48 protein-coding genes and 1 tRNA gene (2 of these 49 only partly in view) are annotated in these 57,671 nt (G+C 65.4%); 22 read left to right on the forward strand and 27 right to left on the reverse strand.

The genetic code is table 11. From position 1 onward, the window contains the following. The 3 genes from ODR01_RS00515 to ODR01_RS00525 all read right to left on the reverse strand — a co-directional run. On the reverse strand, positions 1–65 hold the 5' portion of the coding sequence (locus ODR01_RS00515) for a carbohydrate ABC transporter permease (protein ID WP_316975635.1). Its footprint begins 847 nt before the window's first position; only the first 65 of its 912 coding nucleotides appear in the window; the start codon lies at positions 63–65; the stop codon falls past the left edge of the window. Further along, entirely contained in the window at positions 62–940 is an 879-nt protein-coding gene (locus ODR01_RS00520; protein ID WP_316975636.1) for a carbohydrate ABC transporter permease, read from the reverse strand. The genes ODR01_RS00515 and ODR01_RS00520 overlap by 4 nt, the downstream gene beginning before the upstream one ends. 74 nt (positions 941–1,014) lie before the next feature. Then, positions 1,015–2,253: an ABC transporter substrate-binding protein gene (locus ODR01_RS00525; protein ID WP_316975637.1), complete on the reverse strand. Its 1,239-nt coding sequence runs from the start codon at positions 2,251–2,253 to the stop codon at positions 1,015–1,017. 302 nt (positions 2,254–2,555) lie between these two features. Between ODR01_RS00525 and ODR01_RS00530 the strand changes: the two genes are divergently transcribed. After that, on the forward strand, positions 2,556–3,539 hold the full coding sequence (locus ODR01_RS00530; protein WP_316975638.1) for a LacI family DNA-binding transcriptional regulator: 984 nt from the start codon (positions 2,556–2,558) through the stop codon (positions 3,537–3,539). 353 nt (positions 3,540–3,892) lie between these two features. On the opposite strand, the gene ODR01_RS00535 is transcribed toward ODR01_RS00530, so the two are convergent. From ODR01_RS00535 to ODR01_RS00590, 12 genes are all read right to left on the reverse strand, one after another. Continuing rightward, complete coding sequence (locus tag ODR01_RS00535) at positions 3,893–4,831, reverse strand: carbohydrate kinase family protein (protein ID WP_316975639.1); 939 nt, start codon at positions 4,829–4,831, stop codon at positions 3,893–3,895. A 49-nt stretch (positions 4,832–4,880) separates the two neighbouring features. Next, complete coding sequence (locus tag ODR01_RS00540) at positions 4,881–6,368, reverse strand: mannitol dehydrogenase family protein (protein WP_316975640.1); 1,488 nt, start codon at positions 6,366–6,368, stop codon at positions 4,881–4,883. A gap of 25 nt (positions 6,369–6,393) precedes the next feature. Next, on the reverse strand, positions 6,394–7,167 hold the full coding sequence (locus ODR01_RS00545; RefSeq protein WP_316975641.1) for an L-iditol 2-dehydrogenase: 774 nt from the start codon (positions 7,165–7,167) through the stop codon (positions 6,394–6,396). Further along, on the reverse strand, positions 7,164–8,165 hold the full coding sequence (locus tag ODR01_RS00550; RefSeq protein WP_316975642.1) for an ABC transporter ATP-binding protein: 1,002 nt from the start codon (positions 8,163–8,165) through the stop codon (positions 7,164–7,166). Before ODR01_RS00550 ends, ODR01_RS00545 begins: the two co-directional genes overlap by 4 nt. A gap of 9 nt (positions 8,166–8,174) precedes the next feature. Continuing rightward, positions 8,175–9,005, reverse strand: coding sequence for a carbohydrate ABC transporter permease (locus ODR01_RS00555; RefSeq protein WP_316975643.1), 831 nt, complete (start codon positions 9,003–9,005; stop codon positions 8,175–8,177). Positions 9,006–9,008: 3 nt separating this feature from the next. Then, positions 9,009–9,845: a carbohydrate ABC transporter permease gene (locus ODR01_RS00560; RefSeq protein WP_316975644.1), complete on the reverse strand. Its 837-nt coding sequence runs from the start codon at positions 9,843–9,845 to the stop codon at positions 9,009–9,011. A 125-nt stretch (positions 9,846–9,970) separates the two neighbouring features. Next, positions 9,971–11,281 carry an ABC transporter substrate-binding protein gene (locus ODR01_RS00565; RefSeq protein WP_316975645.1) on the reverse strand — a complete coding sequence of 437 codons (1,311 nt, stop codon included), beginning with the start codon at positions 11,279–11,281 and terminating at the stop codon, positions 9,971–9,973. Positions 11,282–11,461: 180 nt separating this feature from the next. Next, a complete protein-coding gene (locus ODR01_RS00570) occupies positions 11,462–12,415 on the reverse strand; it encodes a sugar-binding transcriptional regulator (protein WP_316975646.1) in 954 nt (317 codons plus the stop codon). Between the two features lie 382 nt (positions 12,416–12,797). Continuing rightward, positions 12,798–12,874 (reverse strand) — tRNA-Ile (locus ODR01_RS00575). 90 nt (positions 12,875–12,964) lie between these two features. Beyond that, on the reverse strand, positions 12,965–15,043 hold the full coding sequence (gene rpoD / locus ODR01_RS00580; protein ID WP_316975647.1) for an RNA polymerase sigma factor RpoD: 2,079 nt from the start codon (positions 15,041–15,043) through the stop codon (positions 12,965–12,967). A 457-nt stretch (positions 15,044–15,500) separates the two neighbouring features. Next, on the reverse strand, positions 15,501–17,312 hold the full coding sequence (dnaG, locus tag ODR01_RS00585; RefSeq protein ID WP_316975648.1) for a DNA primase: 1,812 nt from the start codon (positions 17,310–17,312) through the stop codon (positions 15,501–15,503). A 207-nt stretch (positions 17,313–17,519) separates the two neighbouring features. Further along, positions 17,520–17,975: a GatB/YqeY domain-containing protein gene (locus tag ODR01_RS00590; RefSeq protein WP_316975649.1), complete on the reverse strand. Its 456-nt coding sequence runs from the start codon at positions 17,973–17,975 to the stop codon at positions 17,520–17,522. A 285-nt stretch (positions 17,976–18,260) separates the two neighbouring features. Between ODR01_RS00590 and carA the strand changes: the two genes are divergently transcribed. From carA to greA, 4 genes are all read left to right on the forward strand, one after another. Beyond that, the gene (gene carA / locus ODR01_RS00595; protein ID WP_316975650.1) at positions 18,261–19,448 is read left to right on the forward strand and encodes a glutamine-hydrolyzing carbamoyl-phosphate synthase small subunit; all 1,188 of its coding nucleotides are present in this window, start codon (positions 18,261–18,263) and stop codon (positions 19,446–19,448) included. Positions 19,449–19,623: 175 nt separating this feature from the next. Continuing rightward, a complete protein-coding gene (locus ODR01_RS00600; protein WP_316975651.1) occupies positions 19,624–19,995 on the forward strand; it encodes a GxxExxY protein in 372 nt (123 codons plus the stop codon). Positions 19,996–19,998: 3 nt separating this feature from the next. Continuing rightward, entirely contained in the window at positions 19,999–23,256 is a 3,258-nt protein-coding gene (gene carB, locus ODR01_RS00605) for a carbamoyl-phosphate synthase large subunit (protein ID WP_316975652.1), read from the forward strand. A gap of 91 nt (positions 23,257–23,347) precedes the next feature. After that, positions 23,348–23,821, forward strand: a complete 474-nt coding sequence (gene greA, locus ODR01_RS00610) for a transcription elongation factor GreA (protein ID WP_316975653.1) — start codon at positions 23,348–23,350, stop codon at positions 23,819–23,821. A 72-nt stretch (positions 23,822–23,893) separates the two neighbouring features. On the opposite strand, the gene ODR01_RS00615 is transcribed toward greA, so the two are convergent. Then, on the reverse strand, positions 23,894–24,373 hold the full coding sequence (locus ODR01_RS00615; protein WP_316975654.1) for an Lrp/AsnC family transcriptional regulator: 480 nt from the start codon (positions 24,371–24,373) through the stop codon (positions 23,894–23,896). Between the two features lie 194 nt (positions 24,374–24,567). Here ODR01_RS00615 and trxB point away from each other — a divergent pair, with 194 nt between their 5' ends. From trxB to ODR01_RS00635, 4 genes are all read left to right on the forward strand, one after another. Further along, positions 24,568–25,533, forward strand: a complete 966-nt coding sequence (gene trxB, locus ODR01_RS00620) for a thioredoxin-disulfide reductase (protein ID WP_316975655.1) — start codon at positions 24,568–24,570, stop codon at positions 25,531–25,533. A 99-nt stretch (positions 25,534–25,632) separates the two neighbouring features. After that, positions 25,633–26,535: a LysR family transcriptional regulator gene (locus ODR01_RS00625; RefSeq protein WP_316975656.1), complete on the forward strand. Its 903-nt coding sequence runs from the start codon at positions 25,633–25,635 to the stop codon at positions 26,533–26,535. Positions 26,536–26,869: 334 nt separating this feature from the next. Further along, the gene (locus ODR01_RS00630; RefSeq protein WP_316975657.1) at positions 26,870–27,646 is read left to right on the forward strand and encodes a ZIP family metal transporter; all 777 of its coding nucleotides are present in this window, start codon (positions 26,870–26,872) and stop codon (positions 27,644–27,646) included. 44 nt (positions 27,647–27,690) lie between these two features. Continuing rightward, a complete protein-coding gene (locus tag ODR01_RS00635) occupies positions 27,691–28,812 on the forward strand; it encodes a 2-aminoethylphosphonate--pyruvate transaminase (protein WP_316975658.1) in 1,122 nt (373 codons plus the stop codon). A 155-nt stretch (positions 28,813–28,967) separates the two neighbouring features. Here ODR01_RS00635 and ODR01_RS00640 read toward each other — a convergent pair whose 3' ends face one another. Further along, positions 28,968–29,777 carry a phytanoyl-CoA dioxygenase family protein gene (locus tag ODR01_RS00640; RefSeq protein WP_316975659.1) on the reverse strand — a complete coding sequence of 270 codons (810 nt, stop codon included), beginning with the start codon at positions 29,775–29,777 and terminating at the stop codon, positions 28,968–28,970. 88 nt (positions 29,778–29,865) lie between these two features. On the opposite strand from ODR01_RS00640, the gene aepX reads away from it, so the two are divergent. After that, on the forward strand, positions 29,866–31,539 hold the full coding sequence (gene aepX, locus ODR01_RS00645) for a phosphoenolpyruvate mutase (RefSeq protein ID WP_316975660.1): 1,674 nt from the start codon (positions 29,866–29,868) through the stop codon (positions 31,537–31,539). Further along, positions 31,536–32,681, forward strand: coding sequence for a phosphonopyruvate decarboxylase (gene aepY / locus ODR01_RS00650; RefSeq protein WP_316975661.1), 1,146 nt, complete (start codon positions 31,536–31,538; stop codon positions 32,679–32,681). Before aepX ends, aepY begins: the two co-directional genes overlap by 4 nt. Positions 32,682–32,736: 55 nt before the next feature. Here aepY and ODR01_RS00655 read toward each other — a convergent pair whose 3' ends face one another. Then, a complete protein-coding gene (locus ODR01_RS00655) occupies positions 32,737–34,767 on the reverse strand; it encodes an elongation factor G (protein ID WP_316975662.1) in 2,031 nt (676 codons plus the stop codon). 286 nt (positions 34,768–35,053) lie between these two features. Here ODR01_RS00655 and ODR01_RS00660 point away from each other — a divergent pair, with 286 nt between their 5' ends. From ODR01_RS00660 to ODR01_RS00685, 6 genes are all read left to right on the forward strand, one after another. Further along, positions 35,054–36,157, forward strand: a complete 1,104-nt coding sequence (locus tag ODR01_RS00660; protein WP_316975663.1) for a polyamine ABC transporter substrate-binding protein — start codon at positions 35,054–35,056, stop codon at positions 36,155–36,157. Between the two features lie 45 nt (positions 36,158–36,202). Next, entirely contained in the window at positions 36,203–37,360 is a 1,158-nt protein-coding gene (locus tag ODR01_RS00665) for an ABC transporter ATP-binding protein (protein WP_316975664.1), read from the forward strand. Positions 37,361–37,362: 2 nt separating this feature from the next. Further along, positions 37,363–38,298: an ABC transporter permease subunit gene (locus tag ODR01_RS00670; RefSeq protein ID WP_316976193.1), complete on the forward strand. Its 936-nt coding sequence runs from the start codon at positions 37,363–37,365 to the stop codon at positions 38,296–38,298. Continuing rightward, positions 38,295–39,119, forward strand: a complete 825-nt coding sequence (locus ODR01_RS00675) for an ABC transporter permease subunit (protein ID WP_316975665.1) — start codon at positions 38,295–38,297, stop codon at positions 39,117–39,119. Before ODR01_RS00670 ends, ODR01_RS00675 begins: the two co-directional genes overlap by 4 nt. Before the next feature lie 198 nt (positions 39,120–39,317). Continuing rightward, positions 39,318–41,489 (forward strand): adenylate/guanylate cyclase domain-containing protein, encoded by a 2,172-nt coding sequence (locus ODR01_RS00680; RefSeq protein ID WP_316975666.1) that lies wholly within the window; start codon positions 39,318–39,320, stop codon positions 41,487–41,489. Further along, on the forward strand, positions 41,486–42,838 hold the full coding sequence (locus ODR01_RS00685) for an ABC transporter substrate-binding protein (RefSeq protein WP_316975667.1): 1,353 nt from the start codon (positions 41,486–41,488) through the stop codon (positions 42,836–42,838). The genes ODR01_RS00680 and ODR01_RS00685 overlap by 4 nt, the downstream gene beginning before the upstream one ends. A gap of 81 nt (positions 42,839–42,919) precedes the next feature. Here the strand turns inward: ODR01_RS00685 and ODR01_RS00690 are convergent, their stop codons facing one another. Further along, entirely contained in the window at positions 42,920–44,122 is a 1,203-nt protein-coding gene (locus ODR01_RS00690; RefSeq protein ID WP_316975668.1) for a pyridoxal phosphate-dependent aminotransferase, read from the reverse strand. Between the two features lie 182 nt (positions 44,123–44,304). Here ODR01_RS00690 and uvrB point away from each other — a divergent pair, with 182 nt between their 5' ends. Then, positions 44,305–46,452 (forward strand): excinuclease ABC subunit UvrB, encoded by a 2,148-nt coding sequence (uvrB, locus tag ODR01_RS00695; RefSeq protein WP_394356793.1) that lies wholly within the window; start codon positions 44,305–44,307, stop codon positions 46,450–46,452. A gap of 94 nt (positions 46,453–46,546) precedes the next feature. Here uvrB and nfi read toward each other — a convergent pair whose 3' ends face one another. Continuing rightward, positions 46,547–47,212, reverse strand: coding sequence for a deoxyribonuclease V (nfi, locus tag ODR01_RS00700; protein ID WP_316975669.1), 666 nt, complete (start codon positions 47,210–47,212; stop codon positions 46,547–46,549). A gap of 126 nt (positions 47,213–47,338) precedes the next feature. Here nfi and ODR01_RS00705 point away from each other — a divergent pair, with 126 nt between their 5' ends. Together ODR01_RS00705 and btsR are read left to right on the forward strand one after the other, a co-directional pair. Further along, entirely contained in the window at positions 47,339–49,021 is a 1,683-nt protein-coding gene (locus tag ODR01_RS00705) for a sensor histidine kinase (RefSeq protein WP_316975670.1), read from the forward strand. Next, entirely contained in the window at positions 49,018–49,734 is a 717-nt protein-coding gene (gene btsR, locus ODR01_RS00710) for a two-component system response regulator BtsR (protein WP_316975671.1), read from the forward strand. Before ODR01_RS00705 ends, btsR begins: the two co-directional genes overlap by 4 nt. 125 nt (positions 49,735–49,859) lie before the next feature. Here btsR and ODR01_RS00715 read toward each other — a convergent pair whose 3' ends face one another. After that, entirely contained in the window at positions 49,860–51,287 is a 1,428-nt protein-coding gene (locus ODR01_RS00715; protein ID WP_316975672.1) for a carbon starvation CstA family protein, read from the reverse strand. 212 nt (positions 51,288–51,499) lie between these two features. Next, positions 51,500–51,910, reverse strand: coding sequence for a TRAP transporter large permease subunit (locus tag ODR01_RS00720; protein WP_316975673.1), 411 nt, complete (start codon positions 51,908–51,910; stop codon positions 51,500–51,502). Positions 51,911–52,009: 99 nt separating this feature from the next. Between ODR01_RS00720 and ODR01_RS00725 the strand changes: the two genes are divergently transcribed. Then, positions 52,010–52,807 carry an IclR family transcriptional regulator gene (locus ODR01_RS00725; protein ID WP_316975674.1) on the forward strand — a complete coding sequence of 266 codons (798 nt, stop codon included), beginning with the start codon at positions 52,010–52,012 and terminating at the stop codon, positions 52,805–52,807. 135 nt (positions 52,808–52,942) lie between these two features. Beyond that, positions 52,943–53,248, forward strand: coding sequence for a DUF4405 domain-containing protein (locus tag ODR01_RS00730; RefSeq protein WP_316975675.1), 306 nt, complete (start codon positions 52,943–52,945; stop codon positions 53,246–53,248). A 3-nt stretch (positions 53,249–53,251) separates the two neighbouring features. Here ODR01_RS00730 and atpC read toward each other — a convergent pair whose 3' ends face one another. The 5 genes in view from atpC to ODR01_RS00755 are tightly spaced (at most 42 nt apart) and all read right to left on the reverse strand, a layout consistent with a single transcriptional unit that may run on beyond the window. Beyond that, positions 53,252–53,662, reverse strand: a complete 411-nt coding sequence (atpC, locus tag ODR01_RS00735; protein WP_316975676.1) for an ATP synthase F1 subunit epsilon — start codon at positions 53,660–53,662, stop codon at positions 53,252–53,254. 25 nt (positions 53,663–53,687) lie between these two features. Beyond that, positions 53,688–55,112, reverse strand: a complete 1,425-nt coding sequence (gene atpD / locus ODR01_RS00740; RefSeq protein WP_316975677.1) for a F0F1 ATP synthase subunit beta — start codon at positions 55,110–55,112, stop codon at positions 53,688–53,690. A gap of 37 nt (positions 55,113–55,149) precedes the next feature. Continuing rightward, the gene (locus ODR01_RS00745; protein ID WP_316975678.1) at positions 55,150–56,046 is read right to left on the reverse strand and encodes a F0F1 ATP synthase subunit gamma; all 897 of its coding nucleotides are present in this window, start codon (positions 56,044–56,046) and stop codon (positions 55,150–55,152) included. A 42-nt stretch (positions 56,047–56,088) separates the two neighbouring features. Then, positions 56,089–57,621, reverse strand: coding sequence for a F0F1 ATP synthase subunit alpha (gene atpA / locus ODR01_RS00750; protein ID WP_316975679.1), 1,533 nt, complete (start codon positions 57,619–57,621; stop codon positions 56,089–56,091). Continuing rightward, positions 57,621–57,671, reverse strand: partial view of a F0F1 ATP synthase subunit delta gene (locus ODR01_RS00755; protein ID WP_316975680.1) — the end only. It continues 510 nt past the right edge of the window; the window shows 51 of its 561 coding nt (coding positions 511–561); its start codon lies beyond the right edge, outside the window — the gene reads right to left on this strand; its stop codon occupies positions 57,621–57,623. Before ODR01_RS00755 ends, atpA begins: the two co-directional genes overlap by 1 nt.

Consider the following 57,671-nt stretch of genomic DNA (forward strand, 5'->3'; position numbering starts at 1 on the left):
ATCGCCTTGCGACGTCCGGCGCGCAGGACGCCGCCGACGGTGGCCGCGGTCGCATTGACGTTCATCTGGCGCCCCCTGATGCTTGGTCCTTGCGGTACCAGCGCGCGTAGAGGACGGGCGCGGCGATCGAGATGACCATGACCAGCATGACCACGGCGCCGGCTGTCGCCCGGCCGATGCTCTGGCGCTCGAACAGGTAGTCCATCACGTATTTGGCGGGGACTTCGGTGGCGATACCGGGGCCGCCCTTGGTCATGGCGACGACGATGTCGTAAGCCTTGACGGCCTGTGCCGACAGCAGGAACGCACAGGTCGCGACCATCGGCGCCAGGATCGGCAGAATGACCTGGACGTACATCCGCCAGGCAGGAATACCGTCGATCCTGCTGACCTTCCAGATTTCCGCGTCGACGCTGCGCAACCCGGCCAGCAGCAGGGCCATGACGAAGCCCGCTCCGTGCCAGATGCCGGCGATGACGAGGGTGTAGATCGCCATGTCGCGATTGACGATCCAGTCGAAGGAGAACGACTCCCACCCCCATTCGCGGACCAGGTGCTGGAGGCCGAGCGTCGGGTTCAGCATCCACTGCCAGACGAGGCCGGTGACAATGAAGGACAGCGCGTGGGGATAGAGATAGATGGTACGCAGCGTATTTTCGGCCCGCACCCGCTGGTCGATGAAGATCGCCATCAGGTAGCCGACGATGAGGCAGCCGACGATGTAGGCCGCGCCGAAGAGAAACATGTTCTCCAGCGAGATCATCCATCGGCTGCTTCGGAACAGCGACACGTACTGATCGAGGCCGACGAAATCGTAGGTCGGCAGCGATCGCGACGAAGTGAAGGAGATGCGCACCGTCCACAGGATGCAGCCGACGTAGACAACGGCCACGATCACCATGGTCGGCAGCATTGCGAACTTGGCGGCCAGGCGTCGCATGGGCTCTCCCGCTCCGGGGCGGCCGGCCGCGAGGGCCGGCTATCGCCCGCTTTCCTGTTTGGGGATCGTCCGCGTCAACCGAGCACCAGCTCGGCGTAGCGCTCCATCGCCTCGTCAACGCTCATCGACGGGTTGTTCCAGAACTCGGAGACCAGGTCCCGCAGTTCGCCATCGACTTGCGGAGGCACCATCATCGACGCCCGCTGCACGTTGCCCGTCTTGTTCCTGAGCGCCGTCATCGCCGTCTGCGAGCAGGCATCGGCGTCCGCCATGTCGACGTCGGTGCGCGAGGGAACGGAGCCCTTGAGGGCGTTGAAGTCCTTCTGCACCTTCTTGTCGAACATCACCTTCACCAGCAGATCCTGTGCGGCCTGCTTCTGCGGGTCCTTCTGCTTCGGGAAGACGAAGACGTCGCCGCCGACAATGATGACGCCTTTGGGAAGGACGCAGCCATAGTCTTTGCCGGGGGTCATCTTGGCCGCGATGAATTCGCCTTTCGCCCAGTCGCCGACCGCCGTGAACGCGGCCCTGCCGGTAATGACGAGCTGTGTTGCGGCATTCCACACCCGGCCCGGCGTCCCCTCGTCGGCGTAGGTGTGCAACCGCTGGAAAGTCTGGAATGCTTTCCTCAGGGCGTCGCCTTTCAGCGCCGCCTCGTCGCGGTCCCGATGAATGGCATACCAGACGTCGGGCCCCGCGATGTCGAGCAGGATGGAATGGAACACCGAGTACTCGTAGACGGGCGTTCCCGAGATCGCCAACGGGATCTTGCCGGCCGCCTTGACCTTGTCGAGGGCGGCGAACATATCCTCGCCCCACCCCTTCGGCGGAGCCGCGCCCGCCTGATCAAGGACCGCCTTGTTGTACCAGATCCAATTCTGGCCGTGCACGTTGGTCGGCAGCGCGTACATCTTGCCGTTGCGCTCGCCGCTCTTGAGCAAGGTCTCCGGAATCGCCTCGCGCCAGCGGTCGGCGGTGGCCCGCGCCTCGAGGTCGGCAAGAAGATCCTTGGCGATGAGGTCCTCGAACTCGCGGCTGATGTTGAACTGGTTGGCAGCAGGCGGATCGCCGGCCACGATTCGGCCAATGGCGGCCTGACGGGCCGCCAGCCCGCCGGCGATGGCGTTGTCTATCCATTCGCCGCCGGCCCCATTGAAGGCGTTGGCGAACACCTTCAGGGCCGCCGATTCTCCGGCCGACGTCCACCAGTGAATGACCTCGGCCTTGAGCGGCTCCGAGGACGCCGGCGAGGACAACCCGCCGACGGCGACCAAGGCCGCCACCGCTGTCCCGAATACGGATCGAATCATCATGGTTGTCTCCCGTGTCTGAGTGATGCCATCCCCTGCTTCCTGCCCTTTGCCGGGCTTTATGGAAGCTCGCAGTCCCTGCCACCGCGGAACTGCTCGTCATCGACTGTTCGGCGTCTTCTTATGGGCTCGGGCCGCGGCGCCATCCCGGGCCGGCAACCTTCACGTTTGGAAACGGTTCCAAACCGTCTCATAGTTGATAATGATTGTCAATGGAGTTTTCTGGTATTGCGGTCAGACAGATTTGGCTATGATGGCTGAAACGTGCCGCATAAGCATGTTTGCGGGAGGAAGGGGCATCGTGCATGACGACGATTCGGGACGTGGCCAAGCTGGCCGGCGTGGGCATTGGAACCGCTTCGAGAGCCATCTCGGGCAAGGGAAGCGTATCGCTTGAGAAGCGGCGCCGGATCGAGGAGGCGGTGGAGATGCTGTCCTTCCGCCCGTCGTCGGTGGCGCAGTCCCTGTCGTCGAGGCGGCTTGGGATCATCGGCCTGCTGCTGCCGAAGTTCGGCAGCCTGTTCTGGGAACTGATCCTGGCCACCGTCGAGGACGAGTTGCGCGCCCACGGCAAGTACTTCGTGGTGGCGACCGGCAATGGCATTGCCCAGGAAAAAGCGAGCTTCGAGTTCCTGCTCGCCCGCGACTGCGATGGCATTCTCATCTTCAGCAGCCAGATCACCGAGCGCAGCCTGATCGAGCTGGAAGGGAAATTCCCGAGGGTCGCCGTCATCAATCGGATCGTTCCGACCATCGAGGAGAAGTGCTTTGCGGTCGATCACGTCGAAGGTGGAAGACTGGCGGCCCGCACCCTCCTGGATGCGGGCCACACGGAATTTGCCGTCATCAGCGGGCCGCTACACCGGCCGGACGCCCGCCAGCGTCACGAGGGATTCCTGCACGAGTTGCGGGAGGCCGGAATCCGCATCGACACGGACTTGATCGTCGAGGGCGACTTCACGGCCGAACGCGGATGGCGGTTCTGCGACGCTCTCCTGGATGTGAAAAAGCCATTTTCCGCCCTCTTTTGCGCCAATGACAATATGGCCATTTCGGTTCTTTCGCGTCTGCAGGAACGCGGCAAACGTGTGCCGCAGGACGTTGCCGTCATCGGTTATGACAACCTCACTCATTCGCCGTTTCTGACACCACCCCTGACCTCGGTGGATACCGCGCTCGAAGCTACGGTACGCAGCGCATGCCGGTATCTGCTGAAGGTCTGCTACGGGATAGACTCGGAATTCCAAAGGCAGTTCAGGCCCCACGTCGTCCGACGCGGCACCGTGTAACCGGACGGCTGGCGACCGAGGCGTATCCGAACGGGACGCCAGCTGGCGCCCTTCCCGGGTATTCCGTAGATCAGGGGCCGTTTTCATCAGGGAACATTGCGGCAATTCGCTGCACCGGCCGTTGGGAGTGGTGAGCCGACGATCGCACCTCTGGCCTCAAATCATGCAGGGCGACCCAATTAGAGCATGATGAAATCTGGTGGGTTCGGCTCCCGCTCCTCCAACCCGTCATGCCCCGGGCTTCGCCGGGCAATAACGATAAACGAGGCGCGATCGTATCCAATTTCATCATGCTCTAATGCGACGGGGCCGACTTGGAAGTCGCAGGAATCCGTCGTTAGGAACAATTCTTCTCAATCCGTCTTTCGCTGGCTTAGCTGGTTCTCCCAGGGGGGATTGGCACCGGACTGTCCAACCGTGAAGGCTGCGATCTGTGCCGCAAACTTGAGCGATGTCGTAAGGGCGTCGCAAGAAAGAGAAACGAGCATCGGTTTGGAAAGCACTCCCTGTCGCCGCAGACCGGCCAAAAAACCCGCGTTGAAACTGTCTCCGGCGCCTACGGTATCCACCACCGTCGTTTCCACGGCGGGGATTCCAACATCCAGTGTTTTCGTGATGGCTCGCGCCCCGTCCTCACCTCGGGTCAGAACGACGACTTTGGCCCCGTTAGCGATCCAGTCGCGGGCAATCTGTTCGAACCTCCGATGCGGTTCGAGCCAGGACAGATCTTCCTCGGAGACCTTGATGATGTCACTCATTCCGGCCATGCGCCGGAGGCGATTTCGATAGGCGGCCTCGTCGTCAACAAACCCGGGGCGGACGTTGGGATCGAAGGAAATGACCGGACCGCCATGATATCGCCGCATGAGTTCTTCGTAAGCCGACCCGCAGGGCTCTGGGATCAGGCTGATGGCACCGAAATGAAGGGCCGCGGTTTCCTGCGGAAGATCGGGCAGGTCGACGATGTCCAGCATGCGTCCGGCCGTTCTCTCGTCATAAAACGAGTAGTGGGCATTGCCATCGGCGAGCGTGACGAAAGCTAATGTCGTCGGTCGCGGGACCCGTTTGCAAAGCGTGGTGCCCGCGCCCGATTCTTCGAGGCAGGCCACCAACCGCCTCCCGAACATGTCGGTGGAGAGCCCCGAGAAGAATTGCACATTCTCGCCAAGCCGCCCCAAGGCTATGGCCGTATTGAAAATCGCACCGCCAGGAACCGGCAAGAATATGTCGCTGCCGTCCGGGAGTTGACGGGGCAACATATCGATCAGCGCTTCGCCGGCGCAAACGATCATGTATCGTTCTCCGTTTTTCCGGCGTCGCTTCCTTCTTCGGGCGTTCCGCTCACGGCGTTCCCTCGATATAGCGGGTCAGGATCCTTTGCACGCCATCGGACCACAATGCCCGCAGCGCCGAGGCAAACCGTTCACGAAAGACTTGCGAACGTCCGACGTCCCCGTAGACGTCCTCCATGGCGAGCCAAGCCACCGGGTTGTCACGAGCCGAATGGGCCGTCGAGGTCAGGCGTTGCCAATTCGGGTCATTGGGTTCTATGGCTTGGCCGCTTTCCGTCTCGCCGTAGCAGTATCGGCACCACAGGGCGGATTCGAGGGCCAGTCCGGCGATATCCACGCCCGCTTTCAAACGGTCAGCAATTGAGGGAACAATGAATTTCGGTTGCCGGTTTGAGCCGTCGAGACAGAGCCGCCGCACGGTGTCGCCGATTTTCGGATTTGCGAAGCGTCTTTTGATCAGCTTGAAGTAATCCCCGAGATCCGTATCCGGAACCGGCTGCACCATGGGGATGATCTCTTCTTTCTCGACTTTTTCAAGGAACGCACTAACCAGCGGGTTTTCCATGGCCTCATGGGCGAAGTGGATGCCCATCAACCCGGCGGGATAGGCGATGACGGCATGACCCCCGTTGAGAATGCGAATCTTCATGTTTTCGTAGGGCGTCACGTCGGGCACAAACTGCACATCGACCGTTTCCAGGGCGGGTCGTCCGGCCGGGAAGTTGTCTTCGAGAACCCATTGGACGAAACCCTCGCAAAACACGGGGGACCCGTCCTCGATGCCGTAATCGCGCGTCACGATTTCTCGTTCCCGGTTGCCCGTCGCGGGGGTAATCCGGTCGACCATGCCGTTGGGAAAAGCCACGTTCCTTTCTATCCAGTCGGCAAGCTCCGCATCCGACAACCGGGCCAGTCCGGCAACGACGTTACGGGTCACGATGCCGTTGTGGGGTATGTTGTCGCACGACATGACGGTGAAAGGCTGAGTTCCGTCGGCCCGGCGACGCCTTAACCCGGCAACGAGCAAACCGAAGACCGTCTTCGGCGTATCGGGGTGGGCCGCATCGTAAACGACATCCGGGTGGACCGCGTCGAACGCACCGGACCCGGGATCGATAAAGTACCCGCCCTCGGTAATGGTCAGGGAAACGATGCGGATCGCCGGGCGCGCCAGGGTCCCCATGATCGTCGCGGCGTCGCCGGGGACCAGGAAATCGACCATGGCACCCGTAACCAGCGCCCTGTTTCCATCCGCCTCCTGTTCCACCACTGTGGTCAGGAAATCCTGCTTCGCCAGTATTTCCCGTAAGGCCGTATCGGACGGCATCACGCCCGCGCCGACGATTGCCCAGTCGTGGTCGCGCCCCTTGTTGAAAAGCGCATCCAGATAATAAGCCTGATGGGCACGGTGGAAATTACCAACGCCGAAGTGAAGGATTCCAGGCGACAATCCAGCCCGGTCGTAAAGGGGAACGGCAACCGCCGGTGACAAGCTGCCGAGCGTATCTTGGGCGAGTCTCGTTGTTATGTTTTTCATTGTATTGGGCCTGCGGGCTTTGAGATCAGCTCATCCAGTTGCCGCCGTCGACGTTGTAGGTCTGAGCGACGACGTAATCGCTCTCGGCGCTGGCCAGGAATATCGCCATGCCGACGAGATCTCCGGCCGTGCCCATGCGTCCGAACGGCACTTCCTCGCCGACCAGACGCTTCTTTTCGCCGAGGGGGCGGTTTTCGTATTTGGCAAACAGCGCGTCCACGCCGTCCCAGTGTTCGCCATCGATGACACCGGGCGCGATCCCGTTGACGTTGATACCGTGCTTGATCAGGTTCAGGCCCGCCGATTGGGTCAGGCTGATGACGGCGGCCTTGGTGGCGCAATAGACGGCAACCAGGGACTCACCCCGGCGGCCGGCCTGGCTGGCCATATTGATGATCTTGCCGCCTTTGCCGCGGGCAATCATTGATTTGGCGCCAGCCTGAAGGGTAAAGAGGGCCCCGGCGACATTGATGTCGAACAATCGGTTGTAGCTCGCGCGCGTGATCTCGACGATCGGCGCCAAATCAAACACCCCTGCATTATTGACGAGGATGTCGAGCCCCCCGGCCTTGTCTTCGACGGTGCGAATGGCCTGATCGATCGAGGCCTGGTCGGTCACGTCGAGCCGGATTGCGTAGGCGCCGGAGCCAATCTCGGCGGCGCTTTCCTCGGCCCGCGCGAGATCGATGTCGCCGATGGCCACCGTGGCACCCTCGGCGACGTAGGCCCCGGCAAAGGCCTTCCCGATGCCTCGGGCGGCCCCGGTGATCAAAGCCGATTTACCGTCCAGGCGTTTCATTGGATGACCTTCCCTTTCTCGTCGAAGGCATGGACCTTCTCAGCCTCCGGCGTGACATAGACGGTGTCGCCGTATTGGAGGTCCACCTCTCCCGGCGCTCGGACCGTCAGGGCGCCGACACCTTCCACGGTCACGTGGAAGAAGGTGTCGGATCCCAGATGTTCGGCCACGCCGACGGTCCCTCGCCAGGTTCCGGCCTCGGTGGAGAGTTGCAGGTGTTCCGGACGCACGCCGATGGTTTGGGCGTTGCGGTCCTTCGCTTCGGGACCCTCGATGAAGTTCATCTTCGGCGAGCCGATAAAACCCGCGACGAACAGGTTGGCCGGACGGCGATAGAGTTCGAGCGGCGAGCCGATCTGCTCGATGATCCCGTCCCGCAACACGACGATCTTGTCGGCCATGGTCATGGCTTCGACCTGATCGTGGGTCACGTAAACCATGGTCGTCTGGAGTTTCTTGTGCAGTTCCGAGATTTCGAGCCGCATGTTGACCCGCAAGGCGGCGTCCAGGTTGGACAGCGGTTCGTCGAACAGGAAGGCTTTCGGCGAGCGGACGATGGCGCGGCCAATAGCGACGCGCTGGCGCTGCCCGCCCGAAAGCTGGCCCGGACGGCGGTCGAGATAGTTCGTCAGGTTAAGGACCTGCGCCGCCCTTTCGACCATACGGTCGATCTCGGCCCGGTCCATGCCGGCCATTTTCAGCGGGAAGGCGATGTTCCTGCGCACCGACATGTGGGGATAAAGGGCGTAGGACTGGAACACCATGGCCAATCCGCGACGGGCGGGACGGACCTGGGTGACATCCTTGCCATCGATGTGGATGGCTCCGGTGGTGACGTCCTCCAGGCCGGCGATCAATCGCAGGAGGGTCGACTTCCCGCACCCCGAGGGGCCAACGAAAACCACGAATTCGCCCTCGTCGATGTCCAGATCCAGCGGCGGGATGACCTGGAGTTTGCCGAAGGTTTTGGAAACGTTCTCTAGTCTAATGCTTCCCATGACCCGCTCCTATTTCACAGCGCCGAAGGTCAAGCCGCGAACCAGTTGTTTCTGGCTGAACCAGCCCATCACCAGAATGGGTGCGATCGCCATGGTCGAGGCAGCGGAAAGTTTGGCGTAGAACAGCCCTTCCGGGCTGGAGTAGCTGGCGATGAAGGCCGTCAACGGGGCCGCGTTGGCGGCCGTCAGGTTGAGGGTCCAGAACGCTTCGTTCCAGGCCAGGATGATGTTGAGCAACAAGGTCGACGCGATGCCCGGCACCGCCATGGGCGTGAGGACATGGACGATTTCCGACCACAGGCCGGCGCCGTCCATCCGTGCGGCTTCCAGGATCTCGCCGGGGATTTCCTTGAAGTAGGTGTAGAGCATCCAGACGATGATCGGCAGGTTGATCAGGGTCAGGACGATGACCAGGCCGGTTCGCGTGTCCAGCAACCCGGTATCCCGGAAGATCAGATAGATCGGGATCAGGACACCGACCGGCGGCAGCATCTTGGTGGACAGCATCCACATCAGGACATCCTTGGTCCGCCGGCCCGGCACGAAGGCCATGGCCCAGGCAGCGGGAATGGCGATCGTCAGGCCCACCAGCGTGGATCCCAGCGAAATCACCACCGAGTTCCAGAAATGGCGGAAATAGTTGGACCGTTCCTGAACCTCGCCGTAGTTCTCAAGGGTCCAGTCGAAATTGAGGAACAGCGGCGGCGCGGCGATGGCCTGGGCCTCGGTCTTGAAGCTGGTCAATATGGTCCAGAGGATAGGGAAGAAGATCAGAAGGCCGATGAACCATGCGAGCACGGTGAAGTAGATTTTGCTTCTGTCGATATGTTTGTGCGCCATCACTCAGGCCTCCAGGTTCTTGCCGATCATCCGCATCAGGAAGATCGCCACGATGTTGGCCAGAATGACCGCAACGATGCCGCCGGCCGACCCTCCTCCCACGTCGAACTGCAACAGGGACTGCATATAGACGAGGTAGGTGATATTGGTGGACGCGGTGCCGGGGCCGCCGTTGGTGGTGACCAGGATCTCCGCGAAGACGGACAGCAGGAAGATGGTCTGGATCAGGATGACCACGGTGACCGCGCGGGCCAGATGGGGCAGCACGATATAGATGAAACGGCTGACCTTGCGTGCCCCATCCATCTTGGCCGCTTCCAGCTGCTCTCGGTCAAGGGATTGCAGGGCCGTCAGCAGGATCAACGTCGCGAAAGGCAACCATTGCCAGGCCACGATCAGGACAATGGAGAAAAGGGGCGCATGGGCCAGGAAGTCGAAGGGCTCAAGGCCCAGGAACTTGGCCGCATGGGCAAATAGCCCGTTGACCGGGTTCATGAACATGTTCTTCCAGACCAGGGCCGAAACCGTGGGCATCACGAAGAACGGGGCGATTACCAGGATCCGGACGATACCCTGGCCCCACATCGGCTGGTCGAGCAGAAGCCCTAAGCCGATACCGCCGACAATGGTGATGATCAAAACACCGCCGACCAGCAGGAGCGTGTTGCCGAGCGCGTCGAAAAAGGCAGGGTCGGTGAGGAAGAATTCATAGTTGGTGAACCCGATAAATTCCTCCACCTCCGGCGACAGAAGATTGTAATTGAGGAAGGAGAAATAGATCGTCATGGAAAGCGGCACGATCATCCAGCCCAGCAGCAGCAGGACGGCTGGAGAGACCATGAATCGTGCAGCAACGCGTGAATGACCGGTAGCCATAGCATGCACCCCGAATCACTGGGCGTTGACGGGGAAGCTGGAGACCGGCCGACAAACAGCCGGTCCCCATCCCGGAGGGCTTGCAGGGTCTACTTGTAGTAGCCCGCTTTCCTCATCGCCCGATCGGTCAGCATTTGGGCGTTCTGCAGGGCCTGATCGGCGGCAACGGTACCGGCGAGCGCCGCCGAGAACTGCTGGCCGACGGCCGTGGCAACCCCTTGGAATTCGGGGATGGCGACGAACTGGACGCCCACATACGGCACCTTGTCGACGGTCGGCTTGGTCGGGTCGGCGGAGTTGATGCTGTCCAGCGTGATTCCGGCGAAGGGAACCTTCGCGTATTCGGGATTGGCGTAGAGGGACTTCCGCGTTCCCGGAGGCACGTTGGCCCATCCCTCCTTCGAGGCAACCAGCGCCAGGTATTCCTTGGACGTGGCCCAGGCGATGAACTTCTTGGCGCTTTCGACCTTCTGCGATCCGGCAGGAACGGCCAGGGTCCAGGCCCACAGCCAGTTACCGCGCTTGCCGAGGCCTGTATCCGGCGCCAGGGCGAAGCCGACCTTGTCGGCCACGGTGCTGTCCTTCGGATCGGTCACGAACGATGCGGCGACGGTGGCGTCGATCCACATGCCGCATTTGCCCGACTGGAACAGGGCGAGGTTTTCGTTGAAGCCGTTCGACGAGGCACCTGGAGGGCCCGCTTTCTTCATCAGGTCGAGGTAGAAGGTCAGGGTCTTCCTCCACGGCTCCTTGTCGAACTGCGGCTTCCAATCCATGTCGAACCACTTGGCGCCGAAGGAATTGGAGGTGGCGGTCAGGAACGCCATGTTTTCGCCCCAGCCGGCCTTGCCGCGGAGACAAATGCCGTACACTTCGTTCGCCTTGTCGGTCATCGCCTCGGCGGCCTTGGCGATGAAGTCCCAGGTCGGCGCCTTGGGCATGGTCAGCCCGGCCTTCTTCATCAGGTCGGCGCGGTACATCACCATCGAGCTTTCGCCGTAGAATGGCGCTGCATACAGCTTGCCGTCGATCGTCAGGCCGTTGCGGATGGCGGGCAGCAGGTCATCGACGTCATAGGAAGCCGGCAGGTCGTTGAGCGAAACCAGCCAACCCTTCTTGCCCCAGATCGGCACTTCATAGGTCCCGATGGTCATGATGTCGTACTGGCCGCCCTTGGTGGCGATGTCGGTGGTGACGCGCTGACGCAGCACGTTTTCTTCCAACACCACCCATTCCACTTCGATGCCGGGGTTTTTGGCGGAAAAATCTCCGGTCAGCTTTTGCATGCGGATCATGTCGCCGTTATTGACCGTGGCGACGGTCAGTTTCTCGGCCAGCGCGGATGTCGCGGTTAGCGACACGGCCGCTATGCCGATCAGCAAACGAGAGAAGAGTGTCATGTGAGCCTCCGTTAGCGGATATGGGCAATTGCTTATCTTTTGAATAATTATTCGGCTTGCGGGCCTCTGAGTCAAAAGGAATCTATGGCCGGTTGCAAAAAAATGCGCGGCCACCCTTATTCTGGGCAGTATTTCGTTTGGAAAAACAACTGGACAGCGAAGAAAATGGGCGGGAGCGCCCTATTCCGCGAGGGCTGCGGCCGTGGTCTCGTCGGTGATGAGCCCGGTCAGCCATTGGCCGGTCAGTGCCCCGCGTATTGCCCGCAGCTTGTTCGATCCGCGGGCCACGCCGATGAGGGGCCGCGCCGCGGGCTGGGTCAGCGGAACGCTGGCGACGCGGTCGTTGGTCAGGCCGGGAACGAGTCTGCCCAGGTCGTTGAAGGCCCAGCCGATGATCTCGCCGGCGGCACCGGCCGCCTGCAACTCGTGGAGTTCCTTGCGGGTGATGAAGCCGTCGGTCAGAAGCGGAGGGGCGTCGTTGAGTTCGCCTATCCCAACGAAAGCCACGTCGGCCGATAGGGCCAGGTCGATATTGCTGCGGATGGGTTTTTGCGCGCAGATGACGTCGCGCTCTTCCTTCGACGTCGCCACCACGGGCACGGCAAGAGGATGTCGTGGGGCCTGGGTGGCGTCTCCAATTGCCGTGATGGGATCGGTTACGTTGGCCGAACCGTCCGGCGCAAGGCTGCCCACCAATGAAACGATTTTGTGGTGGGGGCAACTCATCCTTGATACCTGGTCCACCGCCCCGCGGATTTCACGGCCGGTTCCCAACGCCATCACGATGGGCGTTTCCGATTTGAGGTATTTCTCCATCTCCGCCGCCGCGACTTCGGCGATCCCGAGCGCCGGGTCGTTGGATGTCGGATCGACCAGCGTGACCTCGCAAAAGGACAATCCGTATCGGTCTTTAAGGCGTTGGGCCAGCTCCATGCATCGGGCTATGGGGTGGTCCAGTTTGAACTTCACCAGCCGTTCCCGCATCGCCAGCGCCACCATCCGTTGCGCGGCCTGACGGGAGATGTTCATTTTTGCGGCGATTTCGTCCTGGGTATTCTGCGCGACATAGTAAAGCCAACCCGCTCGGGCGGCATCATCCAGGCGAAGACGGTCGATTTTCGAGTCGCGTGGCATGGGCGCCAATCAGAACTGCTATTTCAACAGTGTCGCAGCCTATTTGGCATTTGCCCATCATTCAAGCAATTGCTGGTTCCAAAGGGCGGGAATTTGCGATTGGAGTTAGTCCTGGGCGCCTTTTGATGCCCGAAATTGGGGTCAGCAGCCCCCGCAGCTACGTCCGTTTTACCTTGTCCGCGTCCGAGAGCCGACATTCCGTTCTTCGGCCTCCAAGCAGAAAGGCATCTTTGCCTCCGAAAATCCGGGTCGCGTCAAAAACCGTAAGGTACGAGGCCAAGTGCCGCCGTCGGACGATCGACGCCGCCTAACGATCCATCCTGGCGGATAGTCGCATTTTATGAGGCCAGTCGCATGAATTGGGTCATCCTACAAAGAAGCGTGGTGGGCCCGGCAGGACTCGAACCTGCAACCAGACCGTTATGAGCGGCCGGCTCTAACCAGTTGAGCTACGGGCCCGAGAGGGACGGCTTCCCATAGCAGGATTCGGGCATCGGATACAATCCATCCGATGCCCCTCCCGTGGCCGCGCTGGGGGCGATGCCCGGCCTAATAGTCGAGGAAGCTTCTGAGCTTGCGGGAACGGCTGGGGTGCTTGAGCTTGCGCAGCGCCTTGGCCTCGATCTGGCGGATGCGCTCGCGGGTCACGCTGAACTGCTGGCCGACCTCTTCCAGCGTATGGTCGGTGTTCATGCCGATGCCGAAGCGCATGCGCAGCACCCGCTCCTCGCGCGGCGTGAGCGAGGCCAGCACGCGGGTCGTGGTCTTGCGCAGGTTGGCCTGGATGGCGGCATCCAGCGGCTGCACCGCGTTCTTGTCCTCGATGAAGTCGCCCAGGTGGCTGTCCTCCTCGTCGCCGATGGGGGTTTCGAGGCTGATCGGTTCCTTGGCGATCTTCAGCACCTTGCGCACCTTGTCGAGCGGGATGCCGAGCCGCCCGGCCAGTTCCTCGGGCGTCGGCTCGCGGCCGATCTCGTGCAGCACCTGGCGGCTGGTGCGCACCAGCTTGTTGATGGTCTCGATCATGTGCACGGGGATACGGATGGTGCGGGCCTGGTCGGCGATCGAGCGGGTGATCGCCTGGCGGATCCACCAGGTGGCGTAGGTCGAGAACTTGTAGCCGCGCCGGTACTCGAACTTGTCGACCGCCTTCATCAGGCCGATGTTGCCTTCCTGGATGAGGTCGAGGAACTGCAGGCCGCGGTTGGTGTATTTCTTGGCAATCGAAATGACCAGGCGCAGGTTGGCCTCGATCATCTCTTTCTTGGCCTTGGCGGCCTCGCGCTCGCCCTTCTGCACCGTGGCGACGATGCGGCGGAACTCTGACACCGGCAGCCCGGTCTCCTGCGAGATCTCGCCGATGCTGTCCCTGATGCCCTGAATCTCGGTGGGATGCTTCTCGCCGAACTTCTTCCAGCCGCGGCCCGGCAGATCGCCCACCCGGGCCAGCCAGTCGGGGGCCAGCTCGTTGCCGTAATAATGCTCGAGAAACTCCTCGCGCTTGATCTTGCAGCCGGTGGCCAGGCGCAACAGGCGGCCTTCCAGGTTCATCAGGTGCTTGTTCAGCTGATAGAGCTGTTCGACCAGCTGTTCGATGCGGGTGTTGTTGAGCCGCACGTCCTCCATCAGGTCGATCAGTTCCTGGCGCAGCCTCTGGTACTTCTTCTCCTGCGCCGCCTTGAACGCCTCGCCCTCCTGGGCAGCGTCGAGACGCTGGACCTGCAGCTTGTGGAATTTCTTGTAGGTGGCGTCGATCTTCTTGAAGGTTTCCAGCACCTGGGGCGTCAGATTGGCTTCCATGACGGCCAGCGAAATGCTGAGCTCTTCGCTCTCGGCGTCGGCGTCGCCGTTGACCTCACCCTCGCCCTCGCCCTCGGCCCGCGTCTCACCCCCGGCTTCGTCCTCGCCGTCCTTTTCCTTGCCGGCGATGGCGGGAACGGCCGGCACCACCGGCTCGACGAGTCCGTCGCCGTCGGTCGGCGCGTCTTCCGCCGCCTCGGCTTCCGGCACCTCGACCTCGGCATCCTCGTCGTCGCCAACGATGGCCGGGATCTGGCCGTTGGGGCCGCCGCCGTATGTCGCTTCGAGATCGATGATGTCGCGCAGCAGGATCTTGCCCTCGACCAGGTCGTCGTGCCACTGGACGATGGCCTTGACGGTCAGCGGGCTTTCGCAGATGCCGCCGATCATCATCTCGCGGCCGGCCTCGATGCGCTTGGCGATGGCGATTTCGCCCTCGCGCGACAGCAGCTCGACGCTGCCCATCTCGCGCAGGTACATGCGCACCGGATCGTCGGTCCGCCCGATCTCGTTCTCATCGACGTTGCCGGCGGCGGCCGGTTCGGCCTCGACCGCCTCGTCGGCCGGGGGGGCCTCCTCGTTCTCCTCGGTGTCCACCACGTTGATGCCCATTTCGGAAAGCATCGACATGGTGTCCTCGATCTGCTCGGAGGACATGCTTTCGGGCGGCAATGCCGTGTTCAACTCGTCATAGGTGACGTAGCCGCGCTCCTTGCCGCGCGCGATCATCTTCTTGACCGCGGCGCCCAGCGTATCGAGCAGCGGGCTGTCCGACACTTCGTCCTGGGCCGGCGCTATGTCTTCGGTTTCGGTTTCTTTGTCCGTCATCAATCTTGTTGCTCCCGGGAAACAAAACCGTTTCGCCGCCCCCTTCTCGGGACGCCGAAACAGCGGGCCGCCCTCAGCGGCCTGCGCGATCCTTAACCACCCTGCCGAATGCCCGGCGCCCGACCGGCGCCTCGCGACACAGGCCCTCGTTCCTTGCTTCCAATCACCCCGATTGCGTTGAAGCCGTGCCGCGGTCCGAACGACACACGTGTGCCGCCGGCAGAGGCGCCATCGCAAAGGTCCCCGAACCTGCCACCGCCCACACGCGTCGCCGAATCCAAAATTCCCTGCCCGTCCATCGAAGCCGGGGACAAAAGCCCCGACTTCCGCGCCCTTTTTTGCTTCGGGCGCACGGCCGCTCATTCAGCCCTACGCCGTCAAATGGTACCATCGCGGCGGCGAGTCAAGCCCGGAATCCCCTCGTGTGCCGTTGCCGAGTCGCGCCGATTCGTTCGTTTCACCCTTCCGAGTCGCCGATTGCCGCGCGCAGCGCCGCCTGCTGGCGCCGCCAGCCGTCCGGCGTCAGATCGCCGGCCAGCCGTTTCTTGATGGTCTCGCGCTCCGCCGCGAAGGCGGCCCGCCGGAGCGTTTCCAAGGTATCCCGCCAGGTCGCCAGCACCGATTCGGCATCGGCGGCGGCGGCGATCTTGCGGTGATGGCTGATCATCGGGTCGCCCAGCAGCGCGTCCGATTCGGCGGCCAGGCCCGCCGCCGCCAGTTCACGAGCAAGGCCTGCGGCATCGAGATCGGGCTGCCCCGAGAGGATGGTCACCACCGCCTGGCGCAGGCGGTCGAGCCCGGCGTCGGCAAACCCCAGCGCGCCCAGGCGCTCGCCTTCGGCCTCGAAAACGTCGGGATGACGGAGCACGATGGCCAGCAGCACCTGCTGGGCGCCGCGCAGCGGATCGGTACCGGTCGCGCGCGCCGCGGCGGCCGGAATGCCGACCTGCGGCGACGGCCGGCGCTCGCCCCCCGCGCCCTTGTTCCGCCGCCGCCCCGCCTCGCGCCATTCGCTCCACAGCCGGTCCTTGAAGGCCCGGAGAAAATGGCTGCGCACCGTCGAGTCGCCGATTCGCAGGGCCTGGCGGGACAGCCGATCCTCCAGCCCCGCCCGCTCCTCGGGCGTCGTCGGCATCCGCCCCTGGGTTTCCATGCGCCAGAGAATTTCCGAAAGCGGCAGGGTAGCGGCCAGCACCTCGGACATGGCGGCGGCGCCGCGCGCCTTGATCAGGCTGTCGGGGTCCTCGCCGGTGGGCAGCAGGGCGAAGCGCAGCGAATAGCCGGGCTTGAGCAGCGCCAGCGCGTGATCGGCCACCCGCATGGCCGCCTTCTGGCCGGCGGTGTCGCCGTCGAAGCAGACGGTCGGCTCGTGGACGATCTTCCACAGCGCCTGCAGATGATCCTCGGTCAGCGCGGTGCCCAACGGCGCCACCGCGAAGTCGAATCCCGCCTGGTGCAGCGAGATGACGTCCATGTAGCCCTCGGTCACCAGGATGCGCCCGCCGTCGCGGGCCGGCTTCAAGGCCTGGGTCAGGCCGTAGAGCACGTGGCGCTTTTGGAAAATGGCCGATTCGGGGGAATTCAGGTACTTGGGCTCGCCCTTGGCCATGATGCGCCCGCCGAAGGCGACGACGCGGCCGCGCCTGTCCGTGATGGGAAACATGACGCGGCCCCGGAAATAGTCGAAATCGGGCCGCCCGTCGTCGGGTCGGCGGATCAGCCCGGCTTCGCGCATCAACTCCTCGGGGACCCCTTCCCGGGCCAGGGCGCCCTTCATCGTGCCTCGCGAATCGGGGGCGTAGCCCAGGCGGAAGCGCTCGATGGTGGAATCTGGGAGGCCGCGCCCGTGCAGATAGGCCAGCGCCGCCTTGCCTTCCGGCATCCTCAGCATCTTCTGGAACTGGGCGCAGGCCACGTCCATCGCGTCATAGAGCGTCTGGCGCTGACGATCCTTCTCGCGCTCCTCGGGGGAATCGTTGGGGATTTCCATGCCGGCCTGGGCGGCCAGCCGCTCGACCGCCTCGGGGAAGCTCAGGCCCTCGACCTTCATCACGAAGTCGATGACGTCGCCGTGCTCGCCGGAACTGAAGTCGTGATAGAAGCCCTTGTCCGGCACCACGGTGAAGGACGGCGTCTTCTCCTTCTGGAACGGGCTCAGGCCCACGTACTCGCGGCCCCGGCGGATCAGCTTGACGCGCTTGCCGACCACGTCTTCCAGCGAGACGCGGGCGCGAAGCTCATCGAGAAACTGGGGCGAGAAGGAAGACATTCGGTCTACATGCCGCTTTTCTTAAGCGCACGAATCTAGAGGCTGCAAAGGCAGACTCGAGCGACGTTCTTTATCGCACGGGAACCGCCGGCCGGGACTGAAAAAAATCGGACGGCTAGAAGCGATTGACGCGATAATGAAAATGGCCGGGTTATCCCCGCATGCCGTCAAGCCGTCCACAGGGATATCCACCGGCGGCCGGCCGGTTCAGGTCAGCTGCTTCTTGACCAGGGCGCCGGCCTTGGCGAAATCCATGCGCCCGGCGTAGCGCTCCTTGAGCGCCGCCATGGTGCGCCCCATGTCCTTGAGCGAGGTCGCCTTCAATTCGGCGACGGTTTCCCCGACTGCCGATTCGACCTCGGCCTCGTCCATCTGTGCGGGCAGGAAGCGCTGGATGACCTCGATCTCCGCCCCCTCCCTCTGGACCAGGTCGAGGCGTTCGCCGATGCGGTAAAGATCGATGCTTTCATGGCGCTGGCGGATCATCGATTGCAGAAGATCGAGGATCGCCTCCTCCGGGATGCCCGTCAGGTTGCCCTTGCCGCGGGCCGCGATGTCGCGATCCTTGAGCGCCGCCAGGATCAGCCGCAGGGTGGCCACCGCGACGGTGTCCCGGGCCTTCATGGCGGTGACGAGGGCTTCCTTCAACCGGGTGCGCAGCATGGTTGCCGTCCTCCTCGACGGTTGCGGGAAGCCGGAGAAGCTATACAATCCGAGGGGAAAAGGCAACCGCTTAATTTTTATTAACGCGTTGAAAAATAAACAACTTTCTTTCAACCGGGGGCTTGACCTCGGCACGCAATTTGCTTAATAGAACGAAAATTCCATGCTGCTGTCGTCCGGCCCTCGGAAGTTCGGCCGGAACGTCGGCCTCCCGGGACACCCGGGTGCGACGAAAGCCGGTCCGTGCGTGAAGACGTCGGAGCGGCTTTTTTGGGACCCGCCATCATGACCGATACCGTCAAACCGACCGTCCGTCCGCCTCACGCGAACGCCGCCCTCGTCCTGCACGACGGCGATGTCTACTGGGGCGTCGGCGCCGGCGCGCCCGGCGCCGCGGTGGGTGAAGTGTGCTTCAACACCTCGATCACCGGCTACCAGGAGATCCTCACCGACCCCTCCTACGCCGGGCAGATCATCACCTTCACCTTCCCGCACGTGGGCAACGTCGGCACCAACGCCGAGGACATCGAAACGATCACCCCGGCGGCGCGCGGCTGCATCCTCGGCGCCGCCATCACCGAGCCCTCCAACTGGCGGGCCGCCAAGCACCTGGACGAGTGGCTGCGCTCCTTCGGGCTTTGCGCGCTGACCGGCGTCGATACCCGCCGCCTGACCCGGCGCATCCGCGACGGCGGCGCCCCCAACGGGGCGCTCATTTACGCCGCCGACGGCGACGTCGACCTCGAAGCGGCCTTCCGCATGGCCCGCGACTGGCCGGGGCTGGAGGGCATGGATCTGGCCAAGGACGTCACCTGCCACCAGACCTCGACCTGGGACGAAACCACCTGGGCCCTGGGCCGCGGCTATGGTCGCGAGACGCGCCCCAGGCACCACGTCGTCGCCGTCGACTACGGGGCCAAGCGCAACATCCTGCGCTGCCTGGCTGCCGCCGGTTGCCGGGTGACGGTGGTGACCGGCACCTCGACCGCCGCCGACGTGCTGGCGCTCAACCCCGACGGCGTGTTTCTCTCGAACGGGCCGGGCGACCCGGCGGCCACCGGCGAGTACGCGGTGCCGATGATCCGCGAGCTGATGAAGAAGGAAGACCTGCCGATCTTCGGCATCTGCCTCGGCCACCAGATGCTGGGCCTGGCCTTGGGCGGGCGCACCCGCAAGATGCACCTCGGCCATCGCGGCGCCAACCATCCGGTCAAGGACCTGGCCACCGGCAAGGTCGAGATCACCAGCCAGAACCACGGCTTCATGGTCGAGGCGGACAGCCTGCCCACGGGCGTGGTGGAAACCCACGTCTCCCTCTTCGACGGTTCCAACGAGGGCCTGAAGCTGGAGGGCCGGCCGGTGTTCTCGGTGCAATACCACCCCGAAGCCAGCCCCGGCCCCCAGGACAGCCACCACCTCTTCACCCGCTTCATCGACCTGATCGATGCTCGGGTCTCGGATCGAAAACGGTAAAAAAGATGAACCACTGAGAACACAGAGAACACTGAGATGGACACTGAGGAAGACAAATGCGCTAACGCGCAACAGGAAGCTAGGCGAAGCCAATCCTTTTTTCTCTGTGAATCCTCTGTGTTCTCTGTGTTCTCGGTGGTGAAAAACGGCGGGTGGGGCCGGAATGGCGTTTGCGATGGAAAATGACCCGCTGACGGAGAAGATCATCGGTGCCGCCATCGAGGTCCACCGCCATCTGGGACCGGGATTGCTGGAATCGGCCTACCAGGAATGCCTGTGCCAGGAACTTGCACGCGGAGGGCTGACCGTGAAACGTCAGGTCGTCCTTCCCATCGCCTACAAAGGGGTCCAGGTCGAACCGGGGTTTCGTGTCGACATGATCGTGGAAGACAACGTGCTGCTTGAACTGAAGGCCGTCGAAAGAATTCTGCCCATCCATGAGGCCCAGGTGCTTACCTACCTGAAGCTCAGCGGCATCCGGACCGGTCTTCTGATGAATTTCAATGCCATGCCCCTCAAGAACGGCATCAAACGCTTCGTGGTGTAGTCCATGCCCAAACGTACCGACATCCAGTCCATCCTCATCATCGGCGCCGGGCCCATCGTCATCGGGCAGGCGTGCGAGTTCGACTATTCGGGGGTGCAGGCCTGCAAGGCGCTGCGCGAGGAGGGCTACCGCGTCATCCTGGTCAATTCCAACCCCGCCACCATCATGACCGACCCCGGCATGGCGGATGCCACCTACATCGAGCCAATCCGCCTCGACATGCTGGAGCGGATCATCGAGGCCGAGAAGCCCGACGCCCTGCTGCCAACCATGGGCGGCCAGACCGGGCTCAACGCCGCCATGGAACTGTGGCGGGCCGGCGTCCTGCAAAAGCATGGCGTCAAGATGATCGGGGCCAACGCCGCCGTCATCGCCAAGGCCGAGGACCGGCTGCAGTTCAGAGAGGCGATGGAGCGCATCGGCCTGGAAAGCCCGAAAAGCGCACTCGCCCACAACATCGAGGAAGCGCGCGAAGCCATGGCCGCCATCGGCCTGCCGCTGATCATCCGCCCGTCCTACACCCTGGGCGGCGAGGGCGGCGGCATCGCCTACAACCTGGGCGAATTCGAGCAGATCGTGGCCTCCGGCCTGGCCCGCTCGCCGGTCCACGAGGTGCTGGTCGAGGAATCGGTCCTCGGTTGGAAAGAGTTCGAGATGGAGGTGGTCCGTGATTCCGCGGACAATTGCATCATCATCTGCTCGATCGAGAACGTCGATCCGATGGGCGTGCACACCGGCGATTCCATCACCGTGGCGCCGGCACTGACGCTGACCGACAAGGAATACCAGATCCTGCGCAACGCCTCGATCGCCGTGCTGCGCGAGATCGGCGTCGATACCGGCGGCTCCAACGTGCAGTTCGCCATCAACCCCGATGACGGGCGCCTCGTCATCATCGAGATGAACCCCCGGGTGTCGCGTTCGTCGGCGCTGGCCTCGAAGGCCACCGGCTTTCCCATCGCCAAGGTGGCGGCCAAACTGGCGGTCGGCTACACGCTCGACGAACTGATGAACGACATCACCGGGGTGACCCCGGCCTCCTTCGAGCCGACCATCGACTACGTGGTCACCAAGATCCCGCGCTTCACCTTCGAGAAGTTTCCCGGCACCGAGCCTTTGCTCACCACCTCGATGAAATCGGTGGGCGAGGCCATGGCCATCGGGCGCACCTTCAAGGAATCCCTGCAAAAGGGCCTGCGCTCGATGGAAACCGGGCTGACCGGCTTGAACGAGCTGCCGATCCTCGGCATCGACCCCGCCAATGTGGACAAGAACGCCGTGCGCGCCCAACTGGCGCAGCCGCGCCCCGACCGCCTGCTGGCCATCGCCCAGGCCTTCCGCTACGGGTTTTCGGTGACCGAGGTGCAGGCCGTCACCCGCTACGACCCGTGGTTCCTGCGCGAGATCGAGGCCCTGATCCAGGTCGAGGCGGAGCTCAAAGCCAAAGGGCTGCCGGGCGACGCGCCGGGCCTGCGCCGGGTCAAGGCCATGGGCTTTTCCGACCTCAGGCTCTCGCAGCTGACCGGCAAAACGCCGGCCGAGGTGGGCTTCCGCCGCGAGGTGCTGGACGTCCGCCCGGTGTACAAGCGGGTCGACACCTGCGCCGCCGAGTTCCCGTCTCAGACCCCCTACATGTATTCGACCTACGAGGGCGACGGCGTCAATCCGCCGGAATGCGAGGCGGCGCCGTCCGATCGCCGCAAGGTCGTCATCCTGGGCGGCGGGCCGAACCGCATCGGCCAGGGCATCGAGTTCGACTATTGCTGCGTCCACGCCGCCTACGCGCTGAAGGAGGCCGGGTTCGAGACCATCATGGTCAACTGCAACCCGGAAACGGTGTCCACCGATTACGACACCTCGGACCGCCTGTACTTCGAACCCCTGACCGCCGAGGACGTGATCGCGCTGATCCGCACCGAACAGGCCAATGGCGAGGTCCTCGGCGTCATCGTGCAGTTCGGCGGCCAAACCCCGCTCAAGCTGGCGGCGGCGCTGGAGAAGGCCAGCATTCCCATCCTCGGCACCTCGCCCGATGCCATCGACCTGGCCGAGGACCGCGAGCGCTTCCAGGATCTCATCACCCGGCTCAAGCTGCGCCAACCGGTCAACGGCATCGCCCGCTCGCTGGAGGAAGCCCGGCGGGTGGCCGACCGCATCGGTTTCCCGCTGGTGCTGCGCCCGTCCTACGTCCTGGGCGGCCGGGCCATGGAGATCGTCCACGACCATCCGGCGCTGACCCGCTACATCACCACCGCGGTGCAGGTCTCGGGCGACAGCCCGGTGCTGCTGGACTCCTATCTCCAGGACGCCATCGAGGTCGACGTCGACGCCCTTGCCGACGGCACCGACGTCTATGTCGCCGGCATCATGGAGCACGTCGAGGAAGCCGGCGTCCATTCGGGCGATTCGGCCTGCTCGCTGCCGCCGCATTCGCTGGCGAAGGACATCATCGAGGACATCCGCCGCCAGACCGTCGAACTGGCCCGGGCGCTTCATGTGGTCGGGCTGATGAACGTGCAGTTCGCCGTCAAGGAACGCGACGTCTACATCCTGGAGGTCAATCCCAGGGCCAGCCGCACGGTGCCCTTCGTCGCCAAGGCGACCGGCGTGCCGATCGCCAAGCTGGCCGCCCGCGTCATGGCCGGCGCGACCCTGGCGTCCTTCCGCCTGCCGCCGCTGCCCAGGATGCGCCACGTCGCCGTCAAGGAGGCGGTGTTCCCCTTCGCCCGCTTCCCCGGCGTCGACGTCATCCTCGGCCCCGAGATGAAATCGACCGGCGAAGTGATGGGCATCGACGCCAGCTTCCCCGCCGCCTTCGCCAAGGCGCAGCTGGCGGCCGGCGCCCAGCTTCCGGAATCGGGCGCCGTCTTCATGTCGGTCAAGGACAAGGACAAGACAAGCGTCGTCCCGCTGGCCCGCCGCCTGGCCGCCCTCGGCTTCAAGCTGCTGGCGACGGCGGGCACCGCCGGACACCTGACCGACCAGGGCTTGGCGGTGACCCGGCTCAACAAGGTTCTCGAAGGCCGGCCGCACTGCGTGGACGCCATCATCAGCGGCCAGGTCCAGCTGGTGATCAACACCACCGAAGGCGCGCAGGCCATCGCCGACAGCTTCTCGATCCGCCGCTCGGCCCTGACCCAGGGCGTTCCCCACTACACCACCATGACGGGGGCCGCCGCCGTGGTCGACGCGCTGGAGGCGCTACGCGCCGGAAAGCTTGAAGTCGCGCCGCTACAATCCTATTTTACGGGAGCATTTTAGGGGCAACCCCCAAGCACCGCTGTTGTCGTGCCCGCGACCTTGGTGAAGGGCCGCGAAGAGAATGAATTGCTAACGAACGGGATTCGTGCCGATGGAAAAGATGCCCATGACCGCCGAGGGACTCACGCAGCTCCAGAAGGAGCGCGAGCGCCTGATGAACGTCGAACGGCCCGAGATCGTTCGCGCCATCGGGGCCGCGCGGGAACACGGCGACCTGTCGGAAAACGCCGAGTACCATGCGGCACGCGAACGCCAGAGCTTCGTCGAGGGCCGGCTGGCCGAGATCGAGGACATCATCAGCCGCGCCGAGGTCATCGATCCCAGCAAGCTCACCGGCAGCACGGTGCGCTTCGGCGCCCGGGTCAACCTGGTGGACGAGGAGACCGAGGAGGAGAACACCTTCCAGATCGTCGGCAGCCACGAGGCCGACGTCTCGAAGGGCCGCATCTCGGTGACCTCGCCCTTGGCCCGCGCCCTGATCGGCAAGCAGAAGGGCGACATCGTCGAGGTCAACGCGCCGAGCGGCCCGCGCTCCTACGAGATTCTCGGCGTCCGCTTCGGCTGAACGGGCAACGCCGGACGCATGACAAAAGCGGCCCGCCAAGTGGCGGGCCGTTCGTCATCCGGCGCCGCGCCGTCAGATCGGCACGCCGGCCTGGAACTTGGACTGGCGGATGGACAGCGCCGATTTCACGTGGCTGACGTTGGGCGCCGACGTCAGCTTGGTGGTCAGGAAGTTCTGGTAGTCGTCCCAGTCCTCGGCCACCACCTTGAGCAGGAAATCGGCCTCGCCGGCCAGCATGAAGCACTCGCGCACCTGCGGCCACTGGTGGACCAACTGCTCGAACGCCTCGAGGTCGGCTTCCGCTTGGCTTTCCAGGCCGACCTGGGCGAACACCATGACGTTGAAACCCAGCGCCTTGGGCTCGAGGTCGGCGTGATAGCCGCGGATGTACCCGGCATCTTCGAGAACCCGCACCCGACGCAGGCAGGGCGGGGCCGAGATGCCGGCCCGCCGGGCCAGTTCCACGTTGGTGATCCGGCCGTTGTCCTGCAAATCGCGCAGAATCCGGCGGTCGATGTCGTCGAGCTTAATGCGGGCCCCTTTACTCTTCATGCGGTCTCGCCTCCATGGTTGAAATTATATTACAATGGTGTCGGCGTCCCGCCAAGATGGAAGTCACGACATTTTTCGCAAGGCGGTTTAAAGTCATAGAGCCTTCGCTTGCGTCTTGCCGATCCGGTTTTTATCCTGACGGTGACGCTGGCGGAATGTCGATCGTTCGTTCGCCGCAAGGAACCCACCGAGTCATGCCCACCACCCATAAGACCAAGGTTCTGATCGTCGGCTCCGGCGCCGCCGGCTACACCGCCGCGCTCTATGCGACGCGGGCCAATCTGGCGCCCATCCTGATCAAGGGCATGCAGCCGGGCGGCCAGCTGACCATCACCACCGAGGTCGAGAACTTCCCCGGCTTTCCCGAGCCCATCCAGGGGCCGTGGCTGATGGAGCAGATGCGCCAGCAGGTGGAAAACGTCGGCGCCACCCTGATCGACGATCTGATCGTCAAGGTCGACCTCGGCCGCCGGCCCTTCACGCTTATCGGCGATTCCGGCAATCGCTATGTCGGCGAAACGCTGATCATCGCCACCGGCGCTTCCGCCCGCTGGCTGGGGCTGGAGAGCGAGAAGAAGTTCATGGGCTTCGGCGTTTCGGCCTGCGCCACCTGCGACGGCTTTTTCTTTCGCAACCGCGAGGTGGCGGTGGTCGGCGGCGGCAATACGGCGGCGACCGAGGCGCTGTACCTGACCAATCACGCCTCCAAGGTTTACGTCATCCATCGGCGCGACGAACTGCGTGCCGAAAAGACGCTGCAGGAACGCCTGCGGAAGAACCCCAAGGTCGAGATGGTGTGGAACAGCGTCATCGACGAGGTGCTGGGCGCGGCCAATCCGCCCGGCGTCACCGGCCTTCGCCTGCGCGACGTGAAAACCGGCGCCATCCGCCAGCTTCGGCTGGAAGGCGTCTTCATCGCCATCGGCCACACCCCCAACACCGAGCTGTTCGCCGGGCAACTGGCGTTGGATGGCGAGGGCTATATCAAAACCACGCCGGGCGGCGTGGCGACCAGCGTGCCGGGGGTGTTCGCCGCCGGCGACGTGCAGGATCACATCTACCGCCAGGCCATCACCGCCGCCGGCACCGGCTGCATGAGCGCCCTCGACGCGGAACGTTTCCTGGCGGAGAATGAAATACTGGCGGAGAACGAAGCCTAAGTGGACGCGCCCCAAAAAATCGCCCGAATCGACCATGACAGCCAACGGGCGGCGACGCCGCGGCAGGGAGCGGGGAAGGACGCCAAAGCGGGAATCGCCATGGACTGGGACAAACTTCGGATCTTTCACGCGGTGGCCGAAGCCGGCAGCTTCACGCACGCTGGCGAGGCGCTGAACCTGAGCCAGTCGGCGGTCAGCCGCCAGATCAGCGCGCTGGAGGAAAGCCTGCATGTCCCGCTGTTCCACCGCCATGCGCGTGGCCTCATCCTCACCGAGCAGGGCGAGCTTTTGCACCGCACGGCGCGCGAAATGTTCGCCAAGCTGTCGATGACGACGGCGCGCATCCGCGAAAGCCGCGAACGGCCGCAAGGCCTGCTTAGGGTGACGGCGACGGTCGCCTTTGGCTCCATCTGGCTGACGCCCCGGCTCAAGGACTTTCTGGAACTCTACCCGGAAATGGACATCTCGCTGGTGCTGGCCGACACCGAGCTCGACCTCTCGATGCGCGAGGCCGACGCCGCCATCCGCCTGATGTCGCCGCGCCAGCCGGATCTCGTCAAGCTCAACCTCATGCGCATCGGCTATCGCATCCTGGCGTCGCCCCGCTACCTGAAGGACCATCCGGCCCCGAAGACGCCGCGCGACCTCGACGAGCACAAGATCATCGTCTATGGCGACGACGCGACGCCGCCGGTGCCCAACCTCGATTGGCTGCTCGAAGTCGGCACCCAGCCGGGCAAGCGCCGGCGACCGGTTCTGCGCGTCAACAGCACCTATGGTATTTTCCGCGCCGTGCAAAGCGGCCTCGGCATCGCCGCACTGCCCGAATACATCAAGCGGGAATCCCCGGAGCTGGTCGAGGTCTTGCCGGAACTGCACGCCCCCACCATCGACGCCTACTTCGTGTACCCCGAGGAATTGCGCCATTCCATGCGCATTGCCGTGTTCCGGGACTACTTGGTCAGCCGGATCGCCGAGGAAGGCATGAAAGACACGGAATGACGGCTTTTGGGGCCGCCAAACTCGCCCAGCTATGCGGATCCCGCATAGCTGCTTTTCAGAATCGTCTATGGTCCGGGGGGGTCGCCTTCCTTATATACCCCCTCGGTGACGATGCAACACACTGCTGCACCGCACCGGATTTCCCAGTTTCGGGCGCAAGGCCCGAAATCTAGGGCCCGGGCCTTACATGGCTTGGGTCCTGCGTCTCCCAGACGTGAAGCCTCCCTGTTAGACTTGCCGGGCTGGTTTACCAGCCCGGTTTTTTTTGCCCGCGTGGCATCGGTCGTGCTACCGGTAAAAATCCAACCAAGAACGCGACACGCAAGGGAACGAAATGTCCATCATCCTGATCGGCTTTCTGGCCAGCGCGGCGGCCGGGCTTGCCACCGGCGTCGGGGCGCTGCCGGCGCTCTTCGTTCCCCGCCTGTCGGGAAAGGCGCAGGACGCCATGCTGGGCTTCGCCGCCGGCGTCATGCTGGCGGCCTCGTTCTTCTCGCTGATCCTGCCGGCCCTGGAGGCCGCCCAGGAACAAGGTTCCAGCGAAACAATGGCGGTGCTGATCGTCATTGGCGGCATCCTGCTGGGCTGCGCCGCCATCTGGGGCGTCAACGAAAACCTGCCCCACGAGCACTTCATCATGGGGCCGGACGGCAAAGCCGCCAGCGCCTCGCTGCGCCGCATCTGGCTGTTCGTCATCGCCATCACGCTGCACAATTTCCCGGAGGGGCTGGCCGTCGGCGTCGGCTTCGGCGGCCACGACATCGCCAATGGCACCACGCTGGCCATCGGCATCGGCCTGCAGAACTTCCCCGAGGGCCTGGCCGTCGCCGTCGCCCTGCTCGGCCAGAACTATTCGCGGGCCCGTGCCTTCCGGGTGGCGCTGTTCACCGGCCTGGTCGAGCCCATCGGCGGCCTCATCGGCATCGCCGCGGTCACCTTTTCCCAGCCGCTCCTGCCCTGGGGCCTGGCCTTCGCGGCGGGCGCCATGATCTTCGTCATCAGCCACGAGATCATTCCCGAGACCCATCGCCGTGGCTTCGAGAACCACGGGACCCTCGGCTTGATCATCGGCCTCGTCGTCATGATGTTCCTCGACGTCGTCCTCGGCTAACCTTGCGGAGCGACCATGCCAACCACCCGAAAGAGACCCCGCCCATGACGCGCGAGCGCTCCACCCCCCTGCTGCTGACCCCCGGACCGCTGACCACGGACATCGCCACCCGGCGGGCGATGCTTGACGACTGGGGCTCGCGCGACGCGGCCTTCATCGCCATCACCGCCCGCGTGCGCGACCGGCTTACCCGGATGGTCGGCGGCGAGGACGGCCACGTCTGCGTGCCCTTGCAGGGCAGCGGCACCTTCGCCATCGAGGCGACGCTGGGCACCCTGGTGCCCCGGGAGGCCAAGGCGCTGATCCTGGTCAACGGCGCCTATGGCCGGCGCATGGCGAAAATCCTCGAACGGCTGGGACGGCGCCACGAGACGCTGGAAACCGCCGAGGATGTGCCGCCCGACGCCAAAGCCGTCGCCGCCCGCCTGGCCGGCGATGCCGCCATCACCCATGTCGCCGCCGTCCATTGCGAGACGACGTCGGGCATCCTCAACCCGATCGCCGCCGTCGCCGCCGCCGTGGCCGGGCAGGGCCGGCGCCTGATCGTCGATTCCATGAGCGCCTTCGGCGGCATTCCCCTCGACCTCCGGCGGGTGCCGTGCGAGGCCGTCGTCGCCTCCTCCAACAAGTGCCTGGAAGGCGTGCCCGGACTGGCCTTCGCCATCGTCCGGCGGGACGCCCTGGCGGCCAGCGCCGGCAACGCCCATTCGCTCAGCCTCGACCTGCATGACCAGTGGCGGGCGATGGAAGGCAACGGCCAGTGGCGGTTCACGCCGCCGACCCAGGTGCTGGCGGCCCTCGACCAGGCCCTCGTCCTGCTGGACGAGGAAGGCGGCGTTCCTGCCCGCCACGTCCGCTATGCGGCCAACTGCCGGGTATTGGTCGACGGCCTTCGGCGGCTGGGCTTCGAAACCCTGCTGCCGGACGCCCTGCAGGCGCCGATCATCGTCACCGTGCGCATGCCGGCCGATCCGGCGTTTCGCTTCGACGCCTTCTACGACGGCCTCCGGGAGCGCGGTTTCGTCATCTATCCCGGCAAGCTGACCGAGGCGCCGTCGTTCCGCATCGGCTGCATCGGCGCCGTCCAGCCCCAGGACATGGAAGAGGCCGTCGCCGCCATCGCCGCCGTCATGGCCGGCCTCGGCGTCGCCAGCGGCGCGCCCTAATTTCGTAATTTCGGGGACACCATACTTCGTAATTTCGGGGACACCATACTTAATTCACCCGTCTTCGCCCCCCGGGGTAGCGCGAAGCCTCCTGTGAATTAAGTATGGTGTCCCCGAAATTAATCAGTGATGGTGTCCCCGAAATTAATCCAAATTCACACCCGGAAGCGATATTCGCGGCCGGCCTGGCGGTCGATGTCGGGCGGATAGTTCTTGTGCTTGTCGGCATAGTAGCGGGCCATGTGATCGCCGGCCGAGGCGCGGTTGTAGGTGGCGTAATAGAGCCGGCGCGTGGCGTCCGTCATGTTGGCATCCGAGGCGTGCGGCGCGAAGGAATCGAAGAACACCAGGTCGCCCGGTTCGGTCGGGCAGTCGACGAATTCCATGCCCTGCATGTCCGCCTCGGTCAGCGGCTCCCACGACCGGAACAGGCCGCGCCTGTGCTGGCCGGCCACCACCTTGAGACAGCCGTTCTCGGGCGTCGCCGCGTCGATGCAGACCAGCACGTTGATGAAATAGTCGGCATAGGCGTCCCAGCCGGCCTGGGCGTCCTGGTGCGGCTTGAAGCCGGCGCCGCCCGGCATCTTGAAGTTGATCTTCTCCTTGAACAGCACCGCCTCCTCGCCCAGCAGCTGCCCGGCCGCGCGCGTCAGAGCGCCGCTCAATTCTCCAAAGCCCGCGTGGAAGGGGGCGATGTTCTCGATGCGGGCGATCAACTGGCGGTCCGGGTCCTTGAGACTTTTCTCATGGTAGACCCACTGGCGGCCCGAAACCTCGGGCATGACCTCCACCTCGCGCGCCCAGGCGTCGATCACGCGCATCTCGTTCCCGTCGAAGCCGGCGCGCACGACGAGATAGCCGTCGTTCTTGAAGCGCGCGATCTGATCTTCGTTCAACGTCGGCGTGCGAAGAAGGGCGGCGTCTCCGTTGGCTTGACGGGTCGTGGCAAGCGGGCTACTACGCATGATGACCTCTTTCAAAAAATCATAACAATCCGTCGATAATGAGATTAAATCTCATCGACCCCCTGCTGCAACTTCCGACCGGATGAAAATGGCAAATTTGTCACATAAAATTTCCGCGCAAGCCCGTCCCGCCCCATCCCCGAAACCCGACCTGAGCAAGGCGGCACGGCTTCGCGCCCTGTTGGAATCGCCGCGCCTGGAATTCCTGATGGAAGCCCACGACGGCATCTCGGCCAAAATCGTCGAACGGGCCGGCTTTCAGGGCATCTGGGCCTCGGGGCTGTCGATGTCGGCGGCGCTTGGCGTGCGCGACAACAACGAGGCGTCGTGGACGCAGGTCCTCGAGGTCCTGGAGTTCATGGCCGACGCCACCTCGATCCCCATCCTGGTCGACGGCGATACCGGCTGGGGCAACTTCAACAACCTGCGCCGGGCGGTCCAGAAGCTGTGCCAGCGCGGCATCGCCGGCATCTGCATCGAGGACAAGCTGTTCCCCAAGACCAACTCGTTCATCGGCGACGGCCAGCCGTTGGCCGACATCGACGAGTTCTGCGGCAAGATCAAGGCCGGCAAGGACAGCCAGACCGACCCCGACTTCCAGATCGTGGCGCGCGTCGAGGCGCTGATCGCCGGCTGGGGGATGGACGAGGCCTTAAAAAGGGCCGAGGCCTACCGCGCGGCGGGAGCCGACGCCATTCTCATCCATTCGCGCCAGTCGACCGCCGACGAGGTGCTGGCCTTCAAGGAACGGTGGGGCGAGCGGACGCCGGTCGTCATCGTGCCGACCATGTATTACGCAACGCCGACCCGCGTCTTCCGCGACGCCGGTTTTTCGGTCGCCATCTGGGCCAACCAGACGCTGCGCGCCGCCATCACCGGCATGCAGGAGGTCTGCCACCAGATCCAGCGCGACGAAAGCCTGGCCGACGTCGAAGGCCGGATCGTCACCGTGCGCGACATTTTCGCGCTGTCCGGCGACGCCGAGCTGGCCGAGGCCGAGGCCCGCTACCTGCCGGCCACCGGCAAGGGGCCGCGGGCCGTCGTGCTGGCGGCCTCGCGCGGCAGCAAGCTCGGCAACCTCACGGCCGACCGGCCCAAGTGCATGATCGACGTGCGCGGGCGGCCCCTGCTGCAGCGCCAGATCGACACCTTCCACGCGGCCGGCATCCGCGACATCACGGTGGTGCGCGGCTATCGCAAGGAGATGATCAACTTCCCGGCCATCCGCGCCGTCGACAACGATTTCCACGCCACCACCGGCGAGGCGGCCAGCCTGGCCTGCGCCCGCGAGACGTTGAGCGGCGAGTGCGTGCTGGCCTTCGGCGACACGCTGTTTCGCCACCACGTGCTGGACCAGGTGCGCGAGGCCGAGGGCGACATCGTGCTCGGCGTCGACGCCCTGTGGCGGGACCGCCAGACCGCGGATCGCACCCGCGACCTGGTCGGCTGTTCGCGGCCGTTCTCGGCGGACTACCTCGACGACGAGCCGGTGATGGTGCGTGCAATCGGCCACGACCTCGCCGACGGCGACACCCACGGGGAATGGATCGGCCTGGCCAGGCTGAGCGCGCGGGGCGCCGAACGGCTGGCCCGGGTGCTGGCCGACCTTCAGGCCGAGGGCCGCCTGGCCTCCGCCAACATGGTCGACGTTTTCACCCGCCTGCTGGCCGAGGGCGAGACCATCGGCGTCGTCTACGTCACCGGCCACTGGATGGACGTCGACGACGCCTTCGATCTGGTCAAGGCCGGGGAATTCCTGTGATCGCTGCCGATTCGTTCCTGACCCCCGCCCGCCGGCGGGGGTTCGACTTCTATACCGGCGTGCCCTGCTCGTTCCTGACCCCGGTCATCAACCGGGTGATCAGCGACGTCCGGCTCGACTATGTGGCCGCGGCCAGCGAGGGCGAGGCGGTGGCCATTGCCGCCGGGGCCTGGCTGGCCGGCCGGCGCACCGTGGTGATCTGCCAGAACTCGGGCCTGGGCAACGCCGTCAACCCGCTGACCTCGCTCAACCATCCGTTCCGCATCCCGACGCTGATGATCGTCACCTGGCGCGGCGAGCCGGGCCTCAAGGACGAGCCGCAGCACGCCCTGATGGGGCCGATCACGCCGGCCCTGCTGGATACCATCCGCGTCCCCCACCGCCCGTTCCCGGAGAGCGAGAGCGAGGTGGAGCCCCTCCTCGCCAAGGCCGAGGAAAGCATGGAGGCGACCGGCCTGCCGTTCGCCCTGATCATGAGGAAGGGCAGCGTCGCCGAGGAAGGCCTCGACGCCGCCCCGCTGTCGGTCCGCCAGCCCGGCGTCCTTCACGACCTGACGGCGGAGGCGGCGCCGCCAACCCGCGTGGCGACGCTGGAGAGAATGCTGGCCACGTTGCCCGATTCGGCGGCGGTGATCGCCACCACCGGCAAGGCCGGGCGCGAGCTGTTCACGCTCGCCGACCGGCCGCAGCACCTCTATCAGGTGGGCTCGATGGGCTGCGCCGGGGCCATGGGCCTGGGCACCGCGCTGGCGGTGGGCCGGCCGGTCGTCGTGGTCGACGGCGACGGCGCCGCGCTGATGAAACTGGGGGCGTTCGCCACCATCGGGGCCTACGCGCCGCGCAACCTCGTCCACTTGGTGCTGGACAACGGAACCTACGATTCCACCGGCGGCCAGATGACGGTCTCGGCGGCGGTCGACTTCGCCCGGGTCGCCATCGCCTGCGGCTACGCCAACGGCTTTTCCTGCGACGACCTGGACGGCTTCGCCGACGCCCTCGAGCGGGCGCTGGCCGGCACCGGGCCCCATCTCATCCACATGAGGATCGCCCCCGGCTCGATGGAAAAGCTCGGCCGGCCCACCATCACGCCGCCCGAGGTGGCCCGCCGCTTCCGCGCCTTTTTGGCCGGCACCGGCGCCTGACGCAAAAGGCCCCGCCGGCCGGTCGGCCGACGGGGCCCCGATGCGAAAGCGGACTTTACTGGGCCAATTCGGCGGCGCGCGCCGCCACCACGTCGTCGGCGGTCTTGCCCGAGATTTCCTGCAAGTGGTCGAACTCGGCGGCGAAGAAGCCGACGCCCAGCGTCAGCGAACGCAGCTCGTTGATGAGATCGACCGTTTCCGCTTGCGGGATCTGCGCCACCACCTCGTCCCAGCCCTTCCAGCCGGGCTTGGAATCGAAGCCCAGCAGCTGGCCGCGCCGGCTGCTGACCAGGCGCTGCACCTTCGACGTGAAGTCGGTGGGCACCGAGATGACGACCTTGAAGACCGGCTCGAGCAGCACCGGCCCGCACTTCGGCATGCCTTCGCGCATGCCCAGGCTGGCCGCCGCCCGGAACGCCATGTCGGAGCTGTCCACCGCGTGGAACTGGCCGTCGGTCAGGGTCACCTGCAGATCGACCACCTGGAAACCCAGCGGGCCGCGGCTCAGATAGTCGCGCACCCCGATCTCGACCGAGGGGATGTACTGCTTGGGCACGACGCCGCCGGTGATCGAATCGGTGAACACGAAACCCGAGCCGCGCGGCAGCGGCTTGATGTCCAGATGGACGTCGCCGAACTGGCCGTGGCCGCCGCTCTGCTTCTTGTGGCGGGCGTGCTGCGACACCGGCTTCCTGATGGTTTCCTTGTAGGGAACCTGCGGCCGCTTCGAATTGGCGGTCAGCCCGAAACGGTTCTTCAGGCGGTCCATGATGATCTGCAGGTGCTGATCGCCCATGCCCGAGAGGACCAGTTCGCCGGTGTCGGCGCTGACCGCAAAGCTGAGCGACGGGTCCTCGTCGACAAGCTTGGTCAAGGCCCCCGGCAGCTTCACCTCGTCGGCCCGGTGCTCGGCCCTGACCGCCAGGGAATAGAGCGGCTTCAACGCCTGCGGCCAGTCCTCGAACTTCTGCCCGCCCGAGGGCGACAGCATGTCGCCGGTCGCGGCAGAATCCATGCGCGCGAAGGCGACGACGTCGCCGGCCACCGCCTTGGGCTGCTTTTCCTGCTTCTGGCCGACGAGCTTGATGATGCCGCTGGGCCGTTCGCCGTTGAGCGTCACCCCCTCGGCGATCTCGCCGCGCAGCACGCGGGCCATCGACAGCTTGCCGGTATGCGAGGCGTGCAGGGTCTTGAACACCAGGGCGGCCGGCTCGCCGGCCGGTTCGACGCCCAGCCTGGCCGCCGCCTTCTCGATACCCGGCGCCTCGTGGCGCAGGATCTTGAGCAGCCGGGTGATGCCGTTGTCATGCTCGGCGGCGCCGAACAGCACGGGGACGACGTGGTCGTCCTGCAGGGCATGGGTGGCGTTCTCGAAGATGTTCTCGGGCGGTGGCACGTTCTCCTCGAGCAGGGCTTCCAGCAGCTTGTCGTCGAAGTCGGCGAGCGACTCCAGCAGCTTGGTGCGGGCCTCCGCCAGCCAGCCCTTCACCGACTCCGGAACCGGGATTTCCGTCGAATGGCCCCCGGTTACCCATTTGTAGGCGCGCTGGCTCACCAGGTCGACCAGCCCGGTCACCGCGTCGCCTTCCTGGATGGGAATCTCGCGCAGGATCAGCGGCTTTTCGGAAAGGCCCTGGAGCGTTTCGATGGTGGCGCGGACGTTGCCCGCCTGGGTGTCCATCTTGTTGAGGAAGATGACGTGCGGAATTCCGCGGTCGTTGATGAACTTCATGAGCGGCGCCAGGGTCAGCACCTTCTCGACGCCGGCTTCGCAGACCACGATCGCGACGTCGGCGACCATCAGGGCGTCATAGGCTTCCTGCGCCAGCTCGACCGATCCGGGGCAATCGATGATGGTCCAGGGCTCGCCCAGGTAACTGAGGCTGGCCACCGACAACTCGGTGCTCATCTGGCGGGTGCGGGCTTCGGGCGACGCGTCGCCGACCGTGTTGCCGTCGCGGATGGAGCCTTTGCGGCCGATCACGCCGGCGGTGGCGAGCAGGCTCTCCAGAACGGAGGTCTTGCCACTGAGATACGGGCCGACAAGCGCCGCACAACGAGGTCCGGATGGTGCTTTTTGCGTCACGAAGGCCTCCCTGAAGAACAGCGGATTTTAATTGCGACCTTGAGGGCGGACAGACGCAACCGCCCGAGCCATCGAGGTTAATGCCCCCGTCCCGCGATGCAAGGAAAAAAGGAAATCGCCGGGGCGACCGGCGGCCCGTTCCGGCGGCCATCCGACGCCGCGCCATAAAAAGGCGACCGTCATGACGAGGATCGTCCATTGACAGGGGTCGGACTCTCTTCGAATACTGTGCCACCCGTCGCCGTAGGGTACCGGGCTCCCTGGTCCAGCGAGAAGGAATCGCCCCGTGCGCAAGGTCGTCACCCGCATACTGGCCGCCAGCGCGGCCGTCATGGTCATGGCGTCCCCCGCCTACCCGGCGGAGGAGAAGGTCCTCAACGTCTACAATTGGAGCGACTACATCGCCCCCGACACCCTGGAGAGGTTCGAGAAAGAGACGGGCATCAAGGTCAACTACGACGTCTACGACTCCAACGAGATCCTCGAAGCCAAGCTGATGGCGGGGAACTCGGGCTACGACGTGGTCTTCCCGTCGGCCAGCCCCTTCCTGGCCCGCCAGATCCAGGCCGGCATCTACCGGCCGCTCGACATGGCGAAGCTGCCGAACCGCGCCAACCTCGACGCTACCTCGATGGCGACGCTGGCCAAGAGCGACCCCGGCAACAAGTACGCGGTGCCCTACATGATCGCCGGCACCGGCATCGGCGTGAACACAGCCAAGGTCAAGGCGCTGGCCCCCGACGCCCCGCTCGACAGCTGGGCGCTCATCACCGATCCCAAGTGGACCGGCCTGCTGAAGGCCTGCGGCGTGACGTTCCTCGACGACGCCACCGAGGTGCTGTCGGCCGCCTTCGTCATGCTTGGCCTCGACCCGGCGACCGAGAAGTCGGCCGATATCGACGCCGCCGTCGCCTATCTCTCGAAGGTGCGCCAGGACCTCAAGTACATCCACTCGTCCTCCTACATCAACGACCTCGCCAACGGCGACATCTGCGTCGCCCACGGTTACGGCGGCGACCTGGTGCAGGCCCGCGACCGCGCCAAGGAGGCGGCCAAGGGCGTCGACATCCTGGTGTTCTTCCCCAAGGAAGGCACCCAGGTCGTGATGGACGTGATGGCGGTACCGGCCGACGCGCGCCATCCCGAGAACGCCCACGCCTTCATCAACTTCATGATGCGGCCCGACGTCGTCGGGCCGATCACCGACGAGGTCGGCTACGCCAACGCCATCGACGGGGCGGAAAAGTTCGTCAGCCCCGAGCGGCTGGCCGATCCGGCGATCTATCCGCCGAAGGCGGTGCGCGAGCGCTTCTTCGTGGTGCCCGCCAAGAGCCAGGCCTACGAGCGGGCCCGTACCCGCGCCTGGACCCGCTTCAAGACGGGCACATGAGCGGCCTATCGGTGGCCACGCGATCGACAAAGGGGGGCGCTCGGCATGCTTAGGCCGGCCGAGCGCAACGCCCCCAGCAGTCCCCGGTTCGAGCCGTGGACCCAGCCGGGCAACACGCCCTTCATCCGCGTGCAGGGGGTGTCGAAGGCGTTCGGCGGCGAGCCGGCGGTGACGGGCGCCAACCTCGACATCTACAAGGGCGAGCTGTTCTCGCTGCTCGGCGGCTCGGGCTGCGGCAAGACCACCCTGCTGCGTCTGATCGCCGGCTTCGAGGCGCCCGACGACGGGCGCATCCTGATCGACGGCATCGACATGGCCGGGGTGCCGCCCTACGAGCGGCCGGTCAACATGGTGTTCCAGTCCTACGCGCTGTTTCCCCACATGTCGGTGGAGCGCAACATCGCCTTCGGACTGCGCCAGGAACGCATGCCCCGCAAGGAGATGAACGAGCGGGTCCATCAGGTGCTCGACCTGCTGCACCTGACGCCGATGGCCGGCCGCCGCCCCCATCAGTTGTCCGGCGGCCAGCGCCAGCGCGTCGCCCTGGCCCGGGCCCTGGTCAAGCATCCCAAGGTGCTGCTGCTCGACGAGCCGCTGGCCGCACTCGACAAGAAGCTGCGCGAGAACACCCAGTTCGAGCTGGTCAACATCCAGGAGCGCGTCGGCATCACCTTCATCCTGGTCACCCACGACCAGGAGGAGGCGATGACCATGTCGACGCGCATCGGCATCATGAACGAGGGCTACATCGAGCAGGTGGGCACGCCGCGCGAGATCTACGAGTTTCCCGGTACCCGCTTCGTCGCCGACTTCATCGGCGCCGCCAACATGTTCGGCGGCGTGATCCTGCACCTGGACGAGCAGGGCGCGACGATCCAGGCTCCCGACATCGAAACCGATGTCGAGGTGGCGCACGCCGGGGCCGGCGTCGCCGGCATGCCGGTCACCGTGATGGTCCGCCCCGAGAAGGTGCGTATTTCGAAGACGGTGCCGAAGAATCAGGACACCAACCGGACGGAGGGCACGGTGGTCGAGATCGGCTATCTCGGCGACATGTCGATCTTCCACGTCAGGCTCGACAGCGGCAAGGTGGTGCAGGCCTCGCAGCTCAACCTGCACCAGGACGCCGAACAGAAGATCACCTGGGAAGACCGCGTCTACCTGTCGTGGCACCCGTCCAACGCGGTGATGCTGACCCTATGAAGATGAATGGCCTCGTCGCGCGCATCCCGGGCAGGCCGGACCGCTGGAGGGAACGCTGGGGACAGCGATTGGTGGCCGCCTTCCCGATGGGCTGGCTGCTGGTGTTCTTCCTGGCACCCTTCCTGTTCGTGCTGAAGATCGCCTTCTCGGAAAACAGGCTCGGCATTCCGCCCTATCAGCCGCTGTTCGAATGGGTCGACGGGGCGGTGCTGCAGCTTCAGCTCAACCTCGCCAACTTCGGCTTCTTCCTCGAAGACCCGCTCTATGCCGCCGCCTACCTCAGCTCGCTCAAGATGGCGGCTATCTCCACGCTGATCTGCCTGATGATCGGCTATCCGATGGCCTACGGCATCACCAAGGTGCGCCAGCCGTGGCGCAACGTCCTTCTGATGCTGGTCATCCTGCCGTTCTGGACGTCGTTCCTGATCCGCGTCTACGCCTGGATCGGCATCCTCAAGAACGAGGGGCTGCTCAACAACTTTCTCATCTGGGCGGGCGTCATCGACCAGCCGCTGCCCATGCTGCATTCCCCCTTCGCCGTCTACGTCGGCATCGTTTATTCGTACCTCCCGTTCATGATCCTGCCGCTCTACGCGACGCTCGAGCGCATGGACCTGACGCTGCGCGAGGCGGCCCAGGACCTGGGCTGCCGGCCCTGGGAGGTGATGCTCAAGATCACCCTGCCGCTGTCCCTGCCCGGCATCATCGCCGGCTCGATGCTGGTGTTCATCCCGGCGGCCGGCGAGTTCGTCATCCCCGACCTCCTGGGCGGCTCCAACGTGCTGATGATCGGCAAGGTCCTGTGGAACGAGTTCTTCCTCAACCGCGACTGGCCGCTGGCCTCGGCCGTCGCCGTGGTGATGCTGGTCCTGCTGGTGGTGCCCTTCATGCTGTTCCAGCACTATCAGGCCCGCCAGGACGAGGGGGACGCCGCATGACCTCCACCTTCCGCTCCTGGCGCCTGTTCACCGTGCTGGCCTTCGGCTACGCCTTCCTCTACGGGCCGATCTTCCTGCTCGTCATCTATTCGTTCAACGAATCGAAGCTGGTCACCGTGTGGTCGGGCTTTTCCGTCAAGTGGTACGGCGAGCTTTTGCATAACGAGAAACTGCTGGAGGCGGCATGGCTCAGCCTGAAGATCGCCTTCGTCTCGGCGACGCTGGCCACCATCTTCGGCACCATGGCCGCCCTGGTGCTCGACCGCTTCGGGCGGTTCCGCGGCCGCACGCTGCTCTCCGGCATGATCGCCGCGCCCCTGGTGATGCCGGAAGTGATCACCGGGCTGGCCATGCTGCTGCTGTTCGTGGCGCTCGAAACGATGATCGGCTGGCCGGACGGGCGCGGCCAGACCACCATCACCATCGCCCACGTCACGTTCTCGATGGCCTTCGTCGCCATCGTCGTGCAATCGCGGCTACGCCACATGGACCGCTCGCTGGAAGAGGCGGCCCAGGACCTGGGCGCGCGGCCGCTCAAGGTGTTCTTCGTCATCACGCTGCCGATCATCGCGCCGTCGCTGGTGGCCGGCTGGCTGCTGGGGTTCACGCTGTCGCTCGACGACCTGGTGATCGCCAGCTTCGTCTCCGGGCCCGGCTCGACCACGCTGCCGATGGTGGTCTTTTCCAGCGTGCGCCTTGGCGTCAGCCCGCAGATCAATGCGCTGGCCACCGTCATCATCGTCACCGTGGCCGTCATCATCACGCTCGCCGGCCGGCTGATGACGCTCAAGGACGACGGGCGCAAGCCCAAGCGGTCCTGACCCGCGAAACGTCCTCGCTTTCCAACTCTCGCAACTTGCGGTATTCTCCTTTTGCGTGATCATGGTGGGGTGGTCTCTCGACCTACGCGATTGCCGAGAGACGATGGCCGAAGTGAAACGGGCCGGCAAGGCTCTTCCGGCATATGTTCGCCTAGCCATCGCAACGGGAGCGGCAAGTCCTCGGAGAGAGTGATGCGGATGCGCGGTACGCGTGGACGACGCCCGTTCCTGTTCAGCGTGCCGTTGTCTGTCAGCATCTTCACCATTCTGGCCTCGGCCGTGGCTCTCGTCGCTGGCGCCCTTACGATCTACGGATTCATGGCCGCCCGCAGCGCCGTGCGCGATATCGGCGGCGACCTTCTGGACAGCGCCAGCGCCCGCATCCTTACCGAGATCCGGCGCGCCGTCGAACCCGCGCTGGGGTACGCGAAACTCGCCGCCCTGCTGCCGGATATCGGAACCCTGCCGGATCTCCAGCCCCATCCGTCCAGCGGATACTTGCGGGAGGCGCTGAAGACCTATCCGTCGCTCTATTCCGCCTACATGGGCTTCAGCGACGGGCGGTTCTACCAGATCATCGCCATGGACGCTGAACAGGGACGCGCCCGTGAAATCCACGGGGCGCCGCCCGAGACGGCCTTCCTGCAGCGCGCCGTCCTGCCCAGGGCCGACGGCCGGCCGATGGAGCTATGGGGCTTCCTCGACGCCGACGGCCGCCTGCTCGGTTCCCGCGCCCTGCCGCAGGACGCTTTCGATCCGCGCCAGCGCCCGTGGTATGCGGCAGCCGTCGAGACCGACGAGCCCGTCATCACGCCGGTCTACGTTTTCGCCAGTCTCGGACTGCCCGGCCTGACGGTGGCGCGGCGGTTCGATGCCGCCGTCCCGGGCGTCTTCGGGGTCGACCTGACCGTCGGCGACCTGTCGTCCTTTCTCGAGCGCCTGCGCGTCACTCCGAATACCCGGCTGGCCGTCATCGCCGGCGACGGCACGGTGGTCGCCATGCCGGGGCTGGCCGTGACCATGGCTGAGCGCCGGAAGGGCGGCATCCTCTCGCCTGCCTTGAAGGTGGGCGATATCGCCGATCCCGCTCTGGCCGAGGCGGCGCGACGCTGGACGGAGGGGAAGGGAGCCGGGCTGATGGAGGTTGCCGGAGAGCGCTTCCTGCTCGATGTCCATCGCATCGCCGATGGCGGCTGGTTCGACCTCAGCGTCGTAATCGCCACTCCCGAGGCGGATTTCGTGAAGCCGCTGGTGCGCATGCGCGATCGCAGCCTTTTCTTTTCGGGACTGATTCTCGCCGCGGCGTTGCCGATCGCCTTTTTCGTCGCCCGCCGGATGGCGCGGGCGCTAACGCACATGGCCGGGGACGCCGATCACATTCGCCGGTTGAACCTAGACGAGCGGCCAGAGGCTTCCTCCTTCGTCCGCGAGATCCAGAAACTGGCGACGGCGATGACCATGATGAAGGCCTCGCTGCGCACCTTCGGCCTTTACGTGCCCAAGGCGCTTGTCGGACAGATCATCCAGGCCGGCGGCAGCGTCGCCTTGGGTGGGGCGCGGCACGAGGTGACCCTGATGTTCACCGACGTGACCGATTTCACCACCTTGGCCGAACACACCCCGCCCGAGGAGCTGTTGACCCGTACGTCCGGGCTGTTCGAGGAAATCGACGCCGCCATCGGCCGCCACAAGGGCATTGTCGACAAGTTCATCGGCGACGCCGTCATGGCGATCTGGAACGTGCCGCAGCCGGTGGACGGCCATGCCCGTCTTGCCTGTCTGGCCGCCCTGGAGGCCAACCAGCGCCTCGCCGTCTTCAACGCCGATTTGTCCGCCAAGGGCTTGCCGCCCATGATCACCCGCTTCGGCATCCATACGGGGATCGCCGTCGTCGGCAACGTCGGCTCCTCCGACCGCATGAACTACACGGCCGTCGGCTCCACCGTAAACATGGCGGCGCGGTTGGAGGGGCTGAACAAGGTGTTCGGCACCCGCATCCTGGTTTCGAGAAGCACCGCCGCCAGGGCCGGCGGCGATTTCGTGTTCCGCTGGCTCGACACCGTGATTCCGAAGGGCGCCAGCGAGCCCCTGGATGTCTTCGCCCTTTGCGGCCTCTTGCCGAAAGCCGCCGCGGCCGCAGGATTGACCGGCATAGCCCCCGACGAGATCGATTTCGTCCGTCGCTGGAACGAGGCCCAGGCCCTGCTGCGGCGATCCCGGAATTGGGCCGCCGCCGCCGCCGCCTTCGCCGAATTGGCCGCCGCGCGGCCGGACGACATCAACGCCGCCGCCGCCCGGGAAACCGCCGCCGGGCTGGTTGGCCACCCCGTCGATGCCTGGAGCGGCGTCAGGACCATGAGCGAGAAATGATCGACCGCCGCACCCTGCTCGCCCGCCTCGCAGCCGCGCCGTTCCTCGCCGGCCGGCCGCGCCCGGCCTCCGCCGACACCCCGCTGGCGCTGTGGACGAGCGAAATCGAACCGGCGCGGCTGCGCGTGATCGAATACATCGCGACCGCCTACGGCGCATGGGCGGGAGTCCCACCCGTCACGGTCGTTTCCATTCCCGAAGAAAAGATCGTCGCCTCCGTCGCCGCCGCCCATCGCGCAGGCCACTCGCCGGACCTCGTGAATACGGGCGGCGACCTTCTGCTGGCGCTTTGCGAGACCGGCTGCCTCGACAGCGACGTCGCCGCTGCCTTCATCGCCGACATCGGCGGCTTCTTCGCCGGGCCGGTCATCGCCCTGAGGTCGTCGGCCGGTTTCCAGGCCGGCATTCCCTTTCACGGCTGGCCGCAGGTGTTGTGGTATCGCCACGACATGTTCGCCACGGCCGGACTGCCCGAGCCCGGCAACATCCCCGACCTCGTAGCAGCGGCGAAGGCCCTGCACGAGGGCCCGCGAGGCCGGATCGGCGTCGTCTGCGGCACCGACGGCGGCCTCTATACGCAACAGGTTTTCGCCCAGATGGTGCGGGCCGAGAGTGGCAGCCTGTTCGCTGCCGATGGAACCCCAACCCTGGACGATGCCTCCGTGCACCGGACCCTGGCGTCATATGCCGCCATGGCCGTCTATGGGCCGCCCGGAGTGGTGAACTGGCGGGCCCGCGACTGGTATATCCAGGGCCGCGCCGCCATGATGTTCTATTCCAGCCTCATCATGGACGATCTCGCCATCGCCGGCATCGCCCGCGATTCCCTACGTGGCGACCGCTTTGCCGGGCTGGGCGGCGCCGCATTCGACCCCGAGCTGGTTCGCCGGACGAAACTGGTGACCGCATTCGCACCGACCGGGGCTTCCTATTCGGCGATCAACGGCCTCGGCGTGCCACGCGGTCTGGACGGCCGGCGCCGCACTGCGGTCTACGACTTCCTGCGGTTCCTTTTCCGGCCCGACAGTTACGTGGTGTGGCTCCACATGGCGCCGGGCGGCATGCTCCCCGTGCGCCGGGACATTGCCGGAACAGATGCCTTCCTGCGCGATCCCCTGGGCGTGTTCCGCCGGTTCGGCCGTGACCAGGTAAGCCGTCTGGCCGACTCCCTGACCCATCCGGGGTCGTTCACCCAGTGGCACGGCACGACGGTACCCAACGCGGCGACAGTACACGCGGACGGGCTCGTCGGGCGCATGGTCGCCAGGGTGGTCGCGGGAGCGGCGAGCCCGGCCAACAGCGCGCGGGCCGCCCAGGCCGAGGCGGAAGCCCTTCTTCTCCGGGGCTGACGCAATGGCACCGCCCTCAAAAACAAGGGGGATGGCCGACGGCCATCCCCTCGTTCACTTTAAGAGTACTGACGATCAATCCTAGCGGAGCGCCCCGCAGGCCCGCTGGATGCGCTGGCAGGCCTGCTCCAGCACTTCGGTGGCGGTGGCGTACGAGATGCGGAAGTAGGGTTCCAGCCCGAACGCCGCGCCCTGCACGGCGGCGACGCCCTCGGCCTCCAGCAGGTAGGTCACGAAGTCCTCGTCGTTCTTGATGACCTTGCCGTCGGGCGTCGTCTTGCCGATACAGCCCTCGCACGACGGGTAGACATAAAACGCCCCCTCGGGGTTCGGGCAGAACAGGCCCTTGGCCTGGTTCAGCATCGAAACGACGAGGTCGCGGCGCTGCTTGAAGATGGCGTTGTTCTTGGCGATGAAATCGTGCGGGCCGTTGAGCGCCGCCACCGCCGCCGCCTGCGAGACCGAGCTGGTGTGGGTCGTGCTCTGCGACTGCACCTTGTCCATCGCCTTGATGAGGGCGACCGAGCCGGCCGCCCAGCCGACGCGCCAGCCGGTCATGCAATAGGCCTTCGAGGCACCGTTCAAGGTCAGCGTGCGCTCGTAGAGCTTGGGCTCGATCTGGGCGATGGTGCTGAACTTGAAGTCGTCGTAGACGATGTGCTCGTACATGTCGTCGGTCATGATCCAGACGTGCGGATGCTTGAGCAGCACGTCAGCCAATCCCCGCAATTCCTTCGCCGTGTAGCCGGCGCCGGTCGGGTTCGACGGCGAGTTGAGGACCAGCCATTTGGTCTTCGGCGTGATCGCCCGGTCCAACGCCTCGGGGGTGAGCTTGTAGTTCTGCTCCTTCGGGCAGGCGATGAAGACGGGCGTGCCCTCGCACATCAGCGCGATGTCGGGGTACGACACCCAGTAAGGGGCGGGGATGATCACCTCGTCGCCGGCATCCAGCGTGGCGATGAAGGCGTTGAAGATGGTCTGCTTGCCGCCGCAGCCGACGGTGATCTGCTCGGGCTTGTAGTCGAGCCCGTTGTTGCGCTTGAAGGCCGCACTGATCGCCTTGCGCAGTTCCGGGGTGCCGCTGACGGCGGTGTATTTGGTTTCGCCGCGATCGATCGCCGCCTTGGCGGCCGCCTTGATGTGGTCGGGGGTATCGAAATCGGGTTCGCCGGCGCCCAGGCCGATGACGTCGCGCCCGGCGGCTTTGAGCTCGCGCGCCTTCGTCGCGACCGCGATGGTCGGAGAGGGCTTAATACGGGACAGACGGCTGGCGATAAAAGACATGATCTGATCCATCATTTCCAAGGGTGATCGCGAACCCGAACACTACGATGGGGCCTATTGCGAAGCAACGGGGAAACACCGGGATTTGGGCATCCGGACGCACGCGCGGGCGCCGGCTGGGGTGGCGCCGTTGACAGGACGCCTTCCAGGGTCCACATGGTGGGCGCGGAAGGAGCCGAACCGTGCGCGCCAGCCCCGACGATTTTCCCCTGTTCAATCCCCCCCGCCGCCCGCCGGCAACGGGCGGGCAGCCGTTCAAGCTGGTCAGCGATTTCGAACCGGCCGGCGACCAGCCGCGCGCCATCGAGGCGCTGCTCGAGGGAATGAACGCCGGCGAGGCCAACCAGGTGCTGCTGGGCGTCACCGGCTCGGGCAAGACCTTCACCATGGCCCACGTCATCGCCCGCACTCAGCGCCCGGCCCTGGTGCTGGCCCCCAACAAGACGCTGGCCGCCCAACTCTACGGCGAGATGAAGGCGTTCTTCCCGGAGAACGCGGTCGAGTACTTCGTCTCCTACTACGACTACTACCAGCCCGAAGCCTATGTGCCGCGCACCGACACCTACATCGAGAAGGACGCGGCCATCAACGAACAGATCGACCGCATGCGCCACGCGGCGACGCGCTCGCTGCTGGAACGCACCGACGTCATCATCGTCGCCTCGGTGTCCTGCATCTACGGCATCGGCTCGGTCGAAACCTATTCGCAGATGGTCGTCGAGCTGACGGCCGGCACCGCGCTCGACGTGCGCGACCTGATGAAGCGCCTCATCGAACTGCAGTACCGGCGCAACGACACCGACTTCCACCGCGGCACCTTTCGGGTGCGCGGCGACGTGCTGGAGATCTTCCCGTCGCACTACGAGGACCGCGCCTGGCGGCTGTCCTTCTTCGGCGACGAACTGGAAAGCATCTGGGAGATCGACCCCCTGACCGGCGAGCGGACCGGCACGCTGGAATCGATTGTCGTCTATCCCAACAGCCACTACGTGACGCCGCGCCCCACCCTTTTGCAGGCCATCCCGGCCATTCGCAAGGAACTCAAGCAACAGGTCGACACCTTCGTCGCCGAGGGCAAGCTGCTGGAAGCCCAGCGCATCCAGGAGCGCACCACCTTCGACCTGGAGATGCTGGAGACCCAGGGCTTCTGCTCGGGCATCGAGAACTATTCCCGCTATCTCACCGGGCGCAATCCCGGCGAGCCGCCGCCGACCTTGTTCGAATACCTGCCGGAGAACGCGCTGCTGATGGTCGACGAAAGCCACGTCACGGTGCCGCAGCTGGGCGGCATGTTCCGCGGCGACTTCAACCGCAAATCGACGTTGGCCGATTTCGGCTTCCGGCTGCCCTCCTGCATCGACAACCGGCCGCTGCGCTTCGAGGAATGGAACCGCATGCGGCCGCAGACGGTGTTCGTCTCGGCCACGCCGGGCCCGTGGGAACTGACGCAGACCGGCGGCGTCTTCGTCGACCAGGTGGTGCGCCCGACCGGACTGATCGACCCCTCGTGCGAGATCCGCCCGGTGGAAAGCCAAGTAGACGACCTGCTGGCCGAGGCCAAGGCCTGCGCGGCCAAGGGCCAGCGCGTCCTGGTCACCACGCTGACCAAGCGCATGGCCGAGGACCTGACCGAGTACCTGCACGACCACGGAGTGCGGGTGCGCTACATGCATTCCGACATCGACACCCTGGAGCGCATCGAGATCATCCGCGACCTGCGGCTAGGGGCGTTTGACGTGCTGGTCGGCATCAACCTGCTGCGCGAGGGCCTCGACATTCCGGAATGCGCGCTGGTCTGCATCCTGGACGCCGACAAGGAGGGTTTTCTTCGCTCCAAGACCAGCTTGGTGCAGACCATCGGCCGCGCCTCGCGCAATCTCGACGGCCGGGTCATCCTCTATGCCGACCACATGACCGAATCGCTGAAATACGCGCTCGACGAGACCAACCGGCGCCGCGAGCGCCAGAAGGCCTACAACCTCGAGCACAACATCACCCCGGCCTCGGTCCGTCACGGCATCTCCGACGTTCTCGATTCCGTCTACGAGCACGACCACTTCACCGTCGATACCGGCGTCTCCGGCGACAAGCACCTGGTCGGCCACAACCTGCGCGGCCACATGGTCGAGCTGGAAAAGCGCATGAAGGCCGCCGCCGCCGAGCTGGAGTTCGAGGAGGCGGCCCGCCTGCGCGACGAGATCCGCCGGCTGGAGGCCATCGACCTCGGCCTGGATAAGGCCGGCACCGCGCCCAGGGCCGCCGCCGCGGCCGGCTGGAAGCCCGGCAAGGGCGCCGGCAAGGCCAAGAGCCAGCGCCGCCGGCCGCACTGAGACGCGGAAGATTCACCACAGAGGCAAAGAGACACAGCGACTGTCTTGGATTTCAAGCGCTGTGCCCTCTGTGGTTCCCCTTCTCTGTCCTTCCCTAGACGCCGCGGCCCTTGGACAGCTTATCCGCCAGTCTTGTCGGCTCGGGCAGGCGGAAGCGCGGCGCGCAGGCCAGCACCCATTCGACCGCCGCTTCCAGGCTGATCCGGTGGCCGATCGAGACGTAGAGCGGCCTCACGCCCGTTCGCGTGCGCAGGACCACACCGATCACCTCGCCGCGGTGCAGGAGCGGCGTTCGCGACCCCCGGGCCGACCCCGGCTCGTCATGCTCTCCGCACAGCCGCGACTTGGCCGCCCCGATGGTGGGAATGCCGGTGAGCAGGCCCACATGGCTGGCGATGCCGATGCGGCGCGGATGGGCCATCCCCTGTCCGTCGACCATCAGAAGGTCAGGCGACGTCTTCAGGGATTCAAGCAGTGCCAGCACGGCCGGCGCCTCGCGAAAGGTCAGCAGCCCCGGCACGTAAGGAAAGCGCGTCGGCTGTTCGAGCACGGCGGTTTCCAGCACCGCAAGGTCGGGAAAGGAGACGACCGCGACCGCCGCCCGGGTGACGTCGCCGCCTCCGGGAAAGGCGACATCGACGCCGGCGATCCGGCAGACCTTCGCCGGCTGGCCAACCGTCTCGATGAGCGGCGCCAGCCGTTTCTGGAGGGCGATGGCTTCAGCGGCCGTTGCCGGCCAGGGATGGGAAATGGCGCTCACGGTGCGAGCTTGCCGGCGCCGACGGCACCCCGTCAAGCGATTGACGCCCTTCGCTCGGCGATAGGAAAACCGCGCGTCAGGCGTTAAAATGGCGGCGGCCTCAACCGGGGAGCGCACCGAGACGCCATGGACGTGATCATTTCCCTGCTGCAGCAGATGAGCGTCTACCTGGTGGTGGCCTATCTGTTCAGCAAGACGCCGATCCTGAAATCGCTGTTCGCCGTGTCCATGCGGCTGCCGCCCAAGGCCACCATCTACGTCGTCTTTTCGGGCTTCTGCATCCTCGGCACCTATTTCGGGCTGGAGCTGCTGGACGCCATCGTCAACACCCGGGCCATCGGCGCCGTGTTGGGCGGCCTGCTGGGCGGCCCGGTGATCGGCTTGCTGGTCGGTTTCACCGGCGGCCTGCACCGCTATACTCTGGGCGGCTTCACCGACCTCGCCTGCGGGCTGTCGACCACGGCGGAGGGGCTGCTGGGTGGTCTGGCGTGCCTGTACCTGCGCCGGCGCGGTCGGGTGAACGCACTGTTCAACCCGTGGACCGCCTTCGCCGTGACGCTGGTCGCCGAAGGTGTGCAGATGGGCATCATCCTGCTGGTCGCCCAGCCGTTCGAGCGGGCCCTCGCCCTGGTCGAAGTCATTGCGGCACCGATGATCCTGGCCAATTCGGCGGGGGCGGCGCTCTTCATGAGCATGATCCGCGACCAGCGCGACATGTTCGAGAAGTACAGCCAGCTTTCCTCGGCCAAGGCGCTGCGCATCGCCGAACGGGCGGTGGGCATCACGCTCGAAGGCCTGACCCCGGCCACGGCCGAACGGATCGCGCGCATCGTCTATGAGGAGACCGGCGTCGGCGCCGTGGCGATGACCGATCGCGAGAAGATCCTGGCCTTCGTCGGCATCGGGGCCGACCACCACACGCCGGGTGCCCCCCTGATGTCGGAACATTCCAAGCGAGCCATCGAGACCGGCGAAGTGGTGTTCGCCGACGGCATCGAGACCAAGTACGCGTGCTCGCTGTCGGCCACCTGCAAGCTGGGTTCCTCGCTGGTCGTGCCCATCCGCTCGGACACCGAAGTGATCGGCACGATCAAGCTTTACGAGCCCAAGAAGAAGTTCTTCCTCAACATCAACCGCACCCTCGGCGAAGGCATCGCCAGCCTGCTGTCCAACCAGATCCTGGCCGGCCGTTTCGAGCAGCAGAAGAACCTGCTGGTGAAATCCGAACTCAAGCTGATCCAGGCGCAGATCAATCCGCACTTCCTGTTCAACGCGCTCAACACGGTCGGCGCCATCATCCGTACCGATCCCGGCGAGGCCCGCGAGCTGCTGGTGCATCTGTCCAACTTCTTTCGCAAGAACCTGAAGCGCGCCAGCGATCTGGCGACCTTGAGGGAGGAGCTGGACCACGTGAATTCCTACCTGCGCATCCAGACGGCCCGTTTCGCCGACCGCCTGAAGGTCGAGATCGACATCGACCCGGCCTTGCTGGAAATGCGGCTGCCCACGTTTACCCTGCAGCCGCTGGTCGAGAACGCCATCCAGCACGGCATTTCCGATGTCCTGGAGGAAGGGCGCATCACCATCCGCGCCCACGCCTCGGGTGGCGAGGTGATCCTGCTGGTCGAGGACAACGCCGGCGCCTATAGCGAAGCCGAGGCCACCCCCGGCGGATTGGGCATGGGCATCGTCGACAAGCGGATCAAGAACCTCTATGGCGAAAGCTTCGGGGTTAAGGTCGAATGTAAGGGCGGCGAATGGACGCGGGTGTGGATCAGGCTGCCCCGCCAGGAGTTGGCGGCGGCATGATCCGGGCCCTGATCGTCGACGACGAACACCATGCCCGCGAGGAGATCGCGCTTCTGTGCGCCCAGCACGCCGACGTCGAAGTGGTCGGTTCGTGCGGCAACGCCATCGAGGCACTGCGGCTGATCAACCGCCAGAAGCCGGACCTGGTCTTTCTCGACATCCAGATGCCGCGCATCAGCGGCATCGAACTGATCGGCATGCTGGACGCCGAGACCATGCCGCGCATCGTCTTCGTCACCGCCTACGACGAGTACGCGGTCGCCGCCTTCGAGGAGAACGCCTTCGACTACCTGCTGAAGCCGCTGGAAAGCCGCCGCTTCGCCAAGACGCTGGCCCGCATCCGCAAGGCCGACGGCGGCCGGCAGTCGCTCAAGGGCCTGGAGATCCCGGAATTCACCCAGATCCCCTGCTTTACCGGCAACCGCATTCGTCTCGTCAAGCTGGCCGATGTCGAATACGTCTGCTGCGATCTTACGGGCGTGCACGTGGTGACGGCCGACGGCGAGGCCTACACCGACATGACGCTGTCGGCACTGGAGGAAAAGACCGACCTGGTGCGCTGCCACCGCCAATGCCTGGTCCGCCTGGACATGGTCCGCGAGATCAAGCTGCTCGACAACGGATTGGGCGAGATCCTGACCCGCAGCGGCAAGACGGTGGGGGTCAGCCGCCGGCACCTGCGCGAACTGAAGGAACGTATCGGCCTGCGCTGAGGGCCCCTCCCCATCATCCCATGAAAGAGGCCCCCGGGAGCGATCCCGGGGGCCTCTTCTGCGATGCGCCGCGCTTGGTTCAGGGCGGAACGGCGGGCGCGTGGGAGCGGTTGGCTTTTTTGCCGTTATTCCGCGCCCACTTCCTTGAGAGTCGGTTTGTGGAAGACGACGAAGAACGCCACCAGGGCGATCACCGCCGCGCCGATGCCGATGGCGTTGGCCCACGTGTACGGCAGGCTGAAGCCGATCTTTTCGGCGGCGATATAGGTAAACGTCACCGCCGTCATGAAGGTCGCCGGCACCGTGCAGATCCAGTGCAGCTTGCCGGCCTTGATCAGGTAGGCGGCGCCGGCCCACAGGACGATGGCGGCCAAGGTCTGGTTGGCCCAGCCGAAGTAGCGCCAGATCACGGCAAAATCGGCCTGGGAAAGGATCGCCCCGATGACGAACAGCGGCACCGCGACCATCAGCCGCTTGGCGACGGGGCCCTGCGGCAGCTTGATGTACTCGGCGACGGTCAGCCGGGCGGAACGGAACGCCGTGTCGCCCGAGGTGATCGGCAGGACGACGACGCCCAAGATGGCGAGGATCGATCCGACGCCGCCGCCAAGCAGCGTGTTGGAAATATCCATCACCACGCCCGAGGGTGACCCCTTGGCGATGGCGGCGGCGAGTTCCGGGGCGCCGTTGTAGAACGACAGGCCCAGCGTGCACCAGATCAGGCCGACGATGCCTTCGCCGATCATCGCCCCGTAGAACACCATGCGGCCGTGCTTCTCGGACCGGATGCAGCGCGCCATCATCGGCGACTGCGTGGCGTGGAAGCCCGAGATGGCGCCGCAGGCGATGGTGATGAACATCAACGGCCAGATCGGCAGGTTCTTCGGATGAGTATTTGTGAGCGACAGCCCGTCCGACAGCAGGTCGTGGTGCGGCGAAATGACCAGCGCGATCGTGAGGCCGATCGACATGAAGAGGAGCAGCGCGCCGAAGAACGGATAGAGGCGGCCGATCAGCTTGTCGATTGGCAGGATGGTAGCGCAGAAATAGTAGCCGAAGATGATGACCACCCAGGCCCACAGCGGCATGCCGGTCATTTTGGCCAGCAGCATCCCGGGGCCGGTGACGAAGACGACGCCGACCAGGACGAGCAGGATGACCGAGAAGTAGTTCATGAACTGGCGCCAGAAAGCGCCGAGCTCGTAGCCCACCACGTTGGGAATGCTCTCGCCGTTGTGGCGCATCGACAGCATGCCGGAAAAATAGTCATGCACCGCGCCGGCGAAGATGGAGCCGGCGACGATCCACAGCAATGCCGACGGGCCGTAGAGCGCGCCCAGGATCGGGCCGAACACCGGGCCGAGGCCGGCGATGTTCAGAAGCTGAATCAGGTAGATCTTCTTGGTCGACATCGGCACGTAGTCGACGCCGTCGGCCATCGCCACCGCCGGCGCCACGCGGTTCGGATCGGAGCCGAAGACGCGGTCAACGAACGACCCGTAGATGACGTACCCCAAAATCAACAAGCCGACGCAGATCAGAAACAACAACATCGGACGCCTCCTTGGCAAACCCCCTCTATGCGGGTTGACGGAACCCGTTATGCCGGCAGCCTAGTCGGCGTCTTCACTTATTAAAGGGGGCTCCGGGCTGGCGGTCGAAGGCGGGGCCCGAACGGTCGCCCTTTCTTCGCGAGCGGCTCGCAACATTCCCGCGACTCACAAAAACGCGCCGGTCCCGAAGGCCTGGTCGTCGCGCCGGCGGATCAGTTCAACAACCCAGTCACGCGCGGCAGCCAGAGGGCGAGGCCGGGAAAGGCGAGGACCAGGGTTATGCCAAGCACTTGGAGCAGCACGAAGGGCACGATGCCGCGATAGAGGTGCGTCATGTCGAGCGGGGCCGGCAGGATGCCGCGCATGCAAAACAGCGTGAAGCCGAAGGGCGGCGTCAGGAACGAGGTTTGCAGGTTGACCGCCAGCAGGATGACGAACCAACTCAGGAAGACGAAGGGCCCGCCCGGGCCGACGTGGGCCGAGAAGTCGAGGCCCTGGAACAGCGGCCCGAATACGGGAAGCATGATCAGGCTGATCTCGATCCAGTCGTCCGGCCTTTGGCCGTGGATTTTCTTGGGAATCCGCCCTGGTCCCTCTCCCCCTTCCCCGCACGCGGGTCGCATGCTCCGCGGATGCGCGTCTCCCTTGACAGGAAACGCCGAACGAGTATTTTAAGTTGTGAAAAACTACTGTCAATCATCTCTCAAAGTATGAAAAACCTGTTGGATCAAAGCCGTACCGACGGTTCCGCGACCCACCAATCGCTCGGACGCGGCCTGCGCATCCTCGAGGCGGTATCCGCGCGCGGCGGCGTCAGCAGCCTGGTCGACATCTCCCGGCGGACCGGGCTGCACCGTTCGACCACCCATCACCTTCTGCAAGCCCTCGTCGGCATGGGCTACCTGCACCAGGATCCGTCGTCGCGCGGCTACGAGCCGGCGGCCCGGCTGTTCCGCCTGACGGGGCGCACCTGGACGCCCGAGCAGCTGGGCGAGATCGCCCAGCCCTATGTCGCCGAGCTGACCCGGCGCAGCGAGGAGGGATCGAGCCTCGCCGCCTACCACGACGGCGGCATCACCATCGTCGCCAAGCGCGACCCCGACAGTCCGGTGCGGGTGGTGCAGGATCTCGGCACCCGGCGCGCCATCCATGCCACGGCGGTGGGAAAGGCGATCTTGGCCTGGCTGCCGGCGCCGGAGCAGGCCGGCTATCTGAAGGGCGCTCCGTTCGAGCGGTTCACGCCGCGCACCCTCATCGAGCGGGCGGCGCTGGAGGCCGATATCAAGCGTATCCGCGCCACCGGCTGCGCCATCGATGACGAGGAGCACATCGAGGGCATCCGCTGCGTCGCGGCGCCGGTGTTCGGCTATTCCGGCCACGTCGTGGCCTCGCTGTGCGCGCTCGGCCCCAAAAGCCGCATGACGCGCCGCAAGCTGCGCGACCTCAGGGCTCCCCTGTTCGCCCTCGCCCACGCCCTCTCCGAGCGCCTGGGCTGGGAGCCCGGCGAGGGAGTCGACTGATCCCGGCTGGGAGCCGGAAACATTCTGTTACCATTTTCCGGGTCCCCCGACACACGCGACCGCTTACAATGGCCCCAGCGCCGTCAACGGCGATGCCGAACCGTTTCCAACGGCAAGAGCAAGGGGAGGAAGCCCATGGCGCGATCGCCGCTCCGCCAGTATTCGGCCGTGACCGTCTTTTTCGGATTCCTGGCCCTCGCCCTGTCGGGGCTGGTCATGCTGCTGACGCCCGGTGGCGGCGGCCAGCGGGGGTTCGGGCGAACGGTGGGCTTCCTGGGAATCAGCCGCCATGACTGGCAGGAATTTCACGAAATCGCCGGCATCGTCTTCCTGATCGCCGCCCTCGTCCACCTGGCCTGCAACTGGCGCGCCCTCATGCGCCACCTCGGGCGGGGAGGGGCGACCTCCCGCCTCGCGTCCAAGGACGAGTCCCTGCGGTAAGGGTCAGTGGGCGCCGGTGGCGACGGCCAGGGCTTCGGCCACGGCCAGTTCGGCCTCGGCGGCGGCCACGTCCTCGTCGCTTCCCTGGGCGCGGGTCAGGGCATCGCGCGCCCTGCTCAGCCGCTCGGCGGCGGCGGCGTCATCGATGTCCTCCACCGCCTGGGCCTCGTCGGCCAGCACGGTGAAACGGTCCTCGGCGACCTCGGCGAAGCCGCCGGCCACGAAGATGCGCGACGTGATCTTGTCGCCCTGGTAGATGTCGACGACGCCCGGACGCAGGGTCGAGAGCAGCGGCGCATGGCCCGGCAGCACGCCGAAATTGCCGTCGCCGCCCGGCACCACCACCAGATCGGCCTCCTCGGCGGCCAACACCCGCTCGGGCGTCACCAGTTCGAATTGCACCCGTCCGGCCATGATCCTGGGCTCCCTTCGCCGCCGCTTACGCGGCCTCGGCGGCCATCTTCTTGGCCTTGGCCACCGCGTCCTCGATGGTGCCGACCATGTAGAAGGCGGCCTCGGGCAGGTGGTCGTAATCGCCGGCGATGATCCCCTTGAAGCCCTTGATGGTGTCTTCCAGGTTGACGAAGACGCCGGGGAAACCGGTGAACACCTCGGCGACGTGGAAGGGCTGCGAGAGGAAACGCTGGATCTTGCGGGCGCGGGCCACCGTCTGCTTGTCCTCCTCCGACAGTTCGTCCATGCCGAGGATGGCGATGATGTCCTGCAGCGACTTGTAGGTCTGCAGGATCCGCTGCACCTCGCGGGCGGTGTCGTAGTGTTCCTTGCCGACGACGCGCGGATCGAGCACGCGCGAGGTCGAATCGAGCGGGTCGACCGCCGGGTAGATGCCGAGCTCGGAGATTGCGCGGCTCAGCACCGTGGTGGCGTCGAGGTGGGCGAACGAAGCGGCCGGCGCCGGGTCGGTCAGGTCGTCGGCCGGCACGTAGATGGCCTGTACCGAGGTGACCGAGCCCTTCTTGGTCGAGGTGATGCGTTCCTGCAGCGTGCCCATGTCGGTGGCCAGCGTCGGCTGATAGCCGACGGCCGACGGGATGCGGCCCAGCAGCGCCGACACCTCGGAACCCGCCTGGGTGAACCGGAAGATGTTGTCGACGAAGAAGAGCACGTCCTGGCCCTCCTCGTCGCGGAAGTATTCGGCCAGCGTCAGGCCGGACAGGCCGACCCGGGCGCGGGCGCCCGGCGGTTCGTTCATCTGGCCATAGACCAGCGCCGCCTTCGAATTCTTGCCCTCGATGTCGATGACCCCCGATTCCATCATCTCGTGGTAGAGGTCGTTGCCCTCGCGGGTCCGCTCGCCGACGCCGGCGAACACCGAATAGCCGCCGTGCGCCTTGGCGATGTTGTTGATCAGTTCCATGATGACGACGGTCTTGCCGACGCCGGCGCCGCCGAACAGCCCAACCTTGCCGCCCTTGGGATAGGGTTCGATGAGGTCGATGACCTTGATGCCGGTGGTCAGGATCTCGGTTTCCGTCGACTGTTCGACGAACAGCGGGGCCGGCCGGTGGATGGGATAGCGCTGCTTGGTATTCACCGGGCCGCGCATATCGACCGGGTCGCCGACCACGTTGATGATGCGCCCCAGCGTCTCGGGCCCGACCGGCACCGTGATCGGCCCGCCGGTATCGACCACTTCCTGGCCGCGCACCAGACCGTCGGTGGTGTCCATGGCCACGGCGCGCACCACGTGCTCGCCCAGGTGCTGGGCGATTTCGAGGACCAGCCGGTTGCCGTGGTTGTCGACGTGGAGCGCGGTAAGCATCTCGGGAAGCTCGCCGGCGAAATGCACGTCGACCACGGCGCCCATGACCTGGGTGATGGTCCCGACGTTGTTCTTTTTCATGGCTCGGACTCCTGCTCGACAGTCCCGGCCACCGGCCCTAGATGGCTTCGGCGCCGGAAATGATCTCGATCAATTCCTTGGTAATGACGGCCTGGCGCGTGCGGTTGTAGGTCAGCGTCAGGGCATCGATCATCTCGCCCGCGTTGCGGGTGGCGTTGTCCATGGCGGTCATCCGCGCGCCCTGCTCGGAGGCGTAGCTTTCAGTCAGCGCGTGGTAGAGCTGCACGGCGAGGTTGCGCGGCACCAGGAGATCGAGGATTTCCTCCTCGCTGGGCTCCAGGATGTACATGGCGCGCGGACCGCCGGCCGTCTTGGCGGCGGCGTCCTCTTCGGGCGCTCCCGCCGCGAAGGGAACGATGCGGCGCACCGTCACGTGCTGGGTCATCGCCGACTGGAAGCGGTTATAGACCAGCGTGCAGGCGTCGAACTCCTCCCGGGCGAACATCGCGGCCAGGCGCGCCGCGAGGGTGCTTGCCGTCTCGAAGCGCACGACGTTGCGGGTCAACCCCTCGACGGTGTCGACGATGGCGTCGCGGAACTGGCCGCGCAGGGCGTCGCGGCCCTTCTTGCCCAGGCACAGGATCTTGACCGTCTTGCCCACGGACCGGAGTTCGCGAACCCTGCGGCGCGTCTCGCGCACGACGCTGCCGTTGAAGCCGCCGCACAGGCCGCGGTCGGCGGTGACGGCGACGATCAGGTGGGTCTCGTCCTTGCCGCTGCCGGCCAGCAGTGGCGGCACCGGCGCCCCCTCCGGCAGGCTCCCCACGAATTCGCCAAGCATGCGGGTCATGCGCTCGACGTAGGGCCGCGAATCCTCAACCGCCATCTGCGCGCGGCGCAGCTTGGAGGCCGCCACCATCTTCATGGCCGACGTGATCTTCTGCGTCGAGCGGACGCTATGGATGCGGATTCTCAGATCCTTGAGATTGGGCATCGATCCTGCCTTTGCGCCGTCGCGGCCCCTGTTCCCCCGGCCTTACGAAAAGCTCTTGGCGAAGTTGCCGATGAAGTCGTCCAGCCTCTTGGCCGTCTCGTCGGAAAGCGCCTTCTCGGTACGGATGGTCTTGAGGATGTCGGTGCCGGTGGCGCGCACCGATTCGAGCAGCGCCGCCTCGAAGCGGGTGACGTCGCCGACGGCGATCTTGTCCAGGAACCCCTTCACGCCGGCGTAGATGGACACCACTTGGTCTTCCACCGGCATCGGCACGAACTGCCCCTGCTTCAAGATCTCGGTCAGCCGGGCGCCGCGTTCGAGCAACCGTTGGGTCGAGGCGTCGAGGTCCGAGGCGAACTGCGCGAAGGCCGCCATCTCGCGGTACTGCGCCAGCTCCAGCTTGATCGAGCCGGCCACCTTCTTCATCGCCTTGCTCTGGGCCGCCGAGCCGACGCGGCTGACCGAGATGCCGACGTTCAGCGCCGGGCGGATGCCCTTGTAGAACAGTTCGGTTTCCAGGAACATCTGGCCGTCGGTGATCGAGATCACGTTGGTCGGGATGTAGGCCGAGACGTCGCCGGCCTGGGTCTCGATGACGGGGAGCGCGGTCAGCGAGCCGCCGCCGTTCTCGTCGTTCATCTTGGCGGCGCGTTCCAGCAGGCGCGAATGCAGGTAGAAGACGTCGCCCGGATAGGCCTCGCGCCCCGGCGGGCGGCGCAGCAGCAGCGACATCTGGCGATAGGCCACGGCATGTTTCGACAGGTCGTCATAGAAGATGACGGCATGCATGCCGTTGTCGCGGAAGAATTCGCCCATGGTGCAGCCGGCATAGGGGGCCAGGAACTGCAGGGGCGCCGGCTCCGAGGCGGTGGCGGCGACGACGATGGTGTAGTCCATCGCGCCGTATTCCTCGAGCACCTTGACGATCTGGGCCACCGTCGAGCGTTTCTGGCCGATGGCGACATAGATGCAATAAAGCTTGCCCTTCTCGTCGGTCGCCGCCTCGTTGATGCGCTTCTGGTTGATGATGGTGTCCAGGATCACCGCGGTCTTGCCGGTCTGGCGGTCGCCGATGATCAGCTCGCGCTGGCCGCGGCCGATCGGGATCAGGGCGTCGATGGCCTTGATGCCGGTCTGCATCGGCTCGTGCACCGAGCGGCGCGGAATGATGCCCGGCGCCTTGACGTCGACCACCCGGCGTTCGTCGGAAACAATGGCGCCCTTGCCGTCGATGGGCTGGCCCAGGGCGTCGACCACGCGGCCCAGCAGGCCCTTGCCGACCTCCACATCGACGATGGCGCCGGTGCGCTTGACGACGTCGCCTTCCTTGATGGTGCGGTCGTCTCCGAAGATAACGACGCCGACGTTGTCGGCCTCCAGGTTGAGGGCCATTCCCTTGATGCCGCCCGGAAACTCGACCATCTCGCCGGCCTGCACCTTGTCGAGGCCGTAAATGCGGGCAATGCCGTCACCGACGGTGAGCACCCGTCCGACCTCGGCGACCTCGGCCTCGGTATCGAAATTGGCGATCTGTTCCTTGAGAATGGCGGAGATTTCCGCGGGACGGATGTCCATCACCCAATTCCCTTCATGGTAAGGCGTAGCTGTTGAAGTTTGGTGCGAAG

The organism is Shumkonia mesophila (genome assembly GCF_026163695.1).
GTDB classification, from domain to species: Bacteria; Pseudomonadota; Alphaproteobacteria; order Rhodospirillales; family Shumkoniaceae; genus Shumkonia; species Shumkonia mesophila.

What these genes read in the sequence shown, in the direction of transcription:
- ODR01_RS00520 (WP_316975636.1), bottom strand. Translation starts at nt 940, where the DNA reads ATGCGACGCCTGGCCGCCAAGTTCGCAATGCTGCCGACCATGGTGATC.
- ODR01_RS00525 (WP_316975637.1), bottom strand. Translation starts at nt 2,253, where the DNA reads ATGATGATTCGATCCGTATTCGGGACAGCGGTGGCGGCCTTGGTCGCC.
- ODR01_RS00530 (WP_316975638.1), top strand. Translation starts at nt 2,556, where the DNA reads ATGACGACGATTCGGGACGTGGCCAAGCTGGCCGGCGTGGGCATTGGA.
- ODR01_RS00535 (WP_316975639.1), bottom strand. Translation starts at nt 4,831, where the DNA reads ATGATCGTTTGCGCCGGCGAAGCGCTGATCGATATGTTGCCCCGTCAA.
- ODR01_RS00540 (WP_316975640.1), bottom strand. Translation starts at nt 6,368, where the DNA reads ATGAAAAACATAACAACGAGACTCGCCCAAGATACGCTCGGCAGCTTG.
- ODR01_RS00545 (WP_316975641.1), bottom strand. Translation starts at nt 7,167, where the DNA reads ATGAAACGCCTGGACGGTAAATCGGCTTTGATCACCGGGGCCGCCCGA.
- ODR01_RS00550 (WP_316975642.1), bottom strand. Translation starts at nt 8,165, where the DNA reads ATGGGAAGCATTAGACTAGAGAACGTTTCCAAAACCTTCGGCAAACTC.
- ODR01_RS00555 (WP_316975643.1), bottom strand. Translation starts at nt 9,005, where the DNA reads ATGGCGCACAAACATATCGACAGAAGCAAAATCTACTTCACCGTGCTC.
- ODR01_RS00560 (WP_316975644.1), bottom strand. Translation starts at nt 9,845, where the DNA reads ATGGTCTCTCCAGCCGTCCTGCTGCTGCTGGGCTGGATGATCGTGCCG.
- ODR01_RS00565 (WP_316975645.1), bottom strand. Translation starts at nt 11,281, where the DNA reads ATGACACTCTTCTCTCGTTTGCTGATCGGCATAGCGGCCGTGTCGCTA.
- ODR01_RS00570 (WP_316975646.1), bottom strand. Translation starts at nt 12,415, where the DNA reads ATGCCACGCGACTCGAAAATCGACCGTCTTCGCCTGGATGATGCCGCC.
- rpoD (WP_316975647.1), bottom strand. Translation starts at nt 15,043, where the DNA reads ATGACGGACAAAGAAACCGAAACCGAAGACATAGCGCCGGCCCAGGAC.
- dnaG (WP_316975648.1), bottom strand. Translation starts at nt 17,312, where the DNA reads ATGTCTTCCTTCTCGCCCCAGTTTCTCGATGAGCTTCGCGCCCGCGTC.
- ODR01_RS00590 (WP_316975649.1), bottom strand. Translation starts at nt 17,975, where the DNA reads ATGCTGCGCACCCGGTTGAAGGAAGCCCTCGTCACCGCCATGAAGGCC.
- carA (WP_316975650.1), top strand. Translation starts at nt 18,261, where the DNA reads ATGACCGATACCGTCAAACCGACCGTCCGTCCGCCTCACGCGAACGCC.
- ODR01_RS00600 (WP_316975651.1), top strand. Translation starts at nt 19,624, where the DNA reads ATGGAAAATGACCCGCTGACGGAGAAGATCATCGGTGCCGCCATCGAG.
- carB (WP_316975652.1), top strand. Translation starts at nt 19,999, where the DNA reads ATGCCCAAACGTACCGACATCCAGTCCATCCTCATCATCGGCGCCGGG.
- greA (WP_316975653.1), top strand. Translation starts at nt 23,348, where the DNA reads ATGGAAAAGATGCCCATGACCGCCGAGGGACTCACGCAGCTCCAGAAG.
- ODR01_RS00615 (WP_316975654.1), bottom strand. Translation starts at nt 24,373, where the DNA reads ATGAAGAGTAAAGGGGCCCGCATTAAGCTCGACGACATCGACCGCCGG.
- trxB (WP_316975655.1), top strand. Translation starts at nt 24,568, where the DNA reads ATGCCCACCACCCATAAGACCAAGGTTCTGATCGTCGGCTCCGGCGCC.
- ODR01_RS00625 (WP_316975656.1), top strand. Translation starts at nt 25,633, where the DNA reads ATGGACTGGGACAAACTTCGGATCTTTCACGCGGTGGCCGAAGCCGGC.
- ODR01_RS00630 (WP_316975657.1), top strand. Translation starts at nt 26,870, where the DNA reads ATGTCCATCATCCTGATCGGCTTTCTGGCCAGCGCGGCGGCCGGGCTT.
- ODR01_RS00635 (WP_316975658.1), top strand. Translation starts at nt 27,691, where the DNA reads ATGACGCGCGAGCGCTCCACCCCCCTGCTGCTGACCCCCGGACCGCTG.
- ODR01_RS00640 (WP_316975659.1), bottom strand. Translation starts at nt 29,777, where the DNA reads ATGCGTAGTAGCCCGCTTGCCACGACCCGTCAAGCCAACGGAGACGCC.
- aepX (WP_316975660.1), top strand. Translation starts at nt 29,866, where the DNA reads ATGGCAAATTTGTCACATAAAATTTCCGCGCAAGCCCGTCCCGCCCCA.
- ODR01_RS00665 (WP_316975664.1), top strand. Translation starts at nt 36,203, where the DNA reads ATGCTTAGGCCGGCCGAGCGCAACGCCCCCAGCAGTCCCCGGTTCGAG.
- ODR01_RS00670 (WP_316976193.1), top strand. Translation starts at nt 37,363, where the DNA reads ATGAATGGCCTCGTCGCGCGCATCCCGGGCAGGCCGGACCGCTGGAGG.
- ODR01_RS00675 (WP_316975665.1), top strand. Translation starts at nt 38,295, where the DNA reads ATGACCTCCACCTTCCGCTCCTGGCGCCTGTTCACCGTGCTGGCCTTC.
- ODR01_RS00680 (WP_316975666.1), top strand. Translation starts at nt 39,318, where the DNA reads ATGCGCGGTACGCGTGGACGACGCCCGTTCCTGTTCAGCGTGCCGTTG.
- ODR01_RS00685 (WP_316975667.1), top strand. Translation starts at nt 41,486, where the DNA reads ATGATCGACCGCCGCACCCTGCTCGCCCGCCTCGCAGCCGCGCCGTTC.
- ODR01_RS00690 (WP_316975668.1), bottom strand. Translation starts at nt 44,122, where the DNA reads ATGTCTTTTATCGCCAGCCGTCTGTCCCGTATTAAGCCCTCTCCGACC.
- ODR01_RS00705 (WP_316975670.1), top strand. Translation starts at nt 47,339, where the DNA reads ATGGACGTGATCATTTCCCTGCTGCAGCAGATGAGCGTCTACCTGGTG.
- btsR (WP_316975671.1), top strand. Translation starts at nt 49,018, where the DNA reads ATGATCCGGGCCCTGATCGTCGACGACGAACACCATGCCCGCGAGGAG.
- ODR01_RS00715 (WP_316975672.1), bottom strand. Translation starts at nt 51,287, where the DNA reads ATGTTGTTGTTTCTGATCTGCGTCGGCTTGTTGATTTTGGGGTACGTC.
- ODR01_RS00720 (WP_316975673.1), bottom strand. Translation starts at nt 51,910, where the DNA reads ATGCGACCCGCGTGCGGGGAAGGGGGAGAGGGACCAGGGCGGATTCCC.
- ODR01_RS00730 (WP_316975675.1), top strand. Translation starts at nt 52,943, where the DNA reads ATGGCGCGATCGCCGCTCCGCCAGTATTCGGCCGTGACCGTCTTTTTC.
- atpC (WP_316975676.1), bottom strand. Translation starts at nt 53,662, where the DNA reads ATGGCCGGACGGGTGCAATTCGAACTGGTGACGCCCGAGCGGGTGTTG.
- atpD (WP_316975677.1), bottom strand. Translation starts at nt 55,112, where the DNA reads ATGAAAAAGAACAACGTCGGGACCATCACCCAGGTCATGGGCGCCGTG.
- ODR01_RS00745 (WP_316975678.1), bottom strand. Translation starts at nt 56,046, where the DNA reads ATGCCCAATCTCAAGGATCTGAGAATCCGCATCCATAGCGTCCGCTCG.
- atpA (WP_316975679.1), bottom strand. Translation starts at nt 57,621, where the DNA reads ATGGACATCCGTCCCGCGGAAATCTCCGCCATTCTCAAGGAACAGATC.